Raw genomic sequence first — 57,671 nt, forward strand, 5'->3', positions numbered from 1 at the left:
TGGACCTTCGAAATCGTGGGTGCGTTCAGCGTCTGAGTATCCATTCCTGATTCCTTTCTGCGGGCGTTGCAACCCGAGTCGGTGATGCCCGTAAAGCTCCTCACAGCCTTGCGAACAGTCAGCACTCTACCTCTTCCCCAACCCCTATATCTAGTTCACCACGCCGCCCTAATGACTAGATATGGTGGTTTTTGGCATCTTTCCGCCAAAATTACATCGGTGTGATTTATCTTACTCAGCATGCTGTTCGCCTGCCGCCCAAGTCCATGAGATGCGGTGTGTCTGGCTCAATGATTGAGATATGCGATAACCCCCTTGTCGACACGCCGAACTGTTGTGCGACACTCCGGAGCACGCTGTTGCATGAAGTCCATTTGTTGATGGATTCTAGGCAGTATGAGTTGGAACACCGCCTATGGAATGAACCCGACTGCAGGCGCAGCACAGGGCTTCGGGCAGCCGTTTGCCGGTACGCCTGAAGCTCCGGCCGCCGCCGTCCAAGAACCTCCCGCCCTAGCCCGCGACACCACGGCCGAGAATCCGTGGCCCGTGAGCCTGCTGAGCCAGAAGTACCACACTGCTGTGGAACGCTGGCCCGCCGTATGGGTCGAAGGCCAGATCATTGAAATCAATACACGCCGCGCGTCATCGGTGTACATCACGTTGCGCGACAGCACACAGGATGTGTCACTGTCGGTCAACGGGTTTGGCATGTTCGCGCAAATGGCGCGCAACTTCAAACAAGGCGACCGTGTGGTCATCCACGGCAAAGCTGATTTGTGGGTCAAACAAACCCGCCTGAGCTTGCGCGGCGACGACATTCGGCGCATCGGCGCAGGCGACCTCAAGGAACGCATTGAAGAACTGCGCCGCAAACTCAAGGGCGAAGGTCTGTTCGACCAAGATCGCAAAGTCGCGTTGCCCGAGTTCCCGCGCACGATCGGCTTGATTTGCGCGCCTCAAGCTCGCGCCGAGGGCGATGTGATCACGAATGTGAACCTTCGCTGGCCCACTGTGAATTTCCACATTGTGCATACGCATGTGCAGGGAGCCCAATGCCCACCCGAAGTCATTGACGCCATCCGTCAGCTTGATGCCGATCCGGAAGTCGACGTGATCATTGTGGCGCGTGGCGGCGGCAGCTTCGAAGACCTGATCGGTTTTTCCGATGAAGGCGTAGTGCGTGCCACAGCGGAATGCGTAACGCCTATTGTCAGCGCCATCGGCCACGAAGACGATTGGACGCTCATCGATTTGGCAGCCGATTTGCGCGCATCGACACCCACCGATGCCGCCAAACGCGTCGTACCGGATGTGCGCGAGCAGACGCAACTGGTCAGCTCGGCCATGGCCCAAATGACGATGCGCCTTACGGCCCGACTTGACAATGAAACACGTCTGGTTGAAGGCTATGTAAACCGGCCCAGCCTGACGCGTCCACAAACCATTCTCGAACCCCATGAGCGCTTCCTCGATGAAGCCACGCGGCGCATGCGCATTGCATTGACGCGTCTGGCCGATGAGGAACAGCTCGTCGTGGAACGCAATGAAGCCACGTTGCGAGCGCTGAGCCCGCAATCCACGCTTGACCGCGGTTATGCCGTGGTGATGACGGCCGATGGCCATGTTGTTGATAGCGCTAGCCATGTCACGCAGGGTGATGAATTGACGATTACACTCAAGCGCGGTGCTGTCGTCGCTCAAGCGCAAACCGTTGTTACTGAGGAAAGGAATTGATGATGTCTGCCAAGAAAGAAACTGTGGAGATTGAAGTGGAAGCTACGGCTGAGCCTGTCGCTGAGACGGCTGGCGCCGAGGAGCCTCAAGTGGCTTCGAGTTTGACTGAACAGGAGCGTGCTGATATTGCGGCGATGACGTATGAGCAGGCTCGTGATCAGCTGATTCAGGCTGTGCAGGCGCTTGAGACGGGTGGTTTGAGTCTTGAGCAGTCTATGCGTCAGTGGGAGATTGGTGAGGCGTTGGCTGAGCGTGCGCAAACGTTGCTGGGTCAGGTGCGTGCCAAGCTTGATGCGGCGCAGCAGCGTCAAGCGCAAACTGCGCAAATGGCTGGTACGCAGTCCAATCTTGAATAAGGGTAATTGGGTATCGGGTTGGCTCTTCGTGTCCGTGTCTGTTCAGTAACGGTCATGAAGAGCCGGTACATCGGCATTGCGCCCCACGTTGGTGAACCATCATTGAATCATTGCATTGCTGAATCGCTGAATCATTGAATCGTTGTGGCCATGGGTAAGGCATTGATCTTGCGCATGGCCACAATGCTGTGTGACCATGCGCGATGCTCATGCCGCCAAGAGGCAGGTTGCTAGTGGCATGATGCTGGTTTGACGCGCATCAGATTACTGCGCTTGGACCATGTTGGAACAGTCCAGGGTGGCGAGCAGCGCTTTGTGGCTGGCTTGTGGGATGCGTACGGTTTGCACTTGCCCGACGCGCACTCCTTCTTCCACAAGGATGTGGTCGGGCGCGTTCAAGGCTGGTATCACGCGTATATTAGCTGGCCACGTGAATGCGAATCCGTGGCCGGAGACGATGGCTGCATCGTGGAACCGTGTGCCGAGGATTTCCCGGAATGCGCCGTGGTCGTTGGTGGCGTTGAAGTCGCCGAGTAGCACGAATTGATGGTCGGTGTTCGTGCGCAATGCGGCCAGTTGCATCAGCGAATCATGCCATGCTTGCATATGTTGCCAGTCGCTCCATGTCATCGGCTCTGTGGTGACGGATACGAAGCGCAACTGCCGGTCGCAGGCTTGTACGGTACCTGCCGGCATTTTGGATGAGGTGCTGTTGATTTGTGAATCCGCTGGTATCGAGAGCGGGGCTGCTGCCCAGATACCGCTGCCTGACCCATTGCGGCTGGCGGCGTGGATTGAGTATGGCAGTTCATGGTCAATGCCGGCTGTGTTGAGTGCGTCAACCAATGCTGGCGTGGTATGTTGCAATGCCAACAATTCCACGTGCTGGTCGCGTACGGTGTCCACAATTGCCGTGGCATCGGCATGGCCATCGTTGGCGTCGAGTGTCATCACACGCATCACGGCGTCTTGCGTGTTACGCAACGGTTGGGCTACGGCATCACGGGCCTTTTGCGACAATGCTTGCGAGTCATTGCTGTGGAAGAATGGCGTTTGCCAATACACTTGCGCCGCGATGCATACGATAGCCGCGAATGCCACGACCCATCGTCGTCCGATGCAGGCGAGCACGCAGCCGATAATCGCGATGACGGCCACCCATGGAGAATAGGCCAATACGACCGCGATACCGAGATACGCTTGCATGTCTTCAGGCAGCAACCGCAACACGCACGCTACAGCGGCGATCAATGTCAGCACACCGGAAAGCATGCGTGCAATCGCATGATGTTTCATCAACCACCGTTCCAATCCGTTATGCGTACTCACCGGCATTCGTGTGCAACGCTGTGCGCCACACAAGAATGCAAGCGTCCAGCATACTCAGGTCACCTGCATCACCCCAGCCCACCTATGGCGCCACCTGTTCACGCGCCCGCGCTCATATATGCGTGGATTCCTAACGACATGCTGCCGCAAGCACCGTGCAGCATGGTATAATCGGTCTCTGTTGCCCTGGTAGCTCAGTGGATAGAGCACCGCTCTCCTAAAGCGGGTGTCGTCGGTTCGAATCCGATCTGGGGCACCAACGGCAAGAGGCCATGTTCATCACACACGACGAAATGGCCTCTTGTCTGTTTTCGGCTTCTGTGCACCTGAACGAACTGCTTGCAATAACGGCTCCTGCTATGTATGCGGCTTCATCGTCCAGATCAAGTCAGCAAGCAAAGCAATTGGGAGTAAACACGCGCAGAAAACGTATCGTGTTTGTACCACGGTGGTACGAACGCGCTATATGATAGGCGGATTCGTACTGTCTTTGTACCACGGTGGTACAACGGCGATACGGATTTTGACGCTTTTGTATCGTGTTTGTACCACGGTGGTACAAACGCGACACATTCTGGCGAAAATCCGTATTGTGTTCGTACCACGGTGGTACAAACGCGCTACATATTGGAGCAATCCGTATCAGTTTTGTACCACGGTGGTACGAACGCGGTACACCTTGAGCGCGCCACGTTTTGTACCATTGCAGCACAGCAGCACAGCGGCACTGCAGCACAGCACATGAGGAGGGATCCATGACTCAGGAGTTCAGCACATGCGGTTCGCTGACGATTACGGATTTGGGGCTGCCTGCCGCAGCGGCGGCGCCTGAGCAGAAGGGCCGGCTGCCCAAGGCCATGTTCGCTGGCAAGAATCCGGCGGAGCTGCCCAAACGCGTCTACCAGCAGCTCGCCCAGCATGTGGCATCCATCCATCTGCTCGGCATATTGACCGACCGCACCGCCAATACGCAACCAGTCCCCCATGTGCCAGAAGTGCTCGTATTGGGCTTGAAGCTCGCAGCAGACATCGACCACATCCCCGATGGCGTCATTGAGCTCATCGCATCCCAACGCAAAGGCGGCATCGTGTTCGCCTGCGTCCGCGAAGTCGACACCGACTCCCCCGCGCCAGCCGCCTCAGCCGCATCCGACCCCACCGCATCCCCGGAACCCCTCGCCCCCGGCGAATACGTGAGCTACGCCGTGCGCCGCGGATTTTCGGCGCATGCGGGTCACACGCCGACCTATGAGGTGTTCGCCACCGACTGGATGCCCGTGGAAGATCCGCTGCAGCTCGCGCCGCAGGGCGAGACGATGGCGCAGTTGTGGGACAATCTGTGCGCGCAGATCATGCTGGGCCAAGACACTACAGACAATCTGCATGCCGACCTGTTGCGCTTGCGTCGCAAAACGCAATTGCAAGCCGAGCTGGCCAAGGTCACTGCCGACCATGCGCGCGCCAAGACGACCGACAAACGCAACGCACTGTTCACCAAAAAGGCCCAGTTGACGCGCGAACTTGAGCAACTCGGCTAACAGCCTAGCCACCCGAGCCCGCAGCCGTCCCGCAGCCCCCGCTCAGCTCACCCGTCCGCTCAGCTCGCGTCTCGGCGCTCAGCTCTTCGTAATCGTCTGATACGTCGGCGTATTGCTGTAATCGAAGTGCACGTTATGGATATCCTTGCCCGACACAGCCGAAATGTTCGACACCCACAACGGAATCGCCGGCAAATCACGCAGCAGGATCTCTTGCGCATGGTCGAAGTCCTTGCGCCGCAACTGCTCCTCAGGCTGGCGCAAGGCGGCTGCGAGCGCCGCGTCGAATTCGGCCGACTTGTAGTCACCATCGTTGGAACCTTTGCCGTCGGCGGAAGCGGTGGTGTAGAGAGGCGAAAAATAATTTTCTGCGCTCGGGTAGTCGAGTGTCCAGCCGGCTCGGAAACCCGTGTTGATGGTGCGGTCGGAAATCCGGTCGCGCAGGTCGGAGAACGTGGCGTACGGCTCGCCTTGGGCTGCGATGCCGAGCGTGTTGGAAATTTCGTTGCTTACTGCTTCCACCCACTCACGGTGGTCGCCGTCCGAATTGTAGGCGATTTTGAACGTGGCTGTTTCAGGCCATGGTGAGATTTTGTTCGCCTCGGCCCACAGCGCTTTGGCTTTGGACGGGTTGTATTTCAGGTCCCACGCGCCCGGCAGTTCTTTGGCGTATTCGGGGACGAGCGGTGACGTGAAGTCGGTGGCCGGCATGCGCGTGCCGTTGAACAGTTTGTCGCAGATCAGCGGCCGGTTGATGGCCATCGAAATGGCTTGCCTGCGCAGGTCTCCTTCTTTGTCGAGTCCGAAATGGGCGAGCCGTTCGGGAATGATGAACGACTGGAAGGCCGAGCCGGGCTGCGAGTATGACGTGAGTGTCGGATCCTCTTTGAACGAGCGGATTTCGGACTGCGGCACGTTGTCGAGCAGGTCGAGGTTGCCCGACATCACGTCGGCGTAAGCCGAGTCCATGCTCGTGTAAATTCGGTAGTCAATTCCGGCGTTTTGCGCTTTCCGGGAGCCGATATACTGCTCGTTGCGTTTGAGCAGGATGTTTTCGTTGTGGTTCCATTCGTCGAACGTGTAGGGTCCGTTGCCGATCGGGTGCTGGCTGAATTTCGTCATGTCGTCGTAGGCCACGCTGGGTAGCGGATAGAACGCGACGTGCCCAAGTTCGGCAGGGAACACGGCGTCGGGCTGGTTCAGTGTCACGACGAGCGTGTGTTCGTCGGGGGTTTGCACGCCTGACAGTCGCGCGTTCGCGTCGACGTGCGGATCTTGCAGTTCGTCGTAGCCTTTGATCAGTGACATGAAACTTGCGCCGAGCTGTCCGTTGCGTACGTTCGCACAGTAACTCCAGGCGCGTGCGAACGATTCGGCTGTGATTGGCTCGCCGTTTGTGAACGTCCATCCGTCTTTGAGTTTGATTGTGAATTGGGAGGCGTCACTGTTGGGTGTGATGGATTGCGCCACTTCCATGTGGCTGTTGCCTTGGTAGTCCACGCTGATCAGTCCGTCGAACAGCATGCGCAGCACGTTGCCGCCGCCTGATTCAATCGTGTTGGAGGGCACGAGGCCATGTTGGGGTTCGCTATCGTTCACGCTGATGATGTCGTTGTGCTGTGTGGCCGTATTCGAACTGCCGCATGCGCCCAGCGAGACAAGCATCACGCCCGCGGCCAACGCGGCCACGGACTTGCCCAGTGCGGAACGCAAGGTCATGTCATTTCCTCTCTGCCTGTGGTGCGGCGCCACGCGCTATCCCCTTGCGTGACGCCGCAGAAAAACTGCAAGACTATCAACGTTAGTCACGCCCGTCTCGCGTTGTTCTTTGGCAGAGGAATTTCATTGGTCGGCTGCCACCCAGCTGCCCAACATCCCGTGATTACATCCCTTTTTGTTTCCGCAGCCGCGTCAGTCGCGTTCCCAGATCGCCTACCACCGCTTCACTGCCACGCGTCCCACGCGAACCCATTATTGCAACGTGGCCATGAACCGACCCAACCGCGCGATGCCTTCATTCAGGCCCTCGCGTGATGCCGCATACGACAGACGCACATGCGTGTCGGCTGTGGCTGAGCCGAAATCGGTGCCTGGTGTCAACGCCACTCCGGCGTCGAACAATGCTTGCCGGCAAAACTGCGTGGAGTCCAATCCCGTGTCTGCAATGTTGCAGTACGCGTAGAACGCGCCGTTGGGTTCGACTTCCAATGGCAGGCCGATTGCAGCGAGCCCGTTGACGACAATTGCGCGACGGTCAAGCAGTTCAAGGCGCCGTTGTTCAAGGATCTGTTGCGATTGCGGCGTAAATGCGGCCAATGCGGCGACTTGCGTCGGCGTGTGTGCGGCCAGGAAGAAACTCGTGGCCAAGTTGTGCACGGCTTCCAACGCGTAGTCGGGCACCACAATCCACCCCAATCGCCAGCCTGTCATGCCGAACGATTTGCTGAAACTGTTGCAAATGATTGCGTCACGGTCGTACGCCAACGCCGTGCGCACGCGTGCGCCGTCGGGTTCACGGTCGGCCAAGTCAATGTAGGTTTCATCAACGATGCGCCACAAGCCTTTGGCTGCTGCCGTGGCACAGGTGCGTCGCATTGTTTCAGCGTCCATCGTGGTGCCTGTCGGGTTGGACGGGCTCGTAATCATGACGGCTGTGGTCGTGTCATCCGCATACTCGTCCACGAGTTCAGGCGTCAAGTGGAAGCGTGTGGCCGCGCTGGTAGGCACGTCAATGACACGGCCGCCGAACGTGCGCACGAGCTGACGGTTCGCCGGGTATGACGGATCGGCGATCAGCACGCCGTCACCATCATCCACAGTCAACGCGGCGGCCAACAGCAGTGCGGCCGACCCGCCTTCCGTGATGATAATGCGTTCAGGACTCACGTCGACGCCATGGCGCTCATGGTAATGCGCGCTGATGCAGGCGCGCAGTTCCGGCAATCCTGCCGACGACGTGTACGGCAACGGACGGCCATCATAAAGTTCACGCATGGCTTGTTCCACCGGTTCGGGCGCGCCAAAATCGGGCTGGCCCAGGCTCAACGAAATGATGCTGCGCCCTTCACGTTTGAGCCGTGCGGCCGCTTCCCCGATGCGCATGCCGTGGAACGGTTCGATCAATCTGGCGCGTTTGGCCATCGGTGGGATGCGCTGTGCTGATGGTTGCGATGTGCCGGCCTCGGATTGATTCATGACATGCCTTCCTTTACCACGACTGCAATGGCCGCAATGGCCCCATGCGATGTGACTATGTTCATCCTAGGCATGCATCCGCGCATTTCGTGGTTGGCGTTCACAAGATCGGCCAGGTCCAATCACAATCACGCATGCCCACAGATGGCTGGTGCCCGCACATGCCCACGCTGCAAGGTGAAGCGCCTGCATAACCATCGTCACGCGCATTAGGCTGGAAACCAGTATGAGGCCGGCCTCGTCATGGCGGCCCGAAGAAAGGAAGCCATCATGGCCCAGAACGCTCAAGCTGCATCGACCACGCCAGCTACCCAAACCACGCCAGCCGTCACCGATGACAACACCGACATGGCTTCCCTGCCGATGCTGTCGATGGACGACCCGAACTTCGGCCGCATGAACGGCCGTGGTGATGGCATGATCAACGTGGCCATCCTCGGTGCCGGCCGCATCGCGCAAACGATGGCCCACACGTTGCAACTGATGAACGCCGACGACCGCTATGCAGGACTGATTCACCCGTACGCCGTGGCCTCACGTAGCAGCGAACGCGCCCAAAAACTCGCCGAGCAGTACGGATTCTCCAAGTCCTACGGTTCCTACACCGAACTGCTGTCCGACCCGTTCGTCGATTTGGTCTACATTGCCACACCGCACAATTTACATATGGAACAAGCCATCGCCTGCATGAGGGCCGGCAAGAACGTGCTCGTGGAAAAGTCGTTCACGGCCAACGCCGAGCAAGCCCGGCGCGTGTTCGACGTGGCCGACGACACGAACCTGCTGTGCACCGAGGCAATCTGGACGCGCTACATGCCCTCGCGCATCATGATCGACGAAATCGTGGCCTCAGGAAAGCTTGGCGAGATCATGTCGCTGGGCGCCGACCTGAGCTACACAACCACAGCCAAAAAGCGTATGACCGACCCGAACCTGGCCGGTGGCGCACTGCTCGATGTGGGCGTGTATGCGCTCAACTTCATCGACATGGTCATGGGCGCCCAGGAAATCGACCGTCTCGTCACCTCGATGCAACCCTATGCCACAGGAGTTGACGCATCGAACAGCACAACGCTCTACTACGGCGACCACACGATGGCTGTGGCCACGTCAAGCATGATGTGCCAGTCGGACCGCATGGGCCGCATCCTCGGCACCAAGGGTTATGTGATTGTGCACAACATCAACAACCCCGAAGCCGTCGACGTCTATGGCGACAACCATGACCTGCAGTATCACGCGCATGTGCCCGACCAGCTCACGGGCTATGAGTACGAGGTGGCGGCAGCCGCCAAAGCCATTCTGGCCGGCCGTCATGAATGCATCGAAATGACGCATGCCGACACGCTGCGCATCATGGCGCTGATGGACCAGATTCGCGCCGACTGGGGGCTGCAATACCCGTTTGAACGCTAACCTCACGCCGCCACTCCCTGCGAACCTCCCGCTTTTACGTGCTGAAGAGTGGACACGTACCGCACACAACAAGTACGCGCCCACTTTTCACACCATCAACGCTTCGCCACACTCCCCTACCGCACACTGATCGTGCTGGGACCGTCCTCTCGTTCCCGGCTGACCATAATGCAGTCGCCGATGCGCTCGACCAACGATCCCACATGGGAAATGATGCCGATCGTGCGCGAGCGCCCGACTTCCTCAAGCACATCCATCACTTCGTCGAGCACGTCGGCCGACAACGATCCGAACCCTTCATCAATGAACAGCGTTTCCATGCGTACGCCGCCGTTCTCGCCTTCAATGATGTCGGCCAATGCCAGTGCCAACGCCAGGGAGACAAAGAACCGTTCGCCGCCAGACAGCGTGTCGGGATCGGCGCACGTGTCGCAACGCCGGTCATAGATCAGGATTGGCAGTCCGGTCTTGTGGTTGGCGCGCATGCGCGGCGCGTTGACCGACATCGTCCCGTCCGCGCTCTCATTATCCTGGTCGCCCAACCGTAGTTCGTAATAGCCGTCACGAATGTCGCGCAACAGGTCGTTGGCTCGCGCCAGCACATCACGGAACCGTTCGGTCACGGCATACGTGATCAGCGTCGTCTTGCGTTCGGCGCCCGAGTCGCGTCCGCCCGTCACGAGTTCCGCCATGCGCCGCAACGGTTCATACGCGTGCATCGCTTGCGCCCACTGGCTCGCTTCAGCCAGCATCGTGCGATTGGCGTTCGCGCATTGTTCCCAGCATTCCATGGCCGACTGCTGGTCGCGGATTGCCGCGTCACGCGATGCTTGCGCTTCGTGCAATGTTGCGGTGGCGCGTTGTAGAGACGCGCTCGCTGCGGCCAGTATGGCTGTTTCGCGCGCTTCATCGGAAATATAGAGGGCCGTGGGCAACGCAAGTCTCAGAGAACTCACGGATTCGGGAGACAGCAGGATCGCCAGTTGCGTGCGCAACTGGTGCGCTTGGGACGCGAGCGCGGCGCGGCGCTCGTCATATTCCTTGAGTTGACCCGCGTAATGATCAAGGTCGACGTCGCTGAGCACGGCTGCGGCGGCCGAGGTGCCGTCCGCAAACCCGGCTTCCTTGCAGGCACGCAGGAACTCGGCGTTCGCATGTTCGCTCACTGCCGTGCGTTCGGCGAGTTTCGTGGCCAGCAGCGTGCGTTCCTTGTGCAGCGCGCTGACGCGTTCAATCGTGTTCTGCAGCCCCGGAAGTTGACCGGCGGCTTGCAACGCGTCGTGGCGTTCTTGTTCGAGCCGGCTGCGTTCGGCCTGCAACGCTTCGGGTTCCAATCCTTGGGCCGCTTGTTGCGCGGCCTGATAGTGCTGGTGTTCGGTGTCGAGCATGGCTGCGGTCGTTTCCGCTTTTTCTTTGGCATGCTGCACTTGTTCGCGCACTTCAACAATCTGTTTTGCAATCTGGCGCGCTTGTGCCAGATGGGCGCGTGCTTCGTTCGATTCGTTGACGGCACGCTGCGCTTCGTCACGCCACTGGATTGCCTGCTCGCGGCTGCGTCCGGCAATCGCTGCCGTCAGCTCGTCAAGGCGCGTTTGCATGCGCGTGACTTGGATTTGCTGTGCGGATTCGCCAGCCAGCGCCTCATCATGTTCGGCGCGTAGCCGCTCAAGTTCTTCTCGATAATTGATTTCCGCGTTCGTCACATGTTCCGTTGCACCGCCGGCAGTCGACGCCTCACGCATCTGCGCCAGTTTCGGATGTTCGAGACTGCCGCATACGGGGCATGGCTGGCCGGGCTCGAGTTGGTCGGCGATTTGCACGAGGCCGACGACGAGCCGGTCTTGCAACGCCGCATCCAAACGGCCGCGCACTTGGGCGCGCCGGCTTTGGGCGTCATGCAATCGTGCTTGCGCGTCAAGCAGCGCTTCGCGCATGCGGTCCGTTTCATCCCAGTCGCTCACGAGTGTTTGCGCGTCTTGCAGTTCACGTTCGCGCGTGCCACGCGCTTCGAGCAGCTGCTCATAGTGTTCAATACGTTCTACCTGGTTGCCTAATGCGCCAATGCGCTGTTCATCGTCCACACAGCTGCGGTAATGGTCTTCAGCGGCTTGCAGGTCGGCTGCCAACTGTTCCGTGCGCGCTTTGGTTTGTGCGACGGCCGCGAGTTTGCGTTCTTTTTCGACCACGAGTTCCAAACCGGCCACGATGGCGGGTTCGCGCTGTGCGATGCGGTTGAGTTCATCATGTGCGGCATGCAAACCGTCAATGCCACCATAGGGTTCGGTGAGGGTGGCTATCTGTTGGTCGACCGCTTGCAGTTCCTCACCGCTTTCATGTTGCAACCGTGCGGCTTCAATGGCCTGATAATGCAGGATGCTGACGGGTTTGGCCTGGTTGGAGCGTTCGATCCAGGCGCGCAACTGGTCCATGCGTGGCGATTGCGCGGCCAGCTCATGCTGCTCGTTCACGGTTTGCGCAATGTCTTGCAACACGCTTGTGATCTGCTGCAACTGGTCATGCACATGCTGCGCTTGCGCGACTTGTGTTTCGCGCTCATGCAACTGGCCGCTTGTGCGGTCGTGTTGTTCTTCGGCATGCGCATTGACTTGTTCGGCCACATGCGTCAACTGGTGTTCGATGGCTGCCACGTCCATGGCCGGTTCCAGCAGCGCGCCATCCACGTCAACGCACCAGGCGCGTTCATCAGCCAGGTTGTCGCCAATCGGCGTGCTCTGTTCGTATGGCGATTCGATGACGTCAGCTGCAGCGTCTTGGGCGCTGTGCCCATGATCCGCGGCAAACTCGTCGCAGTCAGTGGGTGCCACTTGCGTGGAATCGCCGGCAGGCAGCAGTGAGTCCAAGAGATTGTCAACGCATTCGCGGGCCAATGCGTCGCGCTCGGCGTCGCGTGCGGCGGCCTCGGATTGGGCCTGGGCTTCGACGACGGCAGCAGCGCAGTCCATGGCACCCGCCTCGGCATCAAGATCCGCATCAGTGCTGTTGAGGCAGCGCAATGCCGCGTCGCGCGCTGTGGCGATGGCTGATTCCAATCGCGTGCGCCGCGTGGCCACTTGGGCGCCACGCTCAAGACGCATATCACGCAGCTCATGCTGGATGCGCTCGTAATCGGCGGCCGCGAACAAATCCTTGACCATCGAGGAACGTTCTTCGGGTTTCAACCGTAGGAACCGTGAGAACTGGCCTTGCGGCAATATCACGGTTTGGCAGAACTGTTGGCGGTTCAGGCCCACAATCTGCTCGATCATCGTGCCGACCGCACCGACTTGCACGCATAACGGCTCCGCGTTGTCGGCGTGTTCACAAAACTCGAAGTACTCATCGGCCGAGTGCTCGTCAGTGTCGGCAACCATATGCCGGTCCACGAGCGACTCGAACGCATCACGCATGTGGGGGGCGACTTTGAGCAATGTGCCGGAAGGCTTGTGTTCCGTCGCCCCGGTACCCGACTGTTTGGGCACCATGTATTTGGGCGTGCGATGCACGTAGTAGTAGTCGCCGTTGTTTTCAAACACGAGTTTCACGCTGGTTTCACGGCGTGAATGGTCGAGGAATCGCGAGCGCAACCGGGCTTTTTCCTCACCGCCGTTGAGTGATGACACATCACCATAGAGCGCGAACACCAACGCGTCGAGAATCATGGATTTGCCTGATCCCGTGCATCCTTCAATCAGGAACATGTGGTTGCGTGACAGACGCGCCAAGTCAAGGCTGAACGCCGACGCATACGGACCGATGCCTTCAAAACACAATCCAATGAGTTTCACTGCCATCCCTCCACGCAGATTGGTGATAACGCACGTTCTCACCAATGCTCATACTCTTACTTCTCGCTCAGGTCGTACTTCTTGGCCCAGCTGCTCACCACGTCTCAGGACGCGTGTTCGTCCCGGGCCGCATGCACGCGCGTTACGGCTTCTTTGAGTACTGCAAGTTCTTCAGGTTCCGGCGGCCTGCCGTAGGAGTATTGCACGAAGCCACTTAATACGCTCAACTCGTCGGGTGCTGTCGACAAATCGGCCATCGTGCGTGGCCGACGCGCCATGGCGCCCACATACTGCGTGCGTTTTTCCAACGCATACGCATAGGCCGCGGAAAGACGCTGGTACAAGCCGCGTGGCATCGGGCCGTCCAACATGATCTGCATGCTGACCCAATCGTCATGATGCAGGGGCGCCAACACGTCAATCAGTTCGTCAGGCGTGCCGGATACTTGCACGAGCGCGGGTTCGTCGGATTGCACGTCCAGCGTGCGCACACGGCGCACGCGCGCCGCCACCGGCGGTTCGTTGCGATCCTCAGCGTCTTCAAGCACATCAGTGTTGTGAGGCACATTACCAGTCGCGTGCTCAAAATCCACAATCACGACTTGTTTGCCATTGCCCAGGCGCGGTGGCACTGTGCGTTCGGAGAACGAATAGGCCAGCAAGGAGCCGCTATAGCGCGCGATCGGCGTATGCATGGCGTCGCCGGTCACGGGGATTGTCACGCGTTGCGGACGGTGCAAATGGCCCAACGCCAAGTAGTCAAGGCCGCTGGTGCTAAACATTGATGCGGGCACGCTGTCGATGCCACCTACGGCGATGCCGCGTTCGGAATCGCTTTGCTCAGCGCCAGACACAAACGTATGCGCCATCAGTACGGCCGGCACGTCATGATCCTGCTCGCGCCGACGTTCCAGGTCGGCGTGCACGAGTTCGAGTGCGGCTTGCATGACGGCCGCATGCGAACAAGCCACATCATGGCCTGCCAATTTCGCCAACATGCCGCGGCTCGCGTCAGGGTTCAAATACGGCAGCGCATAGATCAGCAAACGTTGCCCACCCACTGCAATATCGACAGGTTCGCCAATATATGCCAGATCACAGCGCATATGCACGTTCTCGCGCAACAAGCGCGAGCCCACGCCCAGGCGTGCTGCCGAATCATGGTTGCCTGGTGTCATCACCACGTGCAGCGCATGGCCGTTGACTTGCAACGCGCCAAGCCGCTCATAGGCTTGGTCGAACACGCGTACCGCATCGGCGCCCGGACGTGGCAGATCATAAATGTCACCCGACACGCACAACACATCCACATGTTCACACTCAATCGTGTCAATCAGCCAATCCAAGACACGGGTTTGGTAGTCGAGCAGGTCCATCCCCTTGAACCTGCGGCCAATATGCCAGTCAGACGTGTGCAGCATGCGCATGAGGCTTCAGTATAGTGGCCGTTGTTAACTAGTTTGTTCTAGTTGACATGGGAGCCTTGCGGCTTCCAGCTCCAAGCCTCACGCCGGGAGGGCTGCTTGGTTCGCGTTTCATCACGGTCTGCCTTCCACTGCTTGCAGTGGCGGGTCTTGTGTCCGTTCCGCGCGCGTTTAGCGCCTCCCGGGCACTCCGGGCGGCGTATCGTTCGATGTTGACGGCCGCGTTGAGGTCGCGGTCGAGGACAAGACCGCACTCGGCACACGCGTAGGTGCGCTCCGCGAGCGACAGTTTGGCTTTCACCGCGCCGCAGGCCGAGCAGGTCTTGGAGGATGGGTGGTAGCGGTCGATGACATGCAGGCGCGAACCATGCCGCACGGTCTTGTACGCGAGCTGGCGTCGCAGTTCCGCGAACCCGCAGTCCGAGACGGCCTTGGCCAGCGACCGGTTGCGCACCATGCCCGCCACGTTCAAATCCTCGATGCAGATGTCCGAGTAGCGGGTGGCGAGCATGTGCGTGAGCTTGTTGAGGGCGTCCATGCGGCTGTCGGCCATATGCGCGTGGACGCGCTGTACCTTCCGTTTCGCTTTGCGCCACCGAGCGGAGCCGACGGTCTTGCGCGACAGCGCGCGGCTTGCGTGGCGCAGCCTTCGTTCGCCGCGCTTGGTGTTGCGCGGGTTCGCGATGACGGTGCCGTCCGAGAGGGTGGCGAGCGTCCTGACGCCGAGGTCCACGCCAACCCAGCGGCGGGAGGGTTTCGGCGCCGCTTGCGCCATGGCCGTGTCGTCCACGGTCAACGCCGCCATCCAGCGTCCGGCATGGTGCGAAACCGTAATGCGCGTGACATGGCCCGCGCCGACCCGTCCGGCCACGTTCTCCATCGTGTGCACGCGTCCGATGCGCGGCAGCCGGACACTGTTCGGGTCGCACGCGCTTGGCTGCTTGAACCCGGTCGTGAACGCCACCTTCGGTGCGCTGCCTGATTTGCTTTTGTACTTGGGGAAGCCGACCCTGCGTCCCTTGCGTTTGCCGTCCTTGGATTTCTTCCAGTTCGACAGGGCGGCGCCCAACGCTTCAAGCCCTGTGTTGTACGCCTCCTTGCCGTTCTGCGGCCACCAGGGGGCGAGTTCGCCTTTCCATTCGTTCCACCAGCGGCGCAGCGCATAATAGGAGAAATCCAAGCCGCCGATGAAACCGCCGATTTGTCGGCGCACATGCGTCAACGCCGCATTGTACGCGAACCGCGCCGCGCCCGCATGGGATTCCAGCTGCCGCGCCTGCCGCGGGGTGGGGTCCAGCGCGACCTTGACGGCCCTAAGCATCCTGTGCCGCCTTCAACGCGGCGGCCGCCTTGTTCTTCGCGGCGCGACGCCCGTACAACCGGGCGCAGAACGAGGTGAGCGCTTCGGTCATGTCGCGTACCAGATCGTCGTCCAGCTCGGCGTCGTCCACGACGACGATTCGCCGCCCCTGCGCCTTCAATGCGGATTCGACCAGTCCCGCATTCATGCGGGCGAGCCGGTCGCGGTGCTCCACGATGATCGTGCCCACGGTCGGGTCGGACAGCAGTCGGTTGAGCTTGCGGCGCTTGTCGTTCATGCCGGAGCCGGTTTCCGTGACTACTTCCGGGTGTTCGACGCCCATGTTGAGGGCAAACGCCTTCAACCGGTCCGCCTGCCGTTCAAGGTCGGCTTTCTGGTCGCTTGAGGACACGCGCGCATAGCACACTGTGCGCGAACCGGCCATGGGGGCGCAAGGGGTCTCGTATTTCGGGTCGTGAATCAGGTACATGCCCGAGGGTGTCTTCTCCACGGGCACGGGCATCCTGCCCGTGCGGCACCATTTCCACACGGTCTGCGGGTTCAGGCTTTCCCGCTCGGCCCATTCACGCACCTGCATGAGTACAGTATAGCATAGGATAGTGAATGATAGTAAGCTCAAACATTAGCAGCTGACAACCCCCAATCCCGCACACCCCAATCTGTCCACACTCTGCGGGCCGCCCAGCATTCTCTGCCATTCCAGCCTGCCCTTCCGGCGCGTCTTCCTTCCTGCGTCAGCGGTTATCCGAGCAACGCAAGCACATCATCACGTGTCATGGCCGCCACATTGACGCTGGATTGTGTGTCGAGTAGCGTGCGTGCCAGCTCGCTTTTGCGTTCCTGCAGCCCGAGGATGCGTTCCTCAACCGTGTCACTCGCCACGATCTTGTACACGTTGACCGTATGCCGCTGGCCGATGCGGTGCGCACGATCGGTGGCCTGGTTTTGCGCGGCTTCATTCCACCACGGGTCGGCATGAATGACGACGGACGCTCCCGTCAAGTTCAATCCGGTGCCACCCGCTTTCAACGAGATCAGCATGACGGGCGTGTCATCCATGTTGAACGTGTCGACGAGTTCAAGCCGGCGCTGTTTGGGCGTTGAACCCGTGATCGCCATGTGGGCCACGCCCAGTTCGTCAAGCATGTCGGCAATCAGGTCAAGGAAGCTCACAAATTGGCTGAATATCAGCACTTTCTGCCCCGATTCACGTGCGGCCGTCACGAGTTCGGCAATCGCATCCATTTTCGCTCCGGCATGGCTCACGTTTTCGAACACGAGCCGGGGATCGCAGCACAACTGACGCAGCTGTGTCAACGCCGACAGCACTTGGAACCGGTCCTCGTTCATGTCTTGGCTTGACTGCAACATCATGCGCAGCTTGCGTTCCGACGCCGCATAAAGTTTGCGCTGCTCCCCCGTCAACGCCACGTCAATGACACTTTCGGTTTTCTCGGGCAGGTCCGTGAGCACGTCACGTTTGAGACGGCGCAAGATGAACGGCCGCACGGCATGGTGCAAGCGTTGCGCCACGTCGTCGCGCCCGTCAAGCATCGGTTTTTCATACGTGTCACGGAACGAGCGGTATGAGCCCAAAAATCCGGGCATCAGAAAATCAAAGATGCTCCACAACTCGCTCAACCGGTTCTCAATCGGCGTGCCGGTCAACGCGAACCGGTGCCTGGCTTGAGCCCGTTTGACGGCTTGCGCGATTTTCGTCGCGGGATTCTTGATCGCTTGCGCTTCGTCCAACACCATGACGAGCCAACGCTGGTCTGCGAGGTCGTCAATATCAAGCCGGAACACATCGTATGAGGTGACGACCACGCCCGTCAGGTCCGCATACTGCTTCCTGCGTTGCGCTTTGGCTCCAGCCACCACGCTCACCGGCAAGTCAGGAGCAAAGTTGCGTAATTCACGCGCCCAGTTGTACACGAGTGACGCTGGACACACCACCAGACACGGGTCAGGTTGGCGTTGTTCTTGTATTGATTCCTGTTGTTCGCGCGCTGTGGCATCCACCAACACGCTAATCATTTGCACGGTCTTGCCCAACCCCATGTCGTCGGCCAAAATACCGCCCAAATGTTTGTCCATCAAAGTGCGCAGCCAACGGTAGCCTTCCAGCTGGTAGGGTCGCAGCGTGGCATGCAACGCTGCGGGCACCACGTAGCGTTGCGGATCGACGACTTTCACGTCGCCAATATAGTCGCGAAACGACGGCGCCTGCTCAATCAGGTCCTCGTCTTCACCGTCCAACAGGAACGCTTGCACAGCCGGCACACTCGCCTGCCCGTTGGCCAATGCCGACAATGACAGATGGTAGCGTTCCACAAGCGCATTGGCTTGGGCGATGTCGGGACTGTCCAAACGCATGAACGTGCCATCGGCAAGACGATGATAGGTTTTGCGTTTACGGTAGCTGTCCAAAATGGCTGCAACTTCGGACTCGTCGATTTCATCAGCCATCGGTGTGACGCGCACCAAATCGCTCGTCACCGACAATCCGAGACGCACGTGCGCGGGTTTTTCGCGCATGAAACCCGTGACTTTATCAGTCGTGAACACGTCGCCTACGCTTCGTAATGCGTCAATACCCTCGTTCAACAGCGTCAGAAGCTCACCAGAGGAATCAATATCCAAATACGGGGCGCAACGCGGGGCGTCAGCAGGCACGGGAATCGAAGCCGAACCCGGTCGAGACACGGGATACGGCGTGTGAAAGTAGACGCCCGTGACTTGCCGCGCGAACTCTTCGGCCGTCTCGTTGCGCATGACGCGCACTTGCGGCGTGATCGCGGACGGTCCGAACGCCATATGCTCAGCGAACACGTCGAAACGTTGACCGTCGTATTCAGCGAACGTTTCGCACACAATCAGCCCGTCGTCACTGCGATCCAAATAGAACGCGAGCCGACACGGTGCACTGGAGCGGGCTTGCAATGGTGCCGGCACTGACACTCCTTGGCCGAACGCCGTGAGCACGGGAGTGATCGACTGTGCAAAATGAGCGAAATCAGCCTGCCCGATCACGAGCGGACCGATTGTGGAACCCAGTTGTTTGAGCACGTCAAGAGCCGTCATGTCAAACGGCGGCGTGTGCACAAACCTGAGCAGACCGTCACGCGTAGAGACCAGCAGGAACGCATGATGGTCATCACTGCAGCCGTCCAACACGGTCAGGTCACGCGTCAACGTGTAGGCGGCAGGCAGCGTGGCATGCGCATCATCATCAGAGTGCGGGTCGGGTTCGAGCGGGGCTCCTGCGGCGTCCAAAGCCGAGAACGTGAATCCCAAATCCGCAAACTGCAGTGGACCGTCAGTGTCAGTACCCGTGATGCGCGTGGACTGCGGTTCGGTTTGCCGGTAGCGCGGATCAGTGACAGTCAGTTCGTCGCCACTGTGCATCAGGGCCGTCAACAACGCCATGAGCTGACCCAACGAAATGCAGATGCGGTTATAGGGCACACGGGCCATGCCATAGAAATCATTGCGGAACGACGCATCGTTGGCGGCCGTGTAAGCGCGGCAAATATCGGTCAACACAGTGATCAGCTGCTGATCATGGCTCGCAAACATTGAACGTTTGGGCACAAACTCCCATTTGGCGCCAAACCGGTAGCGCAACCCTTTACGCAGCGCACGCATCAGCGTCGGAATTTTCTGAATGCGATACCAGCGCCCCTGCACATAGACCTGCAAACGGAACGCCCAATGAATGTCGTCGTCATCACCGCTGGGCGCGTCAAGTTCCACACGCAATCGCAGCGGCTCATCAGGCACGGCATGCGCCGCATTTGCAGCGCTGTGGACCAGGTAACCGCCCATCGTGCTGTGGCGCATGAACGTCTCTTGCAGTTCTGCGACCGTGTCGGGCCGGTCCGCATCGGCACTGGCCATCAGGGACGCCAACCATGGCGACGAAGGCACCGCGCGAGGAACCTGTGCTTCACCATGCATTCTGCGGCCGGTACGGCGGCGATGCATGCGGTCTTGGGAACGTTGCGGCGGCGTCACGGCACGCAGTTGGGCGACGGCGCGCATGAACTCGGGGTCCGACCAGATGCCATCGTCGCCGTCTTGCACGGCCGGCATATCAGTGTGCAGGGCGCGGTCGGCACCCGTGACAGGGTCCACGTCGTGCACGCCGCCAAACGCGCGGTCGTCGTCCACGTCAATGGCGGATTCGTCGGTGTCCCATGGTTCAGCCATGCCATCGGTCTCTTCCATGATGTCGATGCCGTCCATGCCATCCAGGTCGTCACTGGTCGATCCGGCCCGATGCCGGCCACGCTTGGGGGCGCCAAGGCGCGAGCGGCGCTGGCGACGTTGGTCGGCCCGGTGGCGTGACAAGCCGTATGGCGTGTCATCCATGTCATCAGCGGGTTCATACGTGAAGTTATCCATCAGCAATCCTTAGGTGTCCGTCACTGCAAGGCATGTCAGCGCAAGCGGCGTGAAACATATGCGTGAAACTGCTTGGGTTGGGTCAACGATGCGTGGCCATCAGCAACCACCACGTGGGATCAACGCATGCGAGCGCTCGCATGTCAACGTCTCGCACTTCTGGGTCGGCAACGTTTGCCACCCACGCCGCTACTGCCATCCGCGGCGAACGGGCCTTCGTGCGCTTGCTTGAGTTGGGCCAGATGTGTGCGCATGGCTTCGAGCATGATGTGCGCGTCCTCAAGGCCCAGATGCCGCTCTCCCATGTCGGTTGGCAACGAGCCCATGCGTTGCGCATAGGCTTCGAGACGGTTGTCGCCATAGGGATGTTCGTCGTCGGGCATCGATCCGGCATCCCATTGACGGCTCATGGGCAATGTGTCAATGATCGTGATATGGCCATCGCGATACGCTTCGGCGTATCCGGCGATGTTGAACATGAAGAACTTGTGTTCGAACGTGGCGTTGTGTGCGACATACGGGTGTTGCATCAGCACGTTGAGCAGTCCCTGTTGCGCTTGCGGCCATTCATCAAACGGCCGGTATTGCGCGGCTCCACGTTCGCGCACATCAATGCCTGTCAGTTCGCGGATGAACTCGTTGTCGAGTGTGGCCGCGAGCCTTGGTACGCCGAATGCGAGACGGGCTTGGCCGTACGCATGCTGCGGCGCATACGCAGGGTCCGCATACATCGCGTATTGGGTGTGGCCGTCAGGGCTTGGCGACTGCAGGTTCATCAGTTCAAATCCCACATCAATGATGTAGTCACGGTATGCCTGCACGCCGGTGGTTTCAATGTCAACGCCCACAACCGTGTCCACATCACGTCCGGGCAAGTAGGCGTTGCGCCAACTGGAATCCCCCGATGAGTGAGAACGCGCCGAATTCAAACCTGTATGATCGGTTGACGGCGCATCTACGCGCGGTTCGGCATGTGACGGTGAGCTCTCATCGGCCGCCTTTGGTTGTGTGGCGCGTACGACGGCGCGCAACCAGGCGATTTCGTCACACAGCCGCCTGTTGAGCCATGCCACGGCGCGTGCGAGCGCGAATGAATCCAGTGTGCGCTCGAAATCGCGCATGAATGTTGTGGTGGCTTGTTTGAGCATCGCTTCCACGCGTTTTCGCGTGCGATAATCCTCACCGAGCGCTTGGGATGCGGCCTCATGCAATGCCGCATCGGGGTGCAGCGAGGCCAGGTCAACGCCCAGCACATCAATATCCGCGGCAAGTGCTGCGCCAAGACCACGTTCCACGTCAATGTTGGCGAACCACTGCCAGTCAATAGCGTTGCCGTCGCTGTCTTGCGGCATGACGGTGGCCCATTGGCCGGCGTCGGCCAACGCGTCAAACAACCAGGCATGCGAAGTTGAGGCGTGTTCCGGTGCGGGCCCGGCAACGCCGATGCCCGTCTGGGCGACGTTTGAGTCGTCGTCCAGACGGGCATCGGATGGACTTGAGGAAGGTGATGTTGCGCTCATGCCTTCCTACTGTAGACGGTTTGCCAGGTTAGCGCATGCCTGGTTGGCAAACCGCATGGCGTCACTCGACTGGCGTGTGACGCTTGTCGTAGAACGCCATGAGTTCAGGGCTCATGGCCTGCAACGCCTTGAGATCGGCGTAGGCCATGTGGCCGTTCGAATGCACATGGTATTCGATGCGGTCCTTGAGTTCGGCCGGCAGGAACAGCTTGCCCATGTCGTGGCGCACGTTCCAGTATGGCGTTGCGGCATCGTGGATGCCACCGAAGAACAGGATGCGGCTGGTCGGGTTGCGGCGCAACGCCGTGGCGATGTCGAACGCCACATCAGGCGTTTGCGGCGAACCCATCGTGCCTGGAGCCTGATGGTTCCAGTTCCAATCCATGTTGACCTTGAGCGAAAGCGGCTCATAGTTCTCGAAGCCTTCGAAGCCGATTTCGTCATGCAGCATGTGCATGTAGCCGTCCAGGTAGGCGCTGTTGATGCCGTCGTAGGACGGGTCCTCACCAGCGTAGAACTCGTTGTCGCCTTGCACGTCCTGGTAGGCATACGTCGTGAAGCGCATGTCGTAACGGCCCAGCGTCTTGCCTTCGTCCTTGAGCAGGTTCTTGCGGAACGTGTCAAGCTCGATGCGCAGACCCTTGGCCATGATGAACTCGGCAGGCAGGCCGATCAGTTCGCTCATTTCGTTGGCCACAGCCTTCATGCGTTCCTGAGGCAGACGGTCACCCATCGTGATGGCTTGCGAGAGCGTGTTGTCCACGAACTCGAACGCCTTGTCGAACCACTGGTGTTCGGTGTAGCCTTCGCCGGCCTTGCCGAAGTAGGCGGCGGTGGCCGCATACACGGGCGTCATGCCCAGGTAATAAGCGTCGTTGCCCGACAGTGTTGGCGCATAGTCAAGAATCGTGGACTGTTCAATCACGCCGCGCACACCCACGCCATGCTCGCCGAGCATGCGGTAGACCACGGCGTTGCGCATCGTGCCGTAGGACTCGCCATACAGGTACAGCGGGCTGTTGAAACGGTTGTGCTTGCGCAGCCACGCGATAATGCCACGCACAAACGCATCGCCATCACCGTCCACGCCCCAGACCTTCTTGCCGTCATACGACGGGTCAACACGCGAATAGCCCGTGCCGAACGCGTCAATGAACACGAGGTCGGAAGCGCGCAGCAGCGTGTAGGGGTTGTCTTCGAGCTTGCCCACACCGTTGATATGCTTTTCGCCGTCATCAGGCACGCGACGCGCACCCATGCCACCGATATTGACCATGTAGGAAGCGCCACCAGGGCCGCCATTCCAGCAGAATGTGACCGGACGGTCGCTCGTGTCGTCCATATCGGCGACCTGCGAGAACATGAACATGTTGCCAATGAACGCGTTGTCCTTGTCGCGCACGGGCAGCAGCTCGGCATAGGCCGTGTAGTCGATGCTTTCGCCGTCACCCTTCCAGGTCATCTTCTTGGAAGCGTCAGCCGGTTTCGCCTCTGGAGCCGGCTTCGGGGCTTCAGTGGTCTTTGTTGTAGTTTCGTCAGTCATAATTGAGTAACACTCCTTGACATTACTTGGTTGTGGAATCGGAATCCGTGGGGCTAGCCGTGGGCTTGGCTGCAGGCTTCGATGCGGGCTTGGCCGTGGTCGGCGTTGCCGGTTGGACTGGCGCGCTGGAGGCTGCCGGAGCTGCGGACTTCGCGTCGCTTGCGGCGGCGTGCGCCGCAGACTGTTGCAGCAGCTGCTCAGCGTACGTGGCCGACGCCTCAGCTTCACGAGCCTTCTGACGTGCGGCTTCAAGCAATGCGTCTTCCTCGGCACGGTTCTCTTCAGCCTGGGCGATGACCTCATACTCATGGGCCTTGACGGAAGCGTCCTGGGCCGCGGCCTTCGCCTTGGCTTCGTCAGCAGCCGGATCGTCAGGCAGCTTGGCTGCGGCGATCATGTCGGCAGGCGCCTGTGGCACATCAACTTCATCGCCGTGAGGTTCCATGACCACATGGTGCACAGGCTTGGGCGCGATGGCCACCGTCTTCATCTGGTTCATGTTGCCAGTGAACACGGCGGCGCTGGTCTCAGCATCAGGCTCGCGTACACCTTCCTTTTCGAGCAGCTTCTCAACAGCGGCCGCATAGGCGGCCTGGTCCTTAGGATCAGGCAGGTCAATCTTCTCGTTCGGATCATAATGATGCTTGATCGGCATACCCATCGGGTCCTGGCCGGTAGACAGCAACGCCGTCGGAATGTTCGATTCCACGCGGCCCGGCTTCTTCAAGCCTTCAATCTGCCAGGTGAACGGTGCGAACTGGTTCGACGGATCAACCCATTCCTTATGCTTGCGCGAAGCGCGGTACATCAGGAAGCACACGAACACCACGAATGCGATCAGGCAGATGATGATGATGTCGTATGCGGCGCCCGAACCGACTTCCTTCGCCAACTGTGCCGGAGGATACAAGGCCAACACAATCGCGAAGACCGAAGCGGCAATGCCCACAATCGTCACAATCCATGCGCCAACCATGCCGCCAGGCACCTTGAACGCACGCGGACGGTTCGGCTGGTCGTAACGCAGCTTGATGAATGCCGTGAACATCAGGATGTAGTACATCATGTACAGGATCGTGATGGCCTGCGTGATCAATGCGACAAAGCCTTCAACGTTCGGCAGGAAGAACACGACGAATGCGATCAACGTCATGAACAGCATCTGGAAGTACATCATGCGCGACGGCATGCCGTGCTTGTTGTTGTTCTGCAGGAACTTCGGCAGGAAGCCCGAACGGCCAGCCTGACCCAACATGTACGAAGGACCGGCAAGGTTCGTGATCAGGGCGGCGAACGAGTTCGCCATGCCCAAATACACAAACACGAGGTAGAGATCAGGGAAGCCGATTGTGGCGCCCAGGTCACGGTAGACCGTGTTCAGCGTGTACAGCAGGTTGATCTGCGATTCAGGCACGATCATGGCGATGATCACGGTACCGATCACAAAGATCAAGAATGCGAGGATCATCGAGACGAACACGACAATCGGGAACTGCTTTCCAGGCTTCTTCAAGTCCTTGATATGGGCGGCGTTCATATCCACGCCAGCGAAGCTGAAGAACACGCCTGCAGCCAGCGACAGCGTAGCCATACCGTTCCACTTGGGCACAAAGCCCGACATTTCCATAGGAATAGCCGGATGATGGCCTTGGCACAGCCACACCACAGCCAGAATCATCATCACGGCCAACGGCAGGAATGTACCAAAAATCACACCATACTTGGCGATGTTCGCAAAAACCTTGACGCCCTTCGTGGCCAACCAGCAGATGAACCAGTAGTAGCACAGCCAACCGAGCATGATCGGCAAGGTCACGGTCCAGGGATGCGACTGTTCAGCAAAGTTCACAGCCCAGTCATAGTTGGTGGTGAAGAAGCCGATTGTGGCGGCCGAACCAGGAATGCCTGAACCGAACGAGAACGACGTCTGGAACCACAGGATCAACAAGCAGGAGATGGCCGGGAACGTGCCCAAGCCTTCACCGACCCATCGGAAGATACCGCCACGCTGGCTCCAACCAGAAGCCAACTCTGCGGCGACCAGACCGGTCGGCACGAAGAACAAAATGCCACCGATCAGGAAGTAGGTAACAGCGGACAGGCCGTAGAACGACATCTGCACGTCGTTGGCGATGCCGGCCAACGTCGTGACCGTCATCATGGTGAGCGCAAGCGTGGAAATCTTGCCAGTACCGGCTTGCACCGGTCGCTTGTCTGACTTGGCGGCTGCTACGTCCGCCTTGCTCGGTGTGTGCGCCGAGGCTGTTTGCGAATTACTCATGAGAATTCCGATGTTTAAAAATTTGGGGGGTTAATTGGTAGGGCGGAGGGCGGCCGGCTCACAGCCAGCCGTCCTCCGCAGCAAGTGAGGAAGACTCACGGTTCCGGGTTGAACGGGCTCCAGTACGGCATGACTTCGGGCTCAGTCTCGAGCACCTGCTGGTACTCCTGTGGCAGGAACTCCTTGCGCACGCCAATCTCGAACATGTATTCGTCGAACCACTTATCGTCCATGATGAAGTAGCCCTGATGGCCAACTTCCTTGTTATGGGCTTCGGTGCCCCACGAGTTCTCGATCTTCCAACGGATCGGCTTGCCATCGGCATCCATGTCAACGCCGGCAATCAGCATGGCGTGGGTCGGCAGCGCCTGGTATGTCACGAAGCGCTCGCCCTTGTCCATCGTCCACTTGATGCCGAACATCTTCTCGTAGTCATAGAGGTTGCACGACAGAATACCCTTCGTGAAGTCGGCATCCTGCGTCACGTCGCAGCCGAACCACACGGGCTCGCCAGCCTTGAGCTGCTCAATGGCTGCTGCCTTGAACACGTCCATCGGCACGTTCACATAGTGCAGGTAACGCTTGGAACCGATGATTTCACCAGTCATGTCGATCGTGTAGAGCTTGCCGTACGGCGTCTGCTCGGTCGGCAGGTTCATCACGCCCACGTAATCCTCAAGCTTGATGCCCACATACTTCTTGTAGAACTCAAGCGGCGTCAGGTTGCGGTCGACGTGGTAGTTGTTGTCCTTGTCGCGGTATTCGAAATCGAACTTCTCCGGCGGCTCACCCATGCTCACGGCGAGCACGCGGTAGATTTCGTTGAGGAACGTCAGGCGGGCTTCGTTGAGCTTTTCTTCGCTGGCGCGCTCATGCACGAGGGCACGCAGAGCCAGTGCGTCCTGACGCAGCATCTTGTTGAGCACGGCGTTGAGTTCAGCCGTGTTCTTCGTCACCGCGGTGTCGGGCATGATGTTCAGCGGCATCACACCGTACTTTTCAACGAGGGCCACGATCGGGTCGAAATCGCCGCCGTCCTGCTGCGGCGTCTGCATCAGGAAGGTCACGCGACGGTCGTTGATATCGGAATCAGCGCAGTCGATGATGCTCTTCATGAACAGGTTCGCCTTCTCGAGCTTGTCGAAGAAGAAGTTGTAGTTTTGCGAAAGCTGGAACTGTCCCTTGGGCAGCTTAAGGTCCTTCTCGACCTTGTGGCGCATCCAGTTCAGGCATGAATACATCCAGCAACGTCCCGACTGCTGCTGGTTGGAGACGGCTTCGTCATCCACGTCGATCGAGAACACGAACGGGTTGTCGGTCACGCTGACAACCTCGCGTTCCGAGCTGGCGTTGATGCCGTTGGCTTTGACGGCGATCTCAGCGATGTGCTGGGCCTCCGCCTTCTTGTAGGCTGCGGACATCGCCGCAAGATCCTGCTTGGTGAGTTCCATTGCTATTTACCCTTTCTCAAGTCCAGCAAGCTGGACGCCCGTCCGGTCGGGCGGGTTATGGTTGGTATTCCGCGGCCCGTACGTGGGTTGCGGAAGTATATATTGTTTTATTTCTGTGGCCGCTGCAGTGACGTTCCTGGCGAATCAGTCGAACAACGTCCAAGGCTGGGACGGACGGGACTTGAGGTAGCCCTTCTGCCAATTCCACTGCGGATGCTGGGCCATGAACGCGTCGGCGTCGAACGGTTCGCCGTCAGCGCGGCCGAAAATGCCCCACATACGCAAGTTGTCGATGTCGTCTGCCGACGCGCACTTGCCGTCCACGGAACCTGCCGGATAGAACGGCGTGTTCCACACGGCGTGCGGATCGGAAACGTAAGGCTGCGGATCGCAGTCATAATGCGCGCAAATATCGCGCGAGCTGGCGCATTCATACCCCAGATACGGGTCGAACTTGTCAGCAAGAATGCGCTTGGCCACGTCGTCGTCGATCGTGCCCGAAACTTGCGGCATGAGCTGCTCGAAGCGGGCGCGACGGGCGCCTGTCTGCTGGCGCACGTCGTTGTAGCCGTTGTCCACACACTCGAGATTGCGGATCTTCGGGTTGTGACACGCGTTGCAGCCGTAGAAGTAGCCGTCCTTGGAACGCAGGACCTCGCTGAACTGCAGGCCTTGCTCGAACCGCGCGATGTCACCCGAATTGGCGTCGCACAGCAACCAAATGTTGGCGTAGCCGCCGTTGTTGCCCTTGTTGCAGATGTCAATCCACTCGTCGATCGTGTCGGCGTACTGCGTGGCCTTGCGGGCGCGCACATACTCGGGGATGCCGTCAATGTCATAGCCCACGAAACCGGCGATTGTCGTCTCGGTGATACCCAAGCCGGCGTCCGTGACGTAGAAGTCCATCATCGACGCGATGTAGCCGGGCACCGTCTGCATCTTGATCGCGTGACCCTTGGCCGGCTTGATGCACTCGCAGACGTTGAAATACTGGCCGCTCCAGAACTCGTCAAAGCTCTCGTGCGCGATGACGGGGCGACCGTCCTTCGTGGCCGAACCAGTGGCCACAAAACCCGAGCAGTGCGAGCTCTTCGGCACGAGCGAGTTGTTGCCGTAGTTGGAAGCGACCATCGGCCACCAGTAGCCGGTCATTTCCATCCAGGCGTTCCAACCGATCACATCGTCGAGCGTGGTGGGCGTGCCGCCTGCAGTGAAGCCGTCGGCCATGCCCTGCATTTCGTCGAGGTATTCCTGCTCGATCTTGTCTTTATGCAGCTTGACAGCTTGATCTACGAAGAACGAGTAGTCCATGCCGAACGATTCGAGCGTCATATGCGTGTAGACGCGAATCGCGTCCGCGAACTCGTCGGCCAGCAGATAGCCATGCTGGAAGCCGATTTCATACGGCTCACCAGTCACTGTGATGTAGTGCCAACCGTTAATGTCTTGTCGTGTCGCCTTATCGACGATTGCCTGTTGGGCTTGCGTCAAATCAGCCATGTGCGTCCCTTAAGCGAGTCTGTGCGAAAAACCGGCATACCGCGCTCCCCCTGATTGCCGGGCACCCGACCCTCATGGGCCGCGGCAGTTACCACAATCATGATGGGGGGCGCGACGCATCAGCTTCCAACAACCGGCAGGTTCCAACCTGTTGGCAGCCGATGCGCCGGCCACGCTTCTTGTTTCCCCAATCTCTAAATTAGGGCTTGGCGGCTGGCTGTATTCACAGGTTTCCCTGCGGCGCAACAGGCGCGATGCGGCGTAAAAAAGTACTCAAAGTTCGCTGAATCCCGCACCGATGACACAAAACCGCGCAACATTGCCGATTTAAGGAAGTTCATTGGTTGACCAATACAGAAAACATGCGCATGAAACAGTGGCATTTTCGAGCAATTATGCCGATTTTCCCAGCTTGTTTCAAGAAATATGCAAATGGTCGCGGCGTCATACCCCCGTGGCGATTATCGGGATACATGGCGCCATGGCGTGCATGGTGACGCTGCCATGACGCACGCCAAATAACACAGTGGGGATGCTCGCAAAGCGACATCCCCACAACAGCATTGAGGCAATAGGCCTGGTTGAATCGTTAGAGTGTGAAACCCAGTTCGACGGACGCGTCGACGGGCACGGGATCGTAACTCCAATACTCGTCGAGGTTCTCATCGGTCGTCAACGAACGAATCTCAGCTTTGTCAATGTAGATTTCACCGCTCAAATGGTCGGTTTCATGCTGGAAGATGCGCGCGGGCCAACCATGCAACGGTTCGTCATGACGAACCCCCTGTTCATCGGTCCAATGCGCCATGATATCGACATAACGTTCGCGCACCGCTTGGAATCCCGGGAAACTCAAGCAGCCCTCAAAGAACTTGGCCGTCTTGTCTCCCACCGGGTCATACGACGGGTTGATAATCACATGGAACGGGAACTCGGCGAATTCACGCGGGTCGTCATCATATTCCTCGCTCGTATGGTCTTCCACCACGGCGAAAGCCAATGACAATCCGATTTGTGGCGCCGCCACACCCACGCCCGGAGCGTCCAGCATCGTCACACGCATGGCCTCAATCAGCTTGGCCAGTGTCTTGGCGCTCAACTGGCCCACATATGGTTCGGCTTGCGCGCGCAATACGGGGTCGCCCACTTCAACCATGGGCAGCGGTTGCGCCTTGTGGGCTTTGAGCAAGTGCTCAACTTCTCGGTTCAGTCCAAGATCGACTGATGAACGGTTCATGAGGGGTCCTTCATTCATCACTATGACATCAATGCTACGGGCGGCGCATGGGCATGGAGCGGGATGCGCTCCATGCCCATGCGCCGCCCTACATCATGATGCCTGCGTAGGGGGTATAGCTATGATTCTAGGAACCGCCCCTGTACGAATGCTGCAAAATTGGTGCGCAGTTGCCCCGATACGGCTGATCAGTGTGATCGCATGCTCATAATGCCAACTCTTGTGCGACGACCTGAGCCAATCGCGAACACACCTCATCGGCCTGCTCTTGCGTGGCGGCTTCGGCCATCACGCGCACCAACGGCTCGGTGCCTGAAGCGCGCAACAGCACACGGCCCGTCTCGCCAAGCAGCTGCTCTTCGCGTGCAATGGCTTGCTGGACTTTGGCATTGTCGTTGACTGCCGTCTTGTCAACATTGGGGACGTTGACCAAGGTTTGTGGTAGTTGCGGGAAGTCCGCGGCCAGCTCTTTGAGGCTCTTGCCGGACTGTACCACCTCGTTGCATAGCGTCAAGGCTGTCAACGTGCCGTCACCTGTGGTCGCGAACTCGCGGTTGATCACATGGCCTGACTGCTCCCCTCCCAACGAGTAGTTGCCGCGCAACATTTCCTCAAGCACGTAACGGTCGCCCACGCCGGTTTCCACCGTGGCGATGCCCATGTCCTTGAGTGCGAGCTTGAGGCCAAGATTGCTCATAACGGTCACCACAAGCGTGTCGTGGTTGAGCTTGCCTTGACGCTTCTTCGCACGAGCCAGGATACCCATGATCTGGTCGCCGTTGACAAGGTTGCCATCCTCGTCCACCGCCAAACAGCGGTCGGCGTCACCATCAAATGCCACGCCCAATGCCGCGTCGGAAGCCTTGACCATGGCCTGCAGCTGTTCAGGATGCGTCGATCCGGCGTTCTTGTTGATGTTGTAGCCGTCCGGAGACGCGTTGATCACAATCACATCGGCACCCGCACGGCGCAATGCTTCAGGAGCCACAACGGACGTCGCGCCGTTGGCGCAGTCGGCCACAATTTTCAATCCCTTGAGCGGCTTGGGCTGGACTTGGTCGGCGCCAATGGGTGCGATTGTTGACACGAGATGGTCAATATAAAGGTTCGTGGCTGTTGTTGAATCATGGCTGATGCGGCCTACGCCCGCGCCGGTGGGACGCTCCCAATCCTGGCCCAGCACCTGTTCAATTTCGTCTTCCTTCGTATCGGGCAGTTTGAAGCCGCCACGCGCGAAGAATTTGATGCCGTTGTCGGGCATCGGATTGTGGGAGGCGGAAATCACAGCGCCCATCTCCACGTTCAGCACGCTCGTCAAATACGCCACGCCCGGGGTCGGGATGATGCCCGCATCAATCACATCGAAACCGCCGGCGCTCATGCCTGCTGACAACGCTGCCGCAAGAAAATCGCCCGACACACGCGTATCCCTGCCCACGAGCGCGCGGCGACGACCTTCGGGTTGGCCAGTGCGGTTGCCCTCGTCGCCGAGCACACGCACAGCCGCGTCTCCCAAATCCAAAGCCAACTGGGCCGTCAGGGCACGGTTGGCCAATCCACGAACACCATCGGTTCCAAACATACGGGGCATGTCATTCCTCACAGTCTGCGCTTTCGCGCACCACATAGCTGTCAACAGTCATCAAACAAATCTGTCGCTGTTGCCCATCGTAGTGCCCTCAATGCCATGATTGATACACGAAGCGAAATACTGTGGCTTCATGATGTGCTGATTGCTGCAGATGTTTGGGCTTGGCCTGCCTGGCGCGACTACGACAGTATGAGCGCTTAATCATTGCCAAGGACCGCTACCCATGCATCCCAACCACCCATCACACTTGCACCATTGACTGACGACAATGCATCAACCAAAACCATTGTGACGGTGTTGGCAATCATCACGTTGAGCGTATGTGCCACCAGTTGGCTCATCGGCTTGCGACGCAAGCGATAAGCAAACACCTAGGCACTTGTCACCTCCAATTGCCAAGTAGTGTCAAACAGCGCCAAGCACTACCATGCCTATGGCGAAGGCGAGCATGTGTGCCGCATCAAGAAGATTAGGATGGGAGAGCATTCCTGCACTGCTATCCAACACTCAATTCACTACAGCATGCCGGAAATCATGAATGCGGCCGTATCCACACCATCGTATGTTGTGAATACGGCCGCATTCGTTATTCGTCATTCATTCATCATTGTCATCTGCAGCCGTAGCTGCACACCGTCATCTGCAGCCGCAGCTGCACACCGCCAGTCGCAATGTGCAGCCATCTGCAGCGACTGATCACAGTTGATGATCAGTCGGTTGCATGCTGCAACGAGGCATTGAATGCCGTGGCGGCCTGTGTGCGCTGGGAGGCTTCCACATTGGCACGCACCATGCGCTTGAGCGCGTTGTCGGCATCGGCATGGCCGTCGAGCCAGGCTTGACCAGCGGCAACAAGCTTGGACGGCGTCGCATAGCCTGGGTACAAGCCTTCAATGAGGCTTCCGCCATATGGAACGTGCGGTTGGACCAGATCCAGTCGAGCTCGTCAAAGTACTGTTGCACATACGCATCGGCCAATGCCACATCGGGTGTGGACGAGAATCCTGCGGCCACAGCCTCAAGCTGGCTGTTCGTCAAATCAAGGTTGTGCACGGCCTGTTGCCAAGCCCAATCCTTGGCCTGGGCAGTCGGACGCTTGGCACGCGCACCAAGCGCGAACTCGCGATTCTCCGTCGTCTCATTGGCCGCCAATTGTGCAGCCACCTCATCATCGCTCATCGCGTCAACACCAACGAGCGCACGAATAATCGTCCAACGGAAGTTGTTGTCGATCTGCAATCCGTTGAGCATCACCGTGCCATCGAGCAGACCCTTCGCATTGGCCACAAACTGCTCGTCGCCAACCACACCGTAGGTCAGGTAGGCGCTGATCAGCTGGAACTGTTCATCAGATCCGGCCTTGGCTTCGTTGGCCAGCTTGAATAGTTCACGGGCCACATGTTCGGCTACTTCGGCCCGGTGTGACGGATCGGTGTAATGCCATACCGTCGTGGAAATCTGGGCCAGCGCATAACGGAATGTGGTCGACTCATGCTCCGTGGCCAACGCCTTGAGGCTCGTGTCAATAAACTGCTCAGCAGGCAATTCGGCATCACGCGTCATATCCCACAGGCTCAGCCAAATCACGGCACGGGCCAATGCATCATCGAAGCGATACAGGTTGTTGAGCACAAAATCGAGGCTGCCCGCATCAAAGCGCAGTTTCGTGTAGGTCAAGTCATCATCGTTGGTCAGCAGGAAGTCCGGCACAGGTTTGCCCGCGGCTGCAACTACCTCAGTACGGTCGCCATCCACATCCAGTTCAATGCGGTCGGTACGCACCACGTTGCCCGTGGCGGCGTCTTCATTGTAGAAGCCCACAGCCAAACGGTGAGGACGCAACACTGGATGCTCGGCGGGAGCCGTCTGCACAAGGGACAATTGTGCAATTGTGGCCTCGTCGCCCTCACCAGTGCTGACCAGTTCGGTCGTCATCGTGTTGATGCCCGACTGCTCAAGCCACAGGTTGCTCCATGTGGTCAAATCGCGACCCGACGTGCCTTCCAGCTCATGCAACAAGTCGGCCAGCGTGGCGTTTGAATACGCATAGCGGTCCAGATAGGCATGGATGCCCTTGAAGAACTGCTCGCGACCCACATATGCCACGAGCTGCTTAAGCACCGACGCGCCCTTGGCATAGGTGATGCCGTCGAAGTTGACATAGGTGTCGTTGAGATCGTTGATCGGTGCCACAATCGGATGCGTGGTGCTCAGCTGGTCCTGGTTGAGCGCCCAGCTCTTCTCACCCGAGCAGAACGTGGCCCAAGCATCCTTCCAATCGGTGCATTCCGCAGTGGCCAGCGTGCTCGTGAACTCGGCGAACGATTCGTTGAGCCACAAATCATTCCACCACTTCATCGTCACATAATCGCCGAACCACATGTGCGCGAGCTCATGCAGCACAGTGACCACGCGGCGTTCAGCCAACGCATCGGTGACCTTGGAACCGAACACATAGGAATCGCGAATCGTGACCATGCCAATGTTTTCCATGGCGCCCGCGTTGTACTCGGGCACATAGATCTGGTCATACTTGGCATAGGGGTATGGCACTCCCCACGTCTTGGCATAGAACGCGAACCCCTTCTTCGTGATGTCGAACAGGTAATCCACGTCCTTCGCGAACGCATCCTTCAATGCCTGGCGGCAATACATGGCCATCGGCACGGTACGACCGTCCTCGTTGGCGTATTCCGTATGCCACTGGGCATATGGGCCGGCGCAAATCGCCGTCAGATACGAACTCATGATCGGCGTGGTCTCGAACACCCAGCGCTGGCACGCTTCATCAGCGTGATCGCCCATGGTTCCCGCTTCGGTCATCTGGTCAAGCGCCACAGTCTCGTGTACAGGCATGTTGCTTGTCACAATCCAGCTTTGCGGCGCCACCACCGTGAAATCGAACACGGCCTTCAAATCAGGCTGGTCGAACACGGCATAGACACGGCGCGCATCGGGCACTTCAAACTGCGAATACAAATAAATGTTGCCATCCGAAGGGTCCACACTGCGATGCAGTCCTTCTCCCGTATTGGAATACTGGCAGCGCGCCACCACGGTCACCGTGTTGCGCTCGGCCAGATTGCTCAGCTCAATACGGTTGTCCACATACACTGCAGCCGGATCTTGCGCCACGCCATTGACTTCAATCGATTCAACCGTGTTCGCAATCAGGTCGAGAAATGTGGACACGCCCGGCTCAGCACCGAACTCGACAGTGGTGGTGGACAGGAAATCCTTGGGACCGCGCGTCAGGTCAAGCGCCACATTGTAATGGATTGGCGCCTTGACAACGTCCTTGCGTTCCTCAGCCTCGGTTCTGGTCAGGTTTGCGCCTGGCATGCTGTTCCTCCTTCTCAATGGGGCTGGTTATGGGATTTGGTACACAATCAACGGTCGCATTGCCGCCGTAGCAATAATGGCTGCAACGTCGGCAATGCGACGTGTCTGAGGGCCCCGCCCTCATACAGCGAGCGGCGGGGCATGGCCATGCGCTTAGTCGCGTTGCGAGAGCATGTTTTCCATGTCCGTGGCCACATCAGCCACCACAGGCACGATCATCGGCTTGCGATGCAGTTCACGCGCCACCCAGCTGCCGAGCGTGCGACGCATGATCTGCTGCAACTTGTAAGTGTCCTTCGTGCCCTGCATCATCGCGTCTTCCAGCTGCTGGATGACCTTGTGGCGCACCTGCTCGAATTCGCTTTCATCCTCGGCCACAGCGTTCAAATAGACCTTGGGGCCGGCCAGCACTTCGCAAGCTTCCGTGTCGACAACCACGAAGCACGACACGAACCCTTCCGAACCCAGAATACGGCGCTTTTCGAGCTCATCATCGGTCAGCTCACCCACGGAATCGCCATCCACATACACGTAGCCGCAAGGTACGGATCCCACGATGGCGGCCTGGCCATGATACAGGTCGATCACGTCGCCATCTTCCGCAAGCACCACGTTCTGCGGTTCGATGCCCGTCTTCACAGCGATCAGGCCGTTGGCCACCAAGTGGCGGTTCTCACCGTGGATCGGCATGGCGCACTTGGGCTTGACGATGTTGTACATGTAGAGCAGCTCGCCCTCATTGCAGTGGCCTGACACATGCACAGCGGCATTGTCTCGGTTGACCACGCGCGCGCCCTTCTGCACGAGCTTGTTGATGACCTTGTATACGCCATGCTCGTTGCCCGGAATCAGCGAGCTCGCGAGGATCACCGTGTCGAATTCGTTGATTGTGATGTCACGATGGTTGCCGTCCGCAATGCGGCCCAAGGCCGCCATCGGCTCACCTTGGGAGCCCGTGCACATGTAGACGAGTTTGTTGTCTGGGTAATCCTTGGCCTGCTTCAAGTCGATCACGGTGTCTTCCGGCAGGTGCAGATATCCGAGGTCCGCTGCGATCGACATGTTACGCACCATGGAACGGCCCACAAACACAACCTTGCGTCCGTACTTGTGCGCCGCGTCCACGACTTGCTGCACACGGTGCACGTGGCTCGAGAAGCTCGCGACAATAATCTTGCGTGTCGCTTGGGCAAACGCCATGTCAAGCGCCGGGCCAATCGACGTTTCGGGCTTGACAAAACCCGGCACTTCTGCGTTCGTCGAATCCATCATGAGCAGGTCCACGCCCTGCTCGCCGAGCTTGCCGAACTCCACGAGGTCGGTGATGCGATGGTCGAGCGGCAGCTGGTCGAGTTTGATATCGCCCGTGTCAATCAGAGAGCCCGCCGGCGTGCGTACGCACACGGCCAGCGCGTCCGGAATCGAGTGCGTCACGTTCACGAACTCCATGTTGAACGGACCGACCTTCATTTTGTCGCGGCCCGTCACCTCGTGCATGATCGGTTCGATGCGGTGCTCCTTGCATTTGGCTTCCACAAATGCCAGCGTGAGCTTCGAACCGATCAGCGGGATGTCCTTGCGCAATTTGAGCAGGTATGGTACGCCACCAATGTGGTCTTCATGGCCGTGCGTGAGCACGAGCGCGTCCACTTGGTCAAGCCTGTCCTTGATATAGTTGAAGTCGGGCAGGATCAGGTCCACGCCCGGCTGCTCTTCTTCCGGGAACAGCACGCCGCAATCGATCAGCAGGATGTGCCCGTTGTATTCGATCACGTTCATGTTGCGTCCGATTTCACCGAGGCCGCCCAACGGCACGATACGCATGGAACCCTTGCGATACTTGGGGGGTGTGATCAGTTCGCGATGGTCACGCGGATCGGAGGCCGCGATAGTCGGCACGCTCTGTGCGGTTTTGGAGGTTTTGGCCGTGGACTTGCGCGGCTTTGTGGATTTCGCAGCCGCTTTCGTCGCGGACTTCTTCGCAGCCGCCCGGCGCGTTCCGTTCTGTGTATTCGCCGCGGCCGCCGCCGTCTTCTTGCGTGCAGAGCCACGCTTATGCGTGGTCGTTTCCTTCTGTTCTGTTGTCATGGTTTACTTATTGATTTCTGTTCAGTGTCCTTCGCCTCTGCGAACGACTCGGTCCATATTCGTGAGGGTTTGTGGTCAATCGGTGGCATAACGGCTCACATGCCCTTCACCGGCACGTCTGCATGACGCAATCCCCTGGTTGTTTCCCCTGGATGCTCATGAACATGCCACGGTCACGGTCCTGTTGCATCGAATGCATGTGGCAGCGGAGCAGGTTGCTCAACGTCATCGCCTCATCTGCATAACGGCTCTGGGCCATGCAATGCAGGAACCGTCGCGGCACTGTGCCGCGATTCCTTCACCAGTTATACACGCACCCGCGCTCAGCGCGCAGTAAACGGCATGGCGGCGGTACGTCACGTATACCCCCGTGGCCGCAGGCGTCATAGGCGACGCATAGCGTTGCGGCGGTACGGCGGCCATGGACGCAACAGCGGGAATCACTAGAAAAACCAGTAACTCCCGCTGCAATCAACGTGACGGATGCACGAAACCTTAGAGCAAACCCGAGTTCTTTAAACCGTCGGTGACGTGCTGAATCTGCTCAGGCGTCGGACCCACGTTCGGCAGACGCATCATCGTGCAGTCAATGAGCCCGCGTGCATAGAGCGCGGCCTTGGCCATGCCGGCTTGGAAACCGGCACCGTTCATGGCCTCGACAGCCGGGGCGATGCGCCAAGCCAGCTGCTGGGCCTGGGCGATGTCACCACGGTCGAATGCGGCGGCCAGATCACGCATGGGACCGGCGGCGGCGTGCGCGACAACGGAAATAATGCCGACGGCACCGATCGACAGGAACGGCAAATACAACGCGTCGTCACCCGAATACCAAGTCAAACCAGTGTCCAAGCGCTTGCGCACAGCGCCGGCAATATCTCCCGTGGCATCCTTGACGGCCGTCACATGATCGAGTTCGGCCAAACGGCAGTAAGTGTCGTGCTGGATGCGCACACCAGTGCGGCCCGGCACATCGTAAATGATGATCGGCTTGTCCGCCGAGGCTTCCACGGCGGAATAATGCTGGAAAATACCCTCCTGAGACGGACGCGAGTAATACGGGCAGACTACGAGCACGGCGTCGGCACCGGCTTCCTGCGTCTGCTCGACCATGCGCACCGTATGGGCCGTGTCGTTGGAACCGGCGCCGGAAATCACGGGAACGTCGACCGCTGATTTGACGGCCTTGACGAGCTCAACCTTCTCGTCCATGTGAGTCGTCGGCGACTCGCCCGTCGTGCCGTTGACAACGATGCCGTCGGCACCGTCGGCCACAAGCTGCTTGGCGACACGCTGCGCGGCCTCAAAATCGACGTCACCGTTGGGTGTCATCGGCGTGACCATGGCCGGAAGCACACGGCCGAACGGGGCCGGATCAAGCAAATGAATCGATGCGCCATCAGCACCCTGGGTCGGGGTGCCTGTTGTGGAAATACCGTCTGTCATGGCTCCCTACCGTAGCCGGTGGCCATGAACGCGGGGCCCATATGTCCAGTTTGCGGCGCGTATCGCGTGATTGGTCGGGTGAACGGCGGGAGGCTGTGCAATGGCCGTGACGAGTGGCCGCAGTGTGGCGAGGCGACGCTGTGGGTGCAGTGCGTTGGGTAAGGTGGGCCGCAAGCCGATGTCACAACGCAAGACAGCGCAACGCAACGTAAGGCGGCGCAGCGCAACGCAAGACAGCGCAATGTCTAGACAACGCAACATAAGACAATGTGAGGAGCAGACAATGATCAAAGTTTCCGTCGTGGGCGCCAAGGGGCGCATGGGATCGCACGTCGTCGAGGCCGTGAACGCGGCGGACGACATGGAACTGGCGCTGACACTGGATGCGGGTGATGACCTCACGCAGATCACACCCGTGAATACCGATGTGGTCGTGGAGTTCACGGTGCCGTCGCAGTCGTTGAACAACGTGCTGACGCTCGTGGGGCAAGGTGTGGACGTGGTCGTCGGCACGACGGGCTGGACCGAAGACAAGCTCAATCAGGTGCGTGAGGCCGTGGCCGCGCAGCAGTCAGTGTTCATTGCGCCGAATTTTGCGATTTCGGCTGTGCTGGCCGACTACTTCGCGCGTGTGGCCGCACCATATTTCGAGTCGGTGGAAGTGCTGGAAATGCATCATCCCGACAAAGTCGATGCACCATCGGGCACGGCAATCCACACAGCCCAAGGCATTGCGGCGTCACGCAAGGCTGCGGGGCTGGGCCCCGTGCCAGACAACACGCAGACCGATGGCGGCTCGCGCGGGCAGGTTGTTGACGGTATCCATGTGCATGCCGTGCGGCTGCGCGGACTGAACGCACACGAGGAGGTGCTGTTCGGCAATGCAGGCGAGCAGCTCGTGTTGCGCGCCGACAGTTTTGACCGCACCTCATTCATGCCGGGCGTGCTGCTGGCCGTGCGCAAGGTTGAATCAGGCGAGTTCCCCGGAGTGACGGTCGGGCTCGACAACTTCCTCGATCTGTGAAGGCGGCGCTGCAGTTTGCTGGCGTGACGTCGCGATGTAGTGACGCGGCGTCATGCCAGTAAACCGCAGCAAACTATGGCGAACTGCAGGAAACCGCATCAATCTTGGCGCAGTGCCAAATCGGTGCGGTTTTTGTTGGCCACAATGATCCAGCCGATGATGGCGAACGGAATCGAAGCTGCCACGACAATCCAGGTGACCATGACGCCCGAATAGGCGTCGAACTTGTCGACGACGATGCCGGCAACAATCGAGCCGAATGAGGAGCCCACGGCATTGGCCGTCGTCAGCCAAGACAAGCCTTCCGTAAGCTGCGAGTCGGGCACTGTGTCTTTGATAATCAGGTTGCCTGTGGCCAGCAATGGCGCCACCACCAAGCCCGCCAACAGTTCAGTGATACCCAACACAGCGAAGTTGTCCATCGTCAACCGCATGCCAACGAATCCCAAAGCCAGCAACGCCAAACAGATGACCATGCGGCGCCAATGCGAGCCGCGATGTGCGTGCGAACCGAACACGAGCGCGCCAATCAGCGAGCCGGCGGCCAGCATCGCAAGCTGCACGCCCAGGAACGCGTCCAGATGATGCAGTTCCATCCATGCAGTGATCGACACGTCGAACGCCGTGAAGCTCATGTTGAAAATCAGGAAGGTGAAGCAGAGCGGCAGAATGCCTACATACAGCAGCACGTTGCGCACCTGCTTGCGCGTGGCGGACTGTGATGGACGCGTGCGGCGTTGTGTGAAGAAGGTGTCGGCAGCCTTGTTGCCATCAAACTCGCCGCGTGCCAGACGCAACTCAGGGTCGTCGGCCGCAACGAGTTCAGGCGTGGCGACCACGGCATGCAACACCGGCGGCTGAGTGGAGCGCTGGGCGAAGAATATCGTGCCGCCGATGGCCGCGGCCGCCGTGGGCACAAACAGCTGACTGACGGGATGCACACCTGTGGCCAACGAGGCAGCCAAAATGGGGCCGAAAATGTAAATAACCTCGTCAACGGCGGCCTCAAATGCATACGCCGTATCGAGCAGGTCTTCATTGTCGGTGCGTTCGAGCAGATACGCCCACCGCGTGCGCACGAGCGCGCCGAACGAGAATTGCGTGCCACCCATGATGATTGCGAGTACGAACAGCAGTGGAATCGGCACACGCATCAGTGCCGCTATGGCGAACGCACACATCACCACGACTTGCACAGCCAGCACCACCGAACCCACGCGCCGTTGGCCGAAGCGGTCAAACAAGCGCGCATACAACGGTGTGACCGCCGCCACGGCCAAAATGTAGGCACCGCTCATGGCGCCGGCAACCGTCCAATTGTTATACAAATGGTTGAGCGCGAGCACAATGCCGAGGCTCATCATCGACAATGGCAAACGGGCCAATGCGGCTGAAGCGCTAAACGCTTTGGCGCCGGGCAACGCGAACATGCGCGCATACGGCGACTTGGCATGCGGCGACGGCTGCCTCCGCTGCGGTGGTTGCGACTGCTGACGTGGCTGCGACGGCTGTTGTTGTTGCCGCGGCTGCGGCTGCTGCTGTCGTTGTTGCGACGGCTGTCGGTCCTGTTGCCGGGATTGTTGCTGTTGCGGCTGCTGTTGTGACCGCCTAGTGATGGACAGTGAAGCGTTCATGCGGTGTAATCCTCCAGAACGCTACCCTACTCGGCCGCGCCGCATCGCGCTCCGCCTCACGCACGCAGCCGAATACCTCAAACTGCATCTTTCCGTACCAGCCTGGTCAGGAAAACCGCACTTTCCAGCCCAAAACTGCATCTCCGCTTACCAGCCTGGTCAGGGAAACTACCCTTCGCGTCCCAAAACTGCATCCTCGCTTACCAGCGTGGTCAGGATAGATACATTTCCGGTCACAAAACCGCATCTCCGTTTACCAGCGTGGTCAGGGGGGTTACGGTTTCTAGTTCAAACTGCACCTTTCCGTACCAGCCTGGTCAGGAAAGTTACCCTTCCCAGCCCAAAACTGCATCTCTCCGTACCAGCCTGGTCAGGAGGGTTACGGTTTCTAGTTCAAACTGCATCTCCGTTTACCAGCCTGGTCAGGGAAACTACAGTTGGGCAAACAAAACGGCCTCGCAGTACCGGACGGGTACGGCGAGGCCGCGAGTTGGGCTCGGTGCACATCACCTCAGCGTCGCTGGTGGGCGGCTCAGACCAGGCGCACGGTTCCCATGTAGATATATTGGTCGTCGGTGAGCGTCACGGCTCCTGGAGCTAAATCACCGGCCGCGCCCAGACCGTCAGCCGCGCCCGCGCCCGCGTCACCAGCCGCGTCCGCGCCACCAGACACGCCCGTATCCCCCGCAGCAGCATCCCCCGCAGCAGCATCCCCCGCAACCGCCTCGGCCTGCGCCTCCAGCCGCGCGATCTGCTGGTCGGTCAGATTGACCGGATATGGATCGCTGTCGTCATCTTCCGGATGGTCGGCATGTAGGCGCTGCGCCACGCGTTGCAGGCCCTTATGGTCGTAGAAGCTGTAGTCGCATGACGAATCGGTATGCAGGAAGAACGCCGTCACGCCCTCTGCGGCCAGGCTCTCGAGCATCTGCCGCCACAACGCGCCACCCACGCCCATGCCGCGCGTATCTGGGTTGACCATGAACAGTTCCAGCTCGGCTTGCGTATCTTCACGCACGAGGCATTCGTCCTCAAGCTCGCGCTCCTGGGCAAAGAACTCCTGCAATTGCGCGAGTTTGCGCTGGCCTTTGGGTGATGTGCGCATCAACGCTTCGGTCAGTTCCAACGCTTCGCGCGCTTGCGTGAACAGTTGCGGTTGACCCACCACACGCGTCAACGTCAGCCCCGCAAACTCGCCATTGGGGGTACGTCCGATCGTGCCTTGCGTCGCCAGATCGAGATAGTGCAACGTCAGATATCGTGACGCCAACGCCGCCATCGGCGTGCCAACGATAGCCGGATCAGTGATCGGCCATGTGCGGTCGAATCCCGTGATGACGTCTTCCACATCATCCCACTGCACGGGCGCATACTGCACCATTTCGGGCCGCACGCTCGCTTTGGCGAGCGCCGCGATCCCGCCACGCCCGTTACGCACCTCTCCCCTTTGCCGATTTTTTGCACCATCTTGCATGCCGGCTTGTTCTGCACTCATACGCGTTCCTCCTAGCTGCCACACTACTCGACCCGCGCCTGTGCCGTCCGACAGTCACGCACGCAGCCGAACGTTCGGTCGCCTGCCAGCCCGGTTGTCACGCGGTTCCGTGTCTGCCGCCTGGGTATCTACCGAGGTCCCGGTTTCCGCTGGATTTCTAGCGTCACACGTGTCCCCGGTTCACCCCAATTTCCGCGTCACTCGTCGTCGCCGTCCACGCCTTGGGGAATGCCTTCGCGCAGTTCGTTGAGAATCTGCTGTTCGCTCTTGGGTTCGGCCGTGAGCGAGCGCCGGTTTTCGTCGGCTTCACTCACGTAGTAGAGCGTGGCATCGATGCGTTCAATCGGGATGTCTTGTGCGCGGGACCACAACAGCCGGTAAAAGTCAAGTTGTCGTAGTTTCTCTTGCACGTCCTCGGGTTTGACTGGTCGCCTGCCGGTTTTCCAGTCGACAATCGTGAAGCTATGTTCGGTATCGGAGCCGTCCAACCGTCCGCGGAAAATCGCGTCAATTTTGCCTGGCATGATTGCCAGTTCGTTTGCCGCGCCGTCCGTCTCGGATTCGCCCGCCGATTTGGGCACGGCCATGACGACGCTTTGTTCGGCGGCTTCCAGTTGGCGCGCCGCCCATGGTGATTCGACGATGCGCTGCTGCCAGGTGAGCATGTCTCGTTCGGCTTGCAACGCTTTGGCCGTGTCCTTGTGATCTTCCAGACTGTCGGCTTCCAACTGCTGTTCGCGCATGTCGAGATTGCGCATCGCTTCGTGCATGTCGTTGATCATTGCGGCTTGCGATTCGAGCGTTTCGCCGCTTCCGGCTTTGAGGAACCGTTCGGCCCAGTTGTGTAGCCGCGTGCCGGCTTGTGCCGCGCTCGACGACGACACGTATGGGATTGGCCGCACGAGCGAGCGCGCAAATTCCAACCGTTCAGCTTCGTTATCATGTCCCGCGTAATGCTGCAACGTCGTCACGGTCAGGCGTTTCGTGCGCAGCACGGCTTGGGCTTTGCGCAGGATTTCCTTGTTGAGTTGCGCGCCGCGCAGTACGGCGGCCGCGCTCAGGTCAACGTCGTGCAAGATTTTCTGCGCTTGTGCCTGCAGCGTAGGCTGTGTTGCTTCTTTTGATTCCTGTGGTTGCGCCATACCCGCCGCAGCCACCCCGTCGCCACCCTGCGTATCGGCATCATGCAGCGTGGCCATGGCTTCGCGTACGAGTTGTGCCGAATGGGCGAGACGCTGGGCCAACGCGGGGCTCAACTGTGTCGGGAATGGCAGTGTGCCGGCCGTGTCATCATCGGTTAGCGGCGCATTCCAAGCGTCCCCGACCACGACGTTTTCCCACGTTTGCGCGTCATCGCCCACAAAGAATCCTTGGGGCAGGTCGAATCCGAGGCCTTGCGGCGTGCGCAGCGTCTGGCCGCCTGCCGCGTCTTCGGCTGTGGCTGTCTCATGAAGGTTCGTTGGTGTGGACGCCCAATCCTGCTGGTTTGCATGATGGTAGGTCAGCACGTCCTCCACTTCGGCAAAGAAGTTGGAAACGGATTTGCCGCGTTCGTCGCCACTGAGCAGTGTTTCGTCACGCGTCAGTGCTGTGGGCAATGTGCTGGCCGTGAGCAATACGGCTTTCTTCGCGCGTGTGATGGCCACATACATCAGGCGTCGTTCGTCGGCGTGGTGGCGCCGGCCGTATTCTTCGAGTTGCGTCAAATACCAATTGTTCGCGTCGTCCGCATCGCCCTGCGCTTGCGCCATGGCCGAACGTGATTGGCGTAATGAGCCTTTGAGCTCGTCATCCAATGTTTCCAACGCATCCAAGCGGCGCAATGCGGCCAACGGGTCCACAGCGCCCGTCTCTTCGTCATCGCTGGAACCGTCCGCCGCATCATGCGGGAATTGCGGCAAAATGCCCGCGTCCACGCGCACGGGCACCGGCACGGCTTGCGGCATTGTCAGCCAGGTGTCGGCGGTTTCCTGATATTCGGGCGGCTGCCACATGGGCGCGTCTTCGACGGCACCCGAGCCTGGCGCATGGGTTTGGCCAAACAGTGTGTCTGGCGTTTCGATCTTCAAATGTTCGCCGACATTGCTTGGGAACGTGTTGGCTTCAAGGCTTGGGATCACGACGGCATCCCATTCCAAACCTTTGGACTGGTGGATCGTCATCAGCACCACGTCGCATACGGCATCCACGCCTTGTGCGGTTTCCTCTTGCGCGTCCTTGAGCGATTCCACCCAGGCGAGGAACCCGCGCAATGACACGGATTGGTCGTTGGAAATCTCCTGCACATACGTGCTCACCAAGTTGTGCAGCGACCGCAATGGTGATTGGACGCTGGCCGCATGCTCATCACGACCTTGCAAACCGGCCGCCACAAGCATGTCGATGTCAAGGTTCAACGCTTCACTTGCCGCACGGATCGCCTCATCAAGCGGCCCGTAAAGCGAGGCTTTGACGGCCTGCAATGCTTGCGCGGCTGAGAGCAACGATGCGCGTCCCTGCTCACTGATGTCGGTGGTTGTGAGCAATTGCGCCAAATCGTCGTGCAGCAACGTGTCGACGAGGAACACGCTGTTGGGCAGTTTATTGCGATACTCGCGTACCGCGGCTTTTTGATCGCGCAACGCCGTCGCGGCAATCGCCGCGTCAAGGTCGTCACCTTTGCCCGAGGGCTTCACCACGCCTGTTTCGCAGAGCAGCCGATAACGTTGCTGCATGTTCAACTGTTCAGCCAATTTGGCGAACGCCGCCAAGTCATGCGCGTTCACATGGTAACGGGCCGTGGCCAGCAAGCGCAGCATGTGGGCCGCGTCGGCATGGTCGCTGGCCGCATGCAGCAACGCGAGCACATCACGCACTTCAGCACGGTCAAGCAATGCCGATTTGCCGACGACTTGCACACTCAACCCTGCGGATTCCAGCGCCGCACGATATTCATCCATATGCGTTTTGGACCTAAACAGCAGTGCCACATGCGGCGCTTGGGCGTCCACTCCCATCTCAGGGTCCACGCTGCCGTACTTGCGTTGCGCTTCATGCACAAACCGCACAATGCCATCAATCTCTTCACCGCGCGTCACATAGTGCTGCATGCCAATCACGCCACGATCCGCTGTGGCCATTGTGGTCAGTTCAGGCACATCCACTTCGCGCATCGGCGAACTGCTGCGACGTTTGGGCGCTTTACGCAACGACATGGTCAACGCGTTCGCCGCTTCAAGCACGAGCTTCGCGTTGCGTCGCGTCATCGTGATCGGCAGCGGCGCATAAGTAGGCGGCAAGCCAAAATCACGTTGGAACATGCGAAATGCGCCGGGACTGGCTCCTCGCCATGCGTAAATCGATTGGAACGGGTCACCCACGGCTCCCACCGCCGATGTGCCCGCGGGTTGCATACCGGCTTCATCGGCATGGGTGGGCGTGGAGTCGGGATGGAACAACGCGGCCAACAGTGACGCCTGCGTTGTGGACGTGTCTTGGTATTCGTCCAACAGCACATGCGTGTAACGACGGCGATACTGTTCACCGATCGACGGGAATTGCGTGACGAGCTGGTAGGCGGCGATTGTGAAATCGCCAAACTCGGCCATATGACGCTGCTGTTTGGCTTGCGCATACAGCTGCACCAACGACAACAGCGTCTCGCGTTTGCGTGTCACCTCACGCAAATCCATGGCGGTTTGCAACGCCTTCTGCTCGCCAATCAGTTCGTTTTCAGCATTGATTTGCGCGACTTTTTCGGCATACTGCTGGTCGGTCTGTTTTTTGGTGCGCTTGGGCACGCTTTTGAAATTGGGGATTTTCTCAGGCAGTTCGCGCTCGCCGATCAGTTCATCGAGCAGGTCAAGGAACGCCTGGTCCCATTCATGCACGCGTTGCACGGCTTGGTCAAAGGTATGGCAATCGCCGCCAATCATCGAACTGGCAATATTGTTGGACAGCGCATACACGTCGTTCACCATCGTCGAGAACGAACCATAATCTTTCGACGCTTCAAGCACCTGTTGCATGTTCGCGTCCACAACGTCGCTAATCAGCTGGTGTGCGCCAGCTTCACTCAACGGTTGCACGTTCTGGTCAAACCCGACGAGCAACCCGTATCGACGCACGATGCCTTGGAAAAACGCATCATAGGTCAACACTTCGGGCTTCATGAACCGTGCGGCGTTCGATGTATCATCCGCATGCAACGACTTCGTATACGCGCTCGTGACGCGTTGCAACAGCTCGCTGGCCGCTTTGCGTGTGAATGTCAAGCCCAGAATATGCTGCGGCGGCACGCCTTGGTCAATCAGATGGATGATGCGTTCGGTCATCGTATAGGTTTTGCCCGAACCTGCGCCAGCCACCACCAGGAACGTGTCGTCATGAGGCGCTTCAATAATCGCGGCCTGCTCCGCCGTCGGTGTTTTCTTGACCATCGTTTCAGCCCCTTCTCGTTTCGAATACCGTGTCGGCGCCTTGGCCGCACGCCGGACAAATCGTATGGTTCACACTGCGCGAGCAATATGACATATGTCCGGCAACGGGATGTGCTGTCAACTGTTCGGACACACTGGCCGCCGCCGCATAGCACACGCGCGCAATCATCGTCAACGCCCAGATGGCAAACGTGCCACGCAACGCAAGGAACTGTTGCCAAGCCTCGTCAGGCACACCCTCTGGCGCTTCCTGCGGCAACGATATGTCAAACAGTGCAGACAATTCCTTGAAATACGGCCGCGGTTCATAGGCGCTGCTGTTGAGCGCGCCACGCTTGAACAATGCGGGCTGCGACAACGCTTCGGCACTGCGTGATTGCGCAGGCAGCTGCAGCTTGCCGTCCTTGTCGGTGGGATAGAACAAATCACATTGCGTGATCACGGGCATATGCTGCAAATCGCGCACGCGTCGGCCTTGCTCGTTCGATGGGAATGCGAACCCCAATTGGTAACAAATAAGCTGCAAATCCTGGAACTGTTCAGGCCCTGTGCGCCTATGGCCGGTTTTATAGTCCACAATGCGCAGCGTGTGCGTGCCGTCCGGCTGTTCACGCCATTCTTCACGGTCAATGCGGCCTGTCAGCTCAATGCGCAAGCCTTGCGGCGTGACCTGCGGCCAACCATCCACGAGCACACCCATCATTGCGATAAGCGTGGATTCGTCAATCGCATCAACTTCGGGCATCGCGTTATAGGCGTCGAGCACATCGGCAAGCGTGAACGAAGCCCTGAACGGTGATTCGGCATGCGATTGCACAAGTTTGCCCAGCGGCGGGCAGCCTTTGTATGCGGGATAATCCGCTTGGTCGCTCAACACAAAATATCGTGCGATTGCATAGAGCACGTCGTGGGCACGCAGCTTGTCTTGTTGCATGGTGTAGCGCTCTTTCGCGGTTTTCGGTTCAGGCTCTGCGGCCATGCGCTGCTCAAACTCGGTCATCATCAGGTCGCTGATCGCTTTGATGCGTGCATCCTGGCCAAGCTTGGTCAAATCTGAATCAGGTTTCGGATTGTCCCAATGCTGTTCGGTGGCATGGGCGGCCACATCATGGATGATTGTGCCGAACGAGGTGCTGACCGATCCGCGTTGCGGACCCGCATAGACTTTGTCAAGTTTGGCGCAAATCGGGCATTCCCAGTAACTGTCGACTTGCGAAGGCGAAAGCACGACCGTTTGCATGCCATTGGCGGTTGCCAGCACGGTTGAGGAAGCCGCATCATGCGGGCGCATGGCTGCCGCTACAGATGACTGTGCTGCAGCTGATGGTTGTGCTGCAGCTGACTGCTGCATTGATGGCATGGTTGGACCACTCTGGGCAGCGGTCGCGCTATCAGTTGCATCCATTGACGTCGGCATCATGATTGACGCGGCACGAGCCACACTGGCAGCGCTGGCCATACTGGCATTCGCGGCCGTATTGCCAACCGTATTGTCGCCAGCTGGCAACGTAGCATTGGACTGTGCTGTGGTATCCGATTGCATGGTGTCCGATTGCGTGTCATCCACAAACGGCCAGTTGGCCGGATCAGCCGCACTGACGCCTCCTGCAGCCAACCGGGCGAGCGCCATCGCCGCGTCACGTACTCGCGGATCGTTGAGCGAAGCTGTCTCATCGGTCAACACCATGCGTGCGAGCGCAATGATACCGCGTGCGTCCTCGTTCAAATCCTTGAGCTGCTGCGCTGCCACATGATCGGTGTCGTCGGTTTCACCCATGGCTGCCAAGCGTTGCAATGGCTGCCAATATGGGTTTTCACGGTCGTTGAACCATTCGGGCGCATATGCGAAGAGGAATTCAGATGGAGCGGTGTCTTCGCTGGCCACGGCGCTGAGCCATACGCTGCCGCCTTGGGCAGTCGGGTCGACGCGTGTCAACGCGACGAGGAAGCTTTTTTGCTCGTTGGCCAGCACTTCGCGTACGGCCAGGTCATGTTGGCCGCCTTGCGTTTCACGCATGAACGTTGGTGCGCCGTAGAGTGCGACTTGCACAAGGTCGTCGCCACCAAACATCGTGCCTCGTGGCACGAGGTTCGGCCATGTGCCTTCTTGCACGGCCGGCATGAACACATGCGTCCAATGCCGTCCGGCGGCTCCGGCTGGTGTCGTCAATGTGACGGCCTGGTCGATCGGTGCCACTTTGGCCAGTGAGTCGGCTTCAATCTGCAGTTGGCGGACTTGGTCGATGAACGCTGTGATCGTCGTGCCTTCGCTTGCACCATTGGCATATTCAAACAGACGCATCGCCACATCGAGCCGGTCGTTGGCTGCGCGTCCGGCCGCATTGTTCGTGAACGCGGCTGTTTGCCAACGTTTGGCCACGTTCGTGGCGTTCCATGCGCAGGCGAGCGCATCAGCCGGCATCATACGCGGTTGGGTGGCGAATTGTTGCGCGATTGTGTGCACGAGCGACCACAGCCGGCGGTACATCATGATTGTGCGCGACTGGCCCATGATTAGTTGCAACGCGTCAAGCAGCTTGGGGGCTCCGTCATGCATCAGCATCAGCGTCATCGCATCCGATCCGAAGCTCAATGGTTCTTCGTTACGCGCGGATTCGTCGAAGTTGGAGTTGTCAATGGTCAGTGTGGGGAAATCATCATGATGTTGCCGCGCGGACGCAACAAAGTCGGCGTGTAGAGCCTGCCACTGCTCTTCCAGCGAAGTGAGCAGCGTGGAGTCGGTGGCAGCGGGAGCATGCTTGACCACGCTGGAAAGCGAGTCGATGGCCTGCATGGCCGTCTCGATTGTTTCCAAATGCAACGGCTGGTCGGCAGTGTCTTGCGCGCGTCCTGCCGGTTGCAGCAGCGCGCTGGCGGCGATGCTGCGCACGCGAGAGGCCACCCACGCCACGGCCTGGCGCTCGCCCATGCCGGAACGGGCGATGCCTGCGTTGCGCATCTGCGCGAGCTCAATCAGCGCGAACAGCGCTTGCACGAACGGCTCTTCAATCAGCGCACGCGTGACAGATGAGAAGCGCACAGGCACGCCGTCGCGACGCAAGCGCGCACCCAACGTGCGGATCGCCGCGTTGTCGTGCATGATGACGGCAATGTTGTTCCACGGCACGGCATGGTCCAAATGCAGCGATTTGATACGCCACACCACATTGTCTTCCTCTTCTTGTGCCGAACGGTAGACCAGCCCTTTGAACGTGCCGTCAAGCAGACGCGCGTCCGTGTTGTCCAACGTACGGATCGGCCATGCGCCCTCATGCGCGGGGAGTTTGCCCAAGCGGTGCGGCATGGCCGTGTCGGTCGGTTCGATCGCTTCGATCGACAATGAAACGCGTGAGGCCACGGTGTCGAGCATCGTGGGCGTGACCGATGGGCTCGAGTCGTGACGCAACGGCTGCAAGTGTGTGACTTGTGCATGCATCTGGTCGCGCAGCACGCGGAACACATATTCCGGGTAGGAACCGCGGAACGTCTGCACGGATTCGTCAGGGTTGCCGGCCAACGTCAGCCGCACCCCCCTGCTGGCCAAGGCTTGCAGGAACGCCAGTCCGGCGAGTGTCAAATCCTGCACGTCATCCATGATCAGCTCACGCAACATCGGCGGCTCGGCCTGGTCGCGTACGAGTCGGGCGGCTGCTCCAAGCAGTTCCGACGGGTCGAGACGATACTCATGCGGGAACGCACGCGCCACTTCGCTCGCGTATTCGCGGCGCAACGCCCATGCCAGATGCCATTGCGTGCGCAAACGCTCGCCCGTCAGCCCCGTATCGCGCACGGCATCGAGATACTCGCTCTCCTGAACGTCAGTCAACCCGATTTCGGCCATGCGCGCCAACATGTCGCGCATTTGCGCAATGAATTCACCATCAATGCCTTCCAAAAACAGGCTGGCCGTCGTCTGCGGCTGCAACGTCAGCACATTGGCGTTGGCGTTGGAACCGGACATGTCAGGCGTTTCTTGCGCCAGCGTCTGCGCTGCCGTTGGTGCGGCCGCGTCAACAGGCGCGCTCTGGTTGCAAATGACGCGCTCCCAATGATCTTGCTCAAAATAAGCGCGCAACTGTTCGCACGTCGCGCACGTCTCTCCCGCTTGTGCTTGCGCAATATGGCGTCCCAACACGCGGCGCAACAGCAAATCCTGTTCGGCGCCGTTGATCAGGCGCGGCAACGTGCGGTTCTCTCGCTCGCGCTGCTCAGTGATTAGACGGAACGCTACGGCGTTCAACGTGGTGACAGGCCTGGCCTGCGAAGTCACGCCCAATTGGCGGATCAAATCGTCCGACAATGCGTCGGCAATTTGACGATTGGTCACAGCCATGACCACGCGATCATCACCTTCAGTTCGGCATGCGTCCACCATATGTGTGAACAGTGTGCGCGTCTTGCCGCTGGCCGGGGGACCAACAACCAGTCGAATTGCAGCGCTCTGCGTGGCTTCGCTGCCTGTTTCTCTGGCGTGAGTATTGTGTGTACGCTGCTGCAAGAGACCCTCCCAACATTGCGATTCCAGCCAAAACTGCCCGTATGAGTCTGAGCTCCCCGTGCCAATATTGAGCTTAGCGTGCATCAAAAAATGTTTCTACCTCAACATGAGTTAATTTCTAAAAATATTGAACTACCGCTTGCACCGCCATAGGATGCCCCCATAGACTATCAGCGGGGCTTCCATCCATATGCGCATAGGTCGTGATCATGCCGTGATCATGTACCGAAGCAGTACCGTCAACCAGCGGATACTGAGCCGGCGCCGACCTGTTATGCGCACATGAACGAAAGGACAACATCGGCTATGGCTGCGCAGAACACGCCAATGAGAGGACACACACGACGTCCCTCGACGTCAGCGCATGCGGGCAAACGTGCCCCGGTGCAGCCGCCCAAGCTTAATGGATACAGTTATGTGCGCGCTTTGGGTGAAGGCACGACGGCGGCCGTGTTCCTCTACGAGCAGCATGGCACCGAACGGCAAGTGGCGATCAAAGTCAGCCGAGGACGCTTGGACCCGCGCGCGGGGGCACGGTTCCGCACGGAAGCCAATTTCATGGCCAAACTCTCAACGCACCCTTATATCCTTTCGATTTATGAAACAGGCGTGACCGATGACGGCCGCAGTTTCATCGTGTTCGAATACGCCACGCGCGGCAACATGAAAGACTTGCTCGACCATGGCACGTATGGCGTGGACGAAACGCTCGACATCGGCATCAATCTGGCCAGCGCGCTGTATACGGCACATCGCGCGGGCATTGTGCACCGCGACATCAAAACCAGCAACGTGCTGATCAGCGACCAGGGACTGCCCGCATTGGCTGATTTCGGCATCGCCACAAACATTTACGACCATCGCGCCACCGGCTATTCGCTGCCATGGGCGCCTCCGGAAGTGTTGCGCTCGCAAGGAGGAGGCGACGAGAAAAGCGACATGTATTCGCTGGCCGCCACATTGTATGCGATGCTCGCGGGCAAATCGCCTTATGAATACGGCTACCATCCGCATACGCAACAGGAGTTGGCGTCAGCCATCATGAACCGTCCACTGCCGGCACTCAACCGGGCCGACGTGCCTGAGGAAGTCGAGCATGTGCTCGCGCGGGCGCTGAGCAAAAACCGTGAAGACCGCTACTACTCGGTCTTGGAATTCGCATATGCCTTACAAGAGGCGCAGCAACATGCGTTCGGCCATGCCACACCCGTGACTGTGGAAGGTGTGGAACGGTTCTCGCGCGCGTTGACCAGGCAGCAGGCCGCGGCCACAGCCGCAGCCACGGGAGCACTTGGAGCCGGCATGCCTGGCGCGGCAGGGGCAAGCGCAGCAGTCAATGGCGCTTCAGGCGCGCAGATGCGTCGCGGCATCGTCATTGCGTCAAGCATTGTGGCCGCATTCGCATTGATTGCACTCGTCGTCGTGCTCGTTGTGTTGCCCAATATCGACCGTGGCCAATCGAGTTCCGTGGCCGTCGTCAATCCCAATGCCACCGCCTCACAATCGACCAATGCCGACACTGGCGATTACGCGGGTTCTGCCGTGGTGCCCGGTCCGGAAGCGTTGTCCGGCTCGATTCGTGGAGACTCGGCCGTGTTCAGCTGGTCGAATCCCGATCCGCAAACGGGTGACAAATACAGCTGGAATCTGCTCGATGGTGCGAACTCCTCCGAAGCGGCCACAATCACCACAGACACGCATGTCAGCGTACCGGCCTCACCAGGAGCCCAGACCTGCATCCAGGTCAGCATCATCCGCGCCGACCGCAGCATGTCGCAAGCCGTGCCCGTATGCGCCACGCGCTAACGCCAACCATTCACTGATCCGAGATTGAACCACGCCACTTGAGAGAAGCACAAGACGAGAGAGGGTGACGCGAATCATGGCCTTATTCAACAAGCCGCAAGGACCACAATCAGCGCAATCCTATGAGCGCACGCAACGCCGCAGCGCACGGCTGCAAGCGTTGATCAGCAATTGCAAGCGCCCTTGGCTGCTGCCTGTGGTCGCGCTGCTCGCGATGGTTGCAATGATTGTGGGCGCGATCATCATCAGTTCGGTAACACAACGCCATTTGCAGCTCGATGACGGCACCGTATGGGTGACCTCCACCGCCAATGGCAAAGCCGCACGTTATAACGCACGCCTCAAGGAGGCCGATGCTTCGGTGCGCGCCGGTTCACCACAGTTCGACGTGGCGCAATACAACGGCACCACCATGCTGGCCGAAGATGCGCAAACCAGCGCCATTGAAGCATCCACGATTGCGATGAGCGATTCGACGGCGACCAAAACCGGCATGCACACGCTGATTGGCGGCGACACGGTGGCGTTCGTTGACACGACGCGTGGCAACATGTGGGTTGCCGACGCTGCCGATGTGACCACGGCCAAGCCGGCCGATGCCGATCCCGACTTGAAACTGGGTGCCAATGGCATGGCTGTGGTCACGCATGACGGCACCGTGTACGGGTATCGTCCGGCTGATGGCGCAGTGCTCAAAGTCGAGCAGCGCAATACCGACAAACCCGTCACGATTGACTCGCCTACGGGTGGCAAGGCCATGGAAGTGGATTCGTTCACCGTGGTGAACGACGTACCATTCGTCACGCATGACGACCAGGTGTTCTGGCCCGGACACAGCGCTCAGTTTGAAGGCGTGAAATCCATGACATTGCAAGCGCCTCCTGCCGATGATCAGCAGTCGGATTGGGTGGCTGTGTCCTATGCGGGCGGCACGGGCACGATCGACGTGAAGAAAGGCACGCCCGTCTCGCTGCCCTCGGGCGGCAATGGCGAGGCTGCACAGCCGGTGTCGGTCAATGGATGCGCGTATGCCGCGTTCAGCCAGCAATCCCGCAATTTCTTGCGCGTGTGCGCGGCCAACGATGCACAACCGGCGTATCAGACGTTGCAAGAGATCACGGCCACATCCAAACTGCGTTTCCGTGTGAACCATCGTTTGGTGGTGCTCAACGACACGACGAACGGGTATTTGTGGAATCCTGATGATTCGACCGACGTGATCAAACTGCAATGGCAGAAGATGCAAACCGAGGAAACACGCACCGAGCAAAGCAATGATCAGACCACCACGAACACGAACGACTTCGCGAAGGAATGCTCGGCAACATCAGGCAAGATCAAAGCCGAAGACGATTCGTTCGGCGTGCGCCCGGGCAGCCATGAAGTGCTTGACGTGCTGCGCAATGACCAGCAAACCGATTGCTCCGTGTTGCGCATCACTGAGGTGAGCGCTCCCAAAGACAGCAGCGTGAAACCTTCCATCGCGTATGACGGCAGGTTCATCCAGCTTGACGCCACGGCGGCGTCTTCGGGCAAGGCAAGTTTCACCTACACGATTTCCGACGGCCATGAGCAGACGTCGCAAGCCACTGTGCACCTCGATGTGACGCGTGCGGGCAATCGCGCACCTCAAAGTCATGAGAAGCCTGAGGAAATCATGGTTGAGCAGAACGCGTCGTATACGATGAACGCGTTGGGCACGTTCAAAGATCCCGACGGCGATCCGTTGACATTGCTGTCCGCCACTGTTGACAACAGTGACAAGGCCACTGTGTCCACGCGTGCCGACGGCCAGCTCACGTTCAATTCGGGCGGCATGGAACAAGGCAACGCCACTGTCAACGTCACGGTCACCGACGGCACCGACACAGCCACGCAATCGATTTATTTCTCCGTGCGTCCGGCACATACGTTGCCCGCACATATTGATCCCGTGCTTAAGCGCACGACGCCGAACACGCCCACACGCGTGGATTTGCGGCCGTATGTGCATGGCACGAGCGCCGATCCGGCACAGTTGACGAGCGTTGACAAAGTCGACAAAGTCAGCACGTCGATGCTGGCTTCCGAAATGGCGTTCACGTTCACAGCCCAGACGCCAGGCACGTATTACGTGCCGTACACGATCACACAGGGCACGATTCCCGCCACGGGTCTGGTGCGTGTGGAAGTCGAACCGATGACCGAAGACCAGGCCAAGCCAATCGCCGTCAACGATACGGCGTTGCTGGGCGCCGATAACACGGCGATTGTGGAACCGTTGACGAACGATATCGATCCGTTGGGCGGCGTGTTGTCGGTCACCTCGGTCAAAGCGCCCACGGCTGACGGCACGAACGTCAAAGTCGGTATGGTCGCGAACAAACGCGTCTATATCACGGCAATCACAGCCCCAACCAAGCCCGTCTCAATCCGCTACGAAGTCGCCAATGGCGCAGGACGTTCCACAGGCACGATTGTGTTGCAGCCCGCAAACTTTGAACGTTCCAGCAGCATGCCGAAAGCTTCGAATGTGAAGGTTTCCGTGCGTACGGGCGGCATTGTGTCGGTGGATGTGCCCGACCATGTTTCGTATAGTGACGGCACGTCGATTAGCGTGGACAACGAGCTCAAATATGATGAGGCCACGTTCAAAGGTTTGGCGTTCGTTTCGGCCGACGTGGTGCGTTACCTGGCTCCCACAGAGCCCGGCACCTACCCCGTGACCTATACGGTGCGCGACAATTTGGGCTATACGGCTTCGGCCACGATCACGTTTGACGTGCATCGTGCTGATGCGGAAAACAAGAACGCCCCCTCGCCTATCGCAACGGAAGCCCAGGTGGCGGCCGGGCAGAAAATCCGTGTGCCCGTAACGCTGCGTGGCATTGATCCCGATGGCGACGATGTGCAGTTGACCGGTTTGGGCAACAAAGCGCCAACCAAGGGCCGTGTCACTGAAGTCGGCTCCGATTATTTGGTCTACGAAGCCTATGACGATAGTTTCGGCACTGATGAATTCACCTATGCCGTTGAGGATTGGACGGGACGGCGTGCCCAGGCTACGGCTCGCGTCGGCATTTTCAGTGATGGCGCGAATTCCAACGTGTATGCGCGCAACGATGAGATCACGTTGCGTCCGCACACGTCAACGACCGTGCCCGTGCTGATCAATGACGTGTCGAGTGATGATTCCGAATTGACGTTGTCGAAAGATGTGGAGGTCACGAATCTTGATGACGTGACCGTGCACGACAACCAGATTTCGTTCACGACCAAAGGCAAAGCGGGTATCGGATATATCACGTATACGATTTCGAACGATGCGGGCATCACTGATACGGCCACATTGAGTGTGACCGTGGACCCGGATGCGAAAATCCAAGCCCCGACAGCCTACGATTACCGTGTGCCGGCCATCGCGACGATTGATAAGCGCAGCGTGGACGTGGACGTTTCCCCGTGGATTGCCAATCCGTCGGGCTCGTTGGATGAGCTGAAAGTGGCTGTGGATCCGTCAGCCACCGACCATGCCTCGTTGGTTTCTGGCAGTACGACCACGATCAATGTGGAATTGACCGATGAAGCGCGTGCCGTGCCTTACACGGTCACGAACACGACACATGGCATCACGTCGACGGCGTTCATCCAAGTGCCTGCCTATGGCGTGTTCCCGCCATTGCTGCGTAAGGCTCCGCCGATCAGCGTGAATGCGGGCGAACCCGTCACGCTTAAAGTCGCCGATTATGTGCGCGTGGGCGCCGGCAAGACGCCTGTTATTGAAAAGGGTTCGGTCAGTGCCACCAAGGGTTCCGGCCAGCTCAAGGATGACCAGACGATGGTGTTTACAGCCGACAAAGACTATGGCGGCCCGGCCTCGATCACGTTCACTGTGACTGACGGCAAGAGTGAAGGCACGAATGCTGGATCGGTCAAGCATGTCAATTCAAGCGTGATCACATTGCCAATCACCGTGATTGGCCATGAGATTCCAGCACCTACATTCTCGACGACCACCGTGGACGTGGAAGCTGGCGAACAACCGACCACAGTGGATTTGACGGCGTTGACGCATTCCACTGCCGCTGAGGAAGACCGCAAGTTCACGTATGCGGGCGGTCAGGGCGGCAACGGTATCGAGTCGTCACTGACCTCGGACGGCAAGCTGACCGTGAGCGCTCCGGCTGGCACGAAGCCTGGTGCGCAAACCTCAATCACGTTCACGATTGAATACGGCAAGGGCACGCCGATCACGGCCGGTGTGACGGCACGCGTTGTGGCATCGAAGAAACCGTTGGCCCAAGTGCCGAATC

General features: G+C 59.2%; 29 protein-coding genes, 1 tRNA gene and 1 pseudogene (2 of these 31 cut by a window edge). 8 read left to right on the forward strand and 23 right to left on the reverse strand.

Features of this window, described 5'->3' with window-relative positions; all coding sequences use genetic code 11:
• On the reverse strand, positions 1 to 44 hold the 5' end (the start) of the coding sequence (gene nrdD / locus BGLCM_RS06925; RefSeq protein ID WP_006294541.1) for an anaerobic ribonucleoside-triphosphate reductase. It extends 2,353 nt beyond the left edge of the window; only the first 44 of its 2,397 coding nucleotides appear in the window; its start codon is at positions 42 to 44; its stop codon lies beyond the left edge, outside the window.
• A 352-nt stretch (positions 45 to 396) separates the two neighbouring features.
• Here nrdD and xseA point away from each other — a divergent pair, with 352 nt between their 5' ends.
• Together xseA and BGLCM_RS06935 are read left to right on the forward strand one after the other, a co-directional pair.
• Positions 397 to 1,737 (forward strand): exodeoxyribonuclease VII large subunit, encoded by a 1,341-nt coding sequence (gene xseA, locus BGLCM_RS06930; protein ID WP_006294539.1) that lies wholly within the window; start codon positions 397 to 399, stop codon positions 1,735 to 1,737.
• Positions 1,737 to 2,093 (forward strand): exodeoxyribonuclease VII small subunit, encoded by a 357-nt coding sequence (locus tag BGLCM_RS06935; protein ID WP_006294538.1) that lies wholly within the window; start codon positions 1,737 to 1,739, stop codon positions 2,091 to 2,093. Before xseA ends, BGLCM_RS06935 begins: the two co-directional genes overlap by 1 nt.
• 264 nt (positions 2,094 to 2,357) lie before the next feature.
• Here the strand turns inward: BGLCM_RS06935 and BGLCM_RS06940 are convergent, their stop codons facing one another.
• Positions 2,358 to 3,389, reverse strand: a complete 1,032-nt coding sequence (locus tag BGLCM_RS06940; RefSeq protein WP_044085210.1) for an endonuclease/exonuclease/phosphatase family protein — start codon at positions 3,387 to 3,389, stop codon at positions 2,358 to 2,360.
• A 216-nt stretch (positions 3,390 to 3,605) separates the two neighbouring features.
• Here BGLCM_RS06940 and BGLCM_RS06945 point away from each other — a divergent pair.
• Together BGLCM_RS06945 and BGLCM_RS06950 are read left to right on the forward strand one after the other, a co-directional pair.
• A tRNA-Arg gene (locus tag BGLCM_RS06945) sits at positions 3,606 to 3,681 on the forward strand.
• A 496-nt stretch (positions 3,682 to 4,177) separates the two neighbouring features.
• Entirely contained in the window at positions 4,178 to 4,960 is a 783-nt protein-coding gene (locus BGLCM_RS06950) for a DUF4391 domain-containing protein (protein WP_006294534.1), read from the forward strand.
• 78 nt (positions 4,961 to 5,038) lie between these two features.
• Here BGLCM_RS06950 and BGLCM_RS06955 read toward each other — a convergent pair whose 3' ends face one another.
• Positions 5,039 to 6,679, reverse strand: coding sequence for a peptide ABC transporter substrate-binding protein (locus BGLCM_RS06955; RefSeq protein WP_006294533.1), 1,641 nt, complete (start codon positions 6,677 to 6,679; stop codon positions 5,039 to 5,041).
• 252 nt (positions 6,680 to 6,931) lie between these two features.
• Positions 6,932 to 8,155: a pyridoxal phosphate-dependent aminotransferase gene (locus BGLCM_RS06960; RefSeq protein ID WP_044085211.1), complete on the reverse strand. Its 1,224-nt coding sequence runs from the start codon at positions 8,153 to 8,155 to the stop codon at positions 6,932 to 6,934.
• A gap of 372 nt (positions 8,156 to 8,527) precedes the next feature.
• On the opposite strand from BGLCM_RS06960, the gene BGLCM_RS06965 reads away from it, so the two are divergent.
• Positions 8,528 to 9,571, forward strand: coding sequence for a Gfo/Idh/MocA family protein (locus BGLCM_RS06965; RefSeq protein ID WP_044085233.1), 1,044 nt, complete (start codon positions 8,528 to 8,530; stop codon positions 9,569 to 9,571).
• A gap of 116 nt (positions 9,572 to 9,687) precedes the next feature.
• Here BGLCM_RS06965 and BGLCM_RS06970 read toward each other — a convergent pair whose 3' ends face one another.
• From BGLCM_RS06970 to dapA, 15 genes and pseudogenes are all read right to left on the reverse strand, one after another.
• Complete coding sequence (locus BGLCM_RS06970) at positions 9,688 to 13,362, reverse strand: AAA family ATPase (RefSeq protein ID WP_006294529.1); 3,675 nt, start codon at positions 13,360 to 13,362, stop codon at positions 9,688 to 9,690.
• A gap of 98 nt (positions 13,363 to 13,460) precedes the next feature.
• Positions 13,461 to 14,783 (reverse strand): metallophosphoesterase family protein, encoded by a 1,323-nt coding sequence (locus tag BGLCM_RS06975; protein WP_006294528.1) that lies wholly within the window; start codon positions 14,781 to 14,783, stop codon positions 13,461 to 13,463.
• A gap of 28 nt (positions 14,784 to 14,811) precedes the next feature.
• Entirely contained in the window at positions 14,812 to 16,101 is a 1,290-nt protein-coding gene (tnpB, locus tag BGLCM_RS06980) for an IS607 family element RNA-guided endonuclease TnpB (protein ID WP_006294526.1), read from the reverse strand.
• Entirely contained in the window at positions 16,094 to 16,678 is a 585-nt protein-coding gene (locus BGLCM_RS06985; RefSeq protein ID WP_006294524.1) for an IS607 family transposase, read from the reverse strand. The genes tnpB and BGLCM_RS06985 overlap by 8 nt, the downstream gene beginning before the upstream one ends.
• Before the next feature lie 164 nt (positions 16,679 to 16,842).
• Entirely contained in the window at positions 16,843 to 20,508 is a 3,666-nt protein-coding gene (locus BGLCM_RS08115; protein WP_006294517.1) for a DEAD/DEAH box helicase, read from the reverse strand.
• Positions 20,509 to 20,651: 143 nt separating this feature from the next.
• A complete protein-coding gene (locus BGLCM_RS06995; protein ID WP_338010467.1) occupies positions 20,652 to 21,860 on the reverse strand; it encodes a PolC-type DNA polymerase III domain-containing protein in 1,209 nt (402 codons plus the stop codon).
• Positions 21,861 to 22,089: 229 nt separating this feature from the next.
• Complete coding sequence (locus BGLCM_RS07000; protein ID WP_006294507.1) at positions 22,090 to 23,571, reverse strand: S10 family peptidase; 1,482 nt, start codon at positions 23,569 to 23,571, stop codon at positions 22,090 to 22,092.
• 22 nt (positions 23,572 to 23,593) lie between these two features.
• Complete coding sequence (locus tag BGLCM_RS07005; RefSeq protein WP_006294504.1) at positions 23,594 to 25,852, reverse strand: APC family permease; 2,259 nt, start codon at positions 25,850 to 25,852, stop codon at positions 23,594 to 23,596.
• Positions 25,853 to 25,947: 95 nt separating this feature from the next.
• Complete coding sequence (locus BGLCM_RS07010) at positions 25,948 to 27,303, reverse strand: C1 family peptidase (RefSeq protein WP_006294503.1); 1,356 nt, start codon at positions 27,301 to 27,303, stop codon at positions 25,948 to 25,950.
• 144 nt (positions 27,304 to 27,447) lie between these two features.
• The gene (locus BGLCM_RS07015) at positions 27,448 to 28,803 is read right to left on the reverse strand and encodes a C45 family autoproteolytic acyltransferase/hydrolase (RefSeq protein ID WP_006294502.1); all 1,356 of its coding nucleotides are present in this window, start codon (positions 28,801 to 28,803) and stop codon (positions 27,448 to 27,450) included.
• Positions 28,804 to 29,392: 589 nt separating this feature from the next.
• Positions 29,393 to 30,040 (reverse strand): peptide deformylase, encoded by a 648-nt coding sequence (locus tag BGLCM_RS07020; protein WP_052295085.1) that lies wholly within the window; start codon positions 30,038 to 30,040, stop codon positions 29,393 to 29,395.
• Positions 30,041 to 30,245: 205 nt separating this feature from the next.
• Positions 30,246 to 31,631, reverse strand: a complete 1,386-nt coding sequence (glmM, locus tag BGLCM_RS07025; RefSeq protein WP_044085212.1) for a phosphoglucosamine mutase — start codon at positions 31,629 to 31,631, stop codon at positions 30,246 to 30,248.
• A gap of 709 nt (positions 31,632 to 32,340) precedes the next feature.
• Positions 32,341 to 34,973, reverse strand: a pseudogene (pepN, locus tag BGLCM_RS07030) (aminopeptidase N).
• Positions 34,974 to 35,126: 153 nt separating this feature from the next.
• Positions 35,127 to 37,061, reverse strand: coding sequence for a ribonuclease J (locus BGLCM_RS07035; RefSeq protein ID WP_006294494.1), 1,935 nt, complete (start codon positions 37,059 to 37,061; stop codon positions 35,127 to 35,129).
• Between the two features lie 495 nt (positions 37,062 to 37,556).
• The gene (gene dapA / locus BGLCM_RS07040) at positions 37,557 to 38,504 is read right to left on the reverse strand and encodes a 4-hydroxy-tetrahydrodipicolinate synthase (protein ID WP_006294492.1); all 948 of its coding nucleotides are present in this window, start codon (positions 38,502 to 38,504) and stop codon (positions 37,557 to 37,559) included.
• A 283-nt stretch (positions 38,505 to 38,787) separates the two neighbouring features.
• Here dapA and dapB point away from each other — a divergent pair, with 283 nt between their 5' ends.
• Positions 38,788 to 39,528, forward strand: coding sequence for a 4-hydroxy-tetrahydrodipicolinate reductase (gene dapB, locus BGLCM_RS07045; protein ID WP_006294491.1), 741 nt, complete (start codon positions 38,788 to 38,790; stop codon positions 39,526 to 39,528).
• A gap of 98 nt (positions 39,529 to 39,626) precedes the next feature.
• On the opposite strand, the gene BGLCM_RS07050 is transcribed toward dapB, so the two are convergent.
• The 4 genes from BGLCM_RS07050 to BGLCM_RS07065 all read right to left on the reverse strand — a co-directional run bounded on the left by BGLCM_RS07050 (position 39,627) and on the right by BGLCM_RS07065 (position 51,657).
• Positions 39,627 to 40,958, reverse strand: a complete 1,332-nt coding sequence (locus BGLCM_RS07050) for an MFS transporter (protein ID WP_006294490.1) — start codon at positions 40,956 to 40,958, stop codon at positions 39,627 to 39,629.
• A gap of 736 nt (positions 40,959 to 41,694) precedes the next feature.
• On the reverse strand, positions 41,695 to 42,657 hold the full coding sequence (locus BGLCM_RS08120; RefSeq protein WP_006294489.1) for a GNAT family N-acetyltransferase: 963 nt from the start codon (positions 42,655 to 42,657) through the stop codon (positions 41,695 to 41,697).
• A 197-nt stretch (positions 42,658 to 42,854) separates the two neighbouring features.
• Positions 42,855 to 47,075 (reverse strand): ATP-dependent DNA helicase, encoded by a 4,221-nt coding sequence (locus tag BGLCM_RS07060; RefSeq protein ID WP_006294488.1) that lies wholly within the window; start codon positions 47,073 to 47,075, stop codon positions 42,855 to 42,857.
• Between the two features lie 4 nt (positions 47,076 to 47,079).
• A complete protein-coding gene (locus BGLCM_RS07065; RefSeq protein WP_006294487.1) occupies positions 47,080 to 51,657 on the reverse strand; it encodes a PD-(D/E)XK nuclease family protein in 4,578 nt (1,525 codons plus the stop codon).
• A 222-nt stretch (positions 51,658 to 51,879) separates the two neighbouring features.
• On the opposite strand from BGLCM_RS07065, the gene BGLCM_RS07070 reads away from it, so the two are divergent.
• Together BGLCM_RS07070 and BGLCM_RS07075 are read left to right on the forward strand one after the other, a co-directional pair.
• Complete coding sequence (locus BGLCM_RS07070; RefSeq protein ID WP_238548647.1) at positions 51,880 to 53,379, forward strand: serine/threonine-protein kinase; 1,500 nt, start codon at positions 51,880 to 51,882, stop codon at positions 53,377 to 53,379.
• 76 nt (positions 53,380 to 53,455) lie between these two features.
• Positions 53,456 to 57,671, forward strand: the 5' portion of a protein-coding gene (locus BGLCM_RS07075) for an Ig-like domain-containing protein (RefSeq protein WP_052380779.1). It continues 1,862 nt past the right edge of the window; 4,216 of the gene's 6,078 nt are visible here — the first part of the coding sequence; its start codon is at positions 53,456 to 53,458; the stop codon falls past the right edge of the window.

The sequence above is a fragment of the Bifidobacterium gallicum DSM 20093 = LMG 11596 genome (assembly GCF_000741205.1).
In the GTDB taxonomy this organism is placed as follows: Bacteria; Actinomycetota; Actinomycetes; order Actinomycetales; family Bifidobacteriaceae; genus Bifidobacterium; species Bifidobacterium gallicum.

Bases quoted from the DNA above. Each gene is read 5' to 3' on its own strand.
- BGLCM_RS07060 (WP_006294488.1), bottom strand. From the start codon at position 47,075: ATGGTCAAGAAAACACCGACGGCGGAGCAGGCCGCGATTATTGAAGCG.
- xseA (WP_006294539.1), top strand. From the start codon at position 397: ATGAGTTGGAACACCGCCTATGGAATGAACCCGACTGCAGGCGCAGCA.
- BGLCM_RS06940 (WP_044085210.1), bottom strand. From the start codon at position 3,389: ATGAAACATCATGCGATTGCACGCATGCTTTCCGGTGTGCTGACATTG.
- BGLCM_RS07070 (WP_238548647.1), top strand. From the start codon at position 51,880: ATGGCTGCGCAGAACACGCCAATGAGAGGACACACACGACGTCCCTCG.
- BGLCM_RS08120 (WP_006294489.1), bottom strand. From the start codon at position 42,657: ATGAGTGCAGAACAAGCCGGCATGCAAGATGGTGCAAAAAATCGGCAA.
- BGLCM_RS06965 (WP_044085233.1), top strand. From the start codon at position 8,528: ATGGACGACCCGAACTTCGGCCGCATGAACGGCCGTGGTGATGGCATG.
- BGLCM_RS06985 (WP_006294524.1), bottom strand. From the start codon at position 16,678: ATGCAGGTGCGTGAATGGGCCGAGCGGGAAAGCCTGAACCCGCAGACC.
- BGLCM_RS07015 (WP_006294502.1), bottom strand. From the start codon at position 28,803: ATGGCTGATTTGACGCAAGCCCAACAGGCAATCGTCGATAAGGCGACA.
- glmM (WP_044085212.1), bottom strand. From the start codon at position 31,631: ATGCCCCGTATGTTTGGAACCGATGGTGTTCGTGGATTGGCCAACCGT.
- BGLCM_RS06975 (WP_006294528.1), bottom strand. From the start codon at position 14,783: ATGCGCATGCTGCACACGTCTGACTGGCATATTGGCCGCAGGTTCAAG.
- BGLCM_RS07050 (WP_006294490.1), bottom strand. From the start codon at position 40,958: ATGTTCGCGTTGCCCGGCGCCAAAGCGTTTAGCGCTTCAGCCGCATTG.
- BGLCM_RS06950 (WP_006294534.1), top strand. From the start codon at position 4,178: ATGACTCAGGAGTTCAGCACATGCGGTTCGCTGACGATTACGGATTTG.
- BGLCM_RS08115 (WP_006294517.1), bottom strand. From the start codon at position 20,508: ATGGATAACTTCACGTATGAACCCGCTGATGACATGGATGACACGCCA.
- BGLCM_RS06995 (WP_338010467.1), bottom strand. From the start codon at position 21,860: ATGCCGCAAGACAGCGACGGCAACGCTATTGACTGGCAGTGGTTCGCC.
- BGLCM_RS06935 (WP_006294538.1), top strand. From the start codon at position 1,737: ATGATGTCTGCCAAGAAAGAAACTGTGGAGATTGAAGTGGAAGCTACG.
- BGLCM_RS07000 (WP_006294507.1), bottom strand. From the start codon at position 23,571: ATGACTGACGAAACTACAACAAAGACCACTGAAGCCCCGAAGCCGGCT.
- BGLCM_RS06970 (WP_006294529.1), bottom strand. From the start codon at position 13,362: ATGGCAGTGAAACTCATTGGATTGTGTTTTGAAGGCATCGGTCCGTAT.
- dapB (WP_006294491.1), top strand. From the start codon at position 38,788: ATGATCAAAGTTTCCGTCGTGGGCGCCAAGGGGCGCATGGGATCGCAC.
- BGLCM_RS07020 (WP_052295085.1), bottom strand. From the start codon at position 30,040: ATGAACCGTTCATCAGTCGATCTTGGACTGAACCGAGAAGTTGAGCAC.
- BGLCM_RS07005 (WP_006294504.1), bottom strand. From the start codon at position 25,852: ATGAGTAATTCGCAAACAGCCTCGGCGCACACACCGAGCAAGGCGGAC.
- BGLCM_RS06960 (WP_044085211.1), bottom strand. From the start codon at position 8,155: ATGAATCAATCCGAGGCCGGCACATCGCAACCATCAGCACAGCGCATC.
- BGLCM_RS07010 (WP_006294503.1), bottom strand. From the start codon at position 27,303: ATGGAACTCACCAAGCAGGATCTTGCGGCGATGTCCGCAGCCTACAAG.
- dapA (WP_006294492.1), bottom strand. From the start codon at position 38,504: ATGACAGACGGTATTTCCACAACAGGCACCCCGACCCAGGGTGCTGAT.
- BGLCM_RS06955 (WP_006294533.1), bottom strand. From the start codon at position 6,679: ATGACCTTGCGTTCCGCACTGGGCAAGTCCGTGGCCGCGTTGGCCGCG.
- tnpB (WP_006294526.1), bottom strand. From the start codon at position 16,101: ATGCTTAGGGCCGTCAAGGTCGCGCTGGACCCCACCCCGCGGCAGGCG.
- BGLCM_RS07065 (WP_006294487.1), bottom strand. From the start codon at position 51,657: ATGCACGCTAAGCTCAATATTGGCACGGGGAGCTCAGACTCATACGGG.
- BGLCM_RS07035 (WP_006294494.1), bottom strand. From the start codon at position 37,061: ATGACAACAGAACAGAAGGAAACGACCACGCATAAGCGTGGCTCTGCA.